The following is a 49,019-nucleotide window of genomic DNA, read 5'->3' as shown; positions in this document are numbered from 1 at the left end:
AGCCGGCGAGCGCGCGTCTGACGCGTCGGGCGCGGCGCGCATCAGTCCCCGATGGGCGCGCCTGGCGGCATTTCCAGGGACGGATCCGGCGTGAACTTCGCCGGGTCCTTGTCGAATTCGGTGATTTCTTCGAGGGCAAAGTAAAACGCAGCCTTCTGCCGCGGTCCGGCCTCGCCCAGGTGGGCGTTTATCCAGACGTAAAGGTCGTGCGCCTCGAGCATCGCTTCGCCGCGCACGGATTCCGACGCCCTGCTGCTGACGGCCAGCCCCAGCAGGTGTTTGAGGACGAGGTTGTCCACCACGATTTGCAGTTCGCCGGCGTAGCCGGGCGCCAGCGGCGCTTTCCAGGTGCCGTTGAGGATCGTGTCCAGCATGGGCATTAGTCCGGGTTGGCGTTCGTCCCGCGCGTGGTATTCGATCAGCCGTGCTGCCCGGGCCTCGTCAAAAAGATAGGAAAGGGTATTGTCGGCGTCCGATTCCGCGGCGCCCAGGGGATCGAAGGTCGGGCCGGTATGTCCGCCAAAGGTTTCGATGGAAGACGGATAGCCCGATGGCCGGGGAGGGATGCTCTTTATCAGTTTTTCCGGCAGAGCCAGCTGGGCCGGACTAATCGTACCCATCAGCGCGGACAGCGCCTTCCACTGGTCTTCGGGGGTCACCATCTCGGTGGGGACCTGGCCGTCGTCCTTGACGGCATGGGTAAAATAAAGACCGCCGATATACTTGGAAACCGCCTCTACCTGGTAACGGTGCAGGAGATAGATTGGCACCAGTACTTCCTCCAGGGTGGCCATGGGCGCGCCCTGGGGAATCGCCTTCTCCGAGAAACGGTCGAGGAGCATGCGTCTCGCCTTCATCAGCTTGTCGAGCTGGGCGATGGGGTCGGGGCCGTCGTCCCATTGGTTCGAGAGTGGATGCGCGCCGCCGCCCACGTCGGGAATATAGCGGAAGCCTTCTTTTAACGTTTCGCGCATGATCTTGTCCAGGGACGCTTGTTCATCCGCGCCGGGCGCGAATTCCGAATACCCCCACGTGATCGCCCGTTTGTCCCAGGAGCCGATGCCCGTGGCGTATACGTCCGACAGGTCGATCGAGCCGTCCGTTTTGACCGTGAAACGCGGGAAGGGATAGTCCATGACCGACGCCCTGTCCTTGATGCTGGCGGCGAAGTTGTGGGTCAGCCCCAATGTATGGCCGATTTCGTGGGCGGACAGTTGGCGAATGCGCGCGAGCGCCATGCGTTGCATCTCACCCGACACCGGTTTGCCGTTTTCGTAGGGTTGCAGCAACCCCTCGGCTATCAGGAAGTCTTCCCGGTGCCGGTCGGAGCCCAGCGTCACGACGCCCTTGATGATCTCGCCGGTACGGGGGTCGATGTAAGAAGCGCCGTAGGAAAACGCCCGCGCGGGATAACCTGAACGGTCGACCCAGTTGACCATATTGTACCGGATGTCCATGGGGTCGGCGCCTTCGGGCAACACCTTTACCTGGAAGGCGTTTTTAAAGCCGGCCGCTTCAAAGGCCTGGTTCCACCAGGAACCGCCTTCGACCAGCGCTTGCCGGATCAGTGGCGGCGCACCCGGGTCGATGTAGTAGACGATCGGCTCCACGGGTTCGCTGACGGCCGCCTTAGGATCTTTTTTTTGCAGGCGGTGACGCTCGATAAAACGCTTGGTCAACGGTTCGCTCATGGCCGCGGAAAAGTCCTGGTATTCGAAATCGAAGAACCCGGAACGGGGATCGAAGGCGCGCGCGTGAAAATTGCTGTCCGGCAATTGTACAAAGGATTGGTGGAGGCGCACGGTGACCGCGCCGGGGTCGGGCGCGACGCCGCCCCTCCTGCCGCCTTCCCCGTTCCCGGTGAAGGTGACCCAGGCTTCGAATTCGGTATTCTTGGGGAAGTCCCTTGTGTTGTCGATGTTGATAGCGGAGCGCGTTTCGTCCAGGCGGTAGCCGCCGCCCGCGCGATTGTCACCGCCCCTTGCCGACGCGGCGCTGCCCGGGTTGCCCCGGCCGCTGCCGATCCGGCCGCCGATGTCCAGGGCGTCGCGGACTAGGAATGGCGTAAGGTCGATGAGCACCTTGTCGCCCTCCACCGCGGCCGGGCTGAAGCCCCACAACACGGACTGGGCAAAGGCGTCCGTCGCCGCCTTTTGCTCGTCGGCGCTGCCGCTGCCCCTATAGGCGTAGTAGTTGGGTTGTAGCAGGAGTATCTTCGCGCCCGCCTTTATAAATTTCGCGACCACGGCCGACGCTTGTCCCCGTTCGGGTCCGCCGTTCCCGATGCCTTCCGGCATCGAGCGGAAATACAGGAATTCCTCGTTGAAGCGGTCGAGCTGCAGGTAGACCTTCCCGGTTTTGTCGTCGTAATAGAAGGTGTAAAAACCTTCGAACTTTTTCAGGTTTTGGGTGATGGCGCCGAGTGTCGCGGCGGGGTGGGCCTCGCGGTTCTGGGCGCTGGCTATGGTAGTGCTCAGCACCGCCAGCAGGAATAGTTTTCTCATACGTATCCTGAATTAAAGCAAAATCGCGCGATTTGCCGCACCGTTTATCCAAAACCGCGCTTTAACACGACCCTAACGCTTGGGGCTTAAACGCCGGATTCCGCGCCGGGTCTTATATACAGTTCACTACTTAAAACAAATGTTATGAAAACGAAAATTACCCTTATGACCGCCATCGCCACTGTCCTTTTAGCCAGTGCCGCATTTTCCGCCAAGGCCCAGTTCGTACACGTCCGGGTTGGCCTCCCGGTTCCGCGGGTAATTATTCCGGCTCCCCGCGTGTTCATCCCGGCTCCCCGGGTCATCGTCCCCGCCCCGCCGGTCTGTGTAGCCCCCGCGCCGGTCTATGTGGCCCCCGCCCCCATCGTCGCCGTCGGTTACGGTCACCCCTACTATCGCGAACGGTATGCCGCTCCCGTCGTCATACATCGCGATCGCAACTATCGCAGGTGGTAAAATCAAATAACATAAAGCAGGCAAACGTGTAGAGTGAATAGGCCCCGGAGAGATCCGGGGCTTTGTGCGTTTATAAATTTACCTGGTAGGCGGTGCTTCTTCCACCCGCGTCGCCCAACAGGGAAAAAACGCCCTTCGCAAGAAGGTCTTGCATGTCCCGCGTAGCAGTGGCTTTTGACGTTTTGGTAAGCGATACGTATTTGCGCGCGTTCATGCCCCCCTGAAAGCCTTTGGGCCCTTCTTCGAGCATGCGGTGAACAACTGTCGACTGTCGTTCGTTGAGTTCCCCCTTAAAGCGGTCGAATAGTTTTGTTTTTTTCAACGTGAAAACGATTTGCTGCTCGGATTCCGTTTGGGCTTGCAGAACCGTTTTTACGAAGTAATTTATCCAGGCGGTGACCTCGTTGGATAAAGAAGCGTGTTCCAGCGCCAGGTAATAGGCGTTCTTATCGCTTTCGATGGCTTTTGACAAGCTCAATAAGACCGGCTGACCTAGTCCTTGGGACAAGGCGATCTCCGCGAGCGCGCGGCCTATGCGTCCGTTGCCGTCCTCGAAGGGATGTATGGATTCAAAATACAGGTGGGCGATGGCCGCCCTGACGGGTGATCTTTTGATTTCGTTTTTGCCGCCGGGTGCGGTTTCATTGTACCAGGCGATAAATCTTTCCATTTCTCGCGGAACGCGATGGGAGGGAGGGGCTTCGTAGTGCACCCGCCGCCGGTCGACGGCGCCGGAGACGATCTGCATCGGGTCTTCATGGGTCCTCCAGGCGCCGACGGTAATATCGTCGCGGCCCTGGAGCAACATGTGGTGCCAGGCATAAAGTTTTTCCGTGGTGAGCGTCTCCTTGAACGCCCTTCGGACATCGGTCATCAACTCGCTGACGCCAGCGGCTCTTTTATCGCCTACGGGCTCGGCTTTTTTATTTAAGCCGAGGTTGTTACGGATGGAAGATCGGACATCTTTCCGGTTTAGATATTCGCCCTCGATTTCGGAGGTCTTTATGGCCTCGGCGACCAGGGTATCGATTATGGCTTCCAGGCGGGCGTCTTCCGGCAGGGTTTGAAGGATACCGGATGCCCGGCCCGTTTTCTGGGCAAAAAGGAGCAGGTCGTCTTCGACATCGTCAAGGCGATAGGTGAAATGGGGCCAGTCCTTTTGTTGCCAGTTATAGGTCATGAGCCGAATAATTGGACTAATCGGCTCAAAAATAGGTAAAAAATGAGCCGATTAGGCGATTTATTCGGCTCATGGGCAAAAAAATAGGCCCCGGAGGTCTTCCGGGGCCACAAAATGTGTAGGCGGCGGGCCGCTATAAAAGAAGCGACGACGTCGCGATTAATAACGGTAGTAATCCGGCTTGTACGGCCCAACCTTGGGAATCCCGAGGTACTCGCTCTGCACGGTGGTGAGCTCGTCGAGCTCGACGCCGATCTTGGCCAGGTGGAGACGGGCGACCTTTTCGTCCAGGTGTTTGGGGAGGACGTAGACCTTGTTCTCATACTTCCCGTGGTTGTTCCAGAGCTCAAGCTGGGCGAGGGTCTGGTTCGTAAAGGAGTTGCTCATCACGAAGGAGGGGTGGCCGGTGGCGCAGCCGAGGTTGACGAGACGGCCTTCGGCCAGCAGGATAATGTCCTTGCCGTCGATGGTGTATTTGTCGACCTGGGGTTTGATCTCGACTTTGGTCGAGCCATAATTCTTGTTCAGCCAGGCGACGTCGATTTCGATGTCGAAGTGGCCGATGTTACAAACGATGGCCTTGTCCTTCATCGCGCGGAAATCCTTTTCGGTGATGATGTCGCGGCAACCGGTGGTGGTAACGATGATGTCGGCTTCCTTGACGGCGTTGGACATCTTCTTGACTTCGTAACCTTCCATGGCGGCCTGGAGGGCGCAGATGGGGTCGATTTCGGTGACGATGACACGGGCGCCGGCGCCGGCGAGCGATTCGGCGGAGCCTTTACCTACGTCCCCGAAACCGGCGACGACGGCGACCTTACCGGCGATCATGACGTCGGTGGCGCGGCGGATGGCGTCGACGCAGCTTTCGCGGCAGCCGTATTTGTTGTCGAACTTGGACTTGGTGACCGAGTCGTTGATGTTGATGGCGGGCATCGGGAGGGTACCCTTTTGCATGCGCTCATAGAGACGGTGTACGCCGGTGGTGGTTTCTTCACTCAGACCGCGGATGTTCTGGATCAGCTCCGGATAGACGTCGAACACCATGTTGGTGAGGTCGCCGCCGTCGTCGAGGATCATGTTCAGCGGCTTGTCGGTGGAACCGAAGAACAGCGTCTGTTCGATACACCAGTTGAATTCTTCTTCGGTCAGGCCCTTCCACGCAAAAACGGGGACGCCGGCGGCGGCGATGGCGGCTGCGGCGTGGTCCTGGGTGGAGAAGATATTGCAGGAGCTCCACCGTACTTCGGCGCCGAGGGCTACCAGGGTTTCGATGAGGACGGCGGTCTGGATGGTCATGTGGAGACAACCGGCGATCCGGGCGCCCTTCAGTGGTTTGGTGCTTCCATATTCGGCGCGCAGGGACATAAGACCGGGCATTTCGGCCTCGGCGAGCTCGATTTCTTTCCGGCCCCAGGCGGCGAGACCCATGTCTTTTACCTTGTAAGGCAGACTCAGGTCGATTGTAGCTTTTGTGTACGTGGTGGACATCTGAATTGTTTTATTACACGCAAAACTAAGTTTATAGAATAAAATAATGGCGACGTCTGGGAATTTTGGGAAAAAATAAGGTTTGAAGCGTATTTTGCAGTACAAACATCATAATTATGACGGAAAACCCGGGAGCCGCAGGCCAAAACGCTATGGCGCTCGACGCCAAGGACCTCCTGATCCTCCGGTTGCTTCAGCAGAACGCCCGGATGACCGTCCGGGAGATCGCGGCCCAGGTGCACCTGAGCACGACGCCGGTACACGAGCGGATCAAGCGGATGGAGGAAACGGGGGTGATCCGGCAATACGTGACGCTCGTCGACCATGCCAAGGTCAGGAAGGGATTGATGGTGATCTGCTACGTGTCGCTGAAACAGCACAACAAACAATCCGGCGCGGCCTTTATCCAGGCGATCACCGGGATGGAGGAGGTGGTCGAGTGCTACAATATCTCGGGGGAGTTCGACTTCATGCTCAAGGTCGCGGTCGAGAATATGGACGCGTATTATCAGTTCCACGTGCACAAGCTCAGTGAGATCGAGGATATCGGCCACCTGCAGAGCGTGTTTGTGATGGGCGTAATCAAACAAACGCACCAGCTGGTGTACTGAACGGAACGCGCGGTTAGTTGCCTTCGACCGGCAAATCCAGCTGCATCAGATAATCCCGCATGAAGTACCCCGCGCCGATCTCGACATCGATTTCGCGGAGTACGCGGAATCCCATGCGTTCGTAAAAATGTTTGGCTTTGTTGTCGCGCTTCACCTGCAGGAGGATGGCGTGGGCTTCCAGCGCGCTCGATAGCTCTATGACCCTCTCGAGGAGCGCTCGGCCCCAGCCGCGACCCTGTCCGGAGGGGAGGACATACAGCTTGTGGAGCTTGACGGTGCCGGGCGGATCGATCTCGCCGAAGTCGGCGAAACCCTGGGGGGCGCCGTCCTCTTCGAGGATCAGGAACCGGTGGCCTTCGCGCATTTGGGTGTCGAGCGCTTCGGGGCTATAAAAGAGATCGAGCATGTACGACAGCTGGTCGGGGCTGAGCAGGTCGCCATAGGTGGCTGGCCAGATGTCCTGCGCCAGTTGGCGGATAAGGCGGATGTCTTCGATGATGGCGTCGCGAATAGTGGTCATGGTCAGTTTGCCGCCGCGTGGGGTGCGGGCTGCTCAAAGGTATGTAAAATATGCGTGGCCGTTTGGATCTTGGCTTGCACGGTCTGCAACGCCTCTTCGAGCGCGGCCCTCATTTTGGAGGGGTCGTCCGATATAAAGGCGTCTTCGCGGGCCAGCACGAACTGGCGGATGGATTCCTGGAAGTCTTCGTTGGATGTAATGGCCATGTCGAGGATCCTGTTGCGTTCGGACACCGTTTTCTGCAGGACGAACATGAGGTATTCGACCTGTTGAAAGAGAACGCCGAGCTCGTCGTTGGTGTGTTTGGGCATCGGCTGGAGCTGCCAGGAAGCGATGTATGCGTGGATCGCCTTATTACCGGTCTGGATCGGTCGCATCATCCGGTTCAGGACCAGGAGGGTGACGCCGGCGGCGGCAAGGGTCAGCACCAGGATGCCAAACAGGATGCGTAAGGTGGATGGGATTCCGGGCACGGAATACAGGTAAACCAACATGCCGATCAGCGGGACATGGATACCGACAAACGCACACGCGAGCACTTTGAACGCAAACCGGTTGTTGGCCTTGTCGGCGGGGGGAGCTTTCAATTCCATAGCAGAGAAATTATTGTAAATTAACCCTATGAAGTTCGTAATATCCGCGGTTTTCTTCGTTTTAGCTCAATATAGCCATTTTCTTTTCGCACAGGATATATTCGGGGGCAACCCGGCTTCGACCCGTTGGCGCCAGTACAATACGGACACGGCCAGGGTCATTTATCCGGCCGGCATGGACAGCCAGGCCCTTCGCGCCGCCCAGATTGTACACTATCTGAATCGTTCGACGGGGCATTCCATCGGACCCCGCCTGAGAAAAATCGACATCGTGTTTCAGAAGGATGTTACGTATGAAAACGGGTTCGTGGCCCTGGGGCCGTTCCGTAGTGAATTCTATCTTAGCCCGCCCCAGGACGTGTTCAGCCTGGGAAGTCTTCCGCCTTACGAGAACCTGGCCATTCATGAATACCGTCACGTCCAGCAATATACCAATTTCGACCGGGGATTTTCAAAGGTTCTGTCTTATATTCTTGGCCAGCAAGGTCAGGATTTGGGGAATGCGCTCACGGTACCCAACTGGTTTTTTGAAGGTGACGCGGTTTTCCAGGAAACGCTGGTGAGCCGGGAGGGTAGGGGGCGGCTGCCGTCCTTTATGGATGACTTCACGGCGCTCTGGTCCCAGGGACGCCGGTATAGCTGGGAGGAGTGGCGCAACGGGTCTTACCGGGACCTCGTGCCCGACTGGTACCCCCTGGGATTCATGCTGGTTTCTTACGGTCGCGCGACCTTCGGCGAGGACGTCTGGAAAAACATCGCGGGGGACGCCGCCGCGGCCAGGGGCGGTTTTTATCCCTTTCAAAAAGCGGTCAGACGCTATACGGGCGAGTCCTTTGCGACCTTCCGCGACAAGGCGATGGAGACGTATAAAGAACGCCTGCTACAAGCGGACACCGTCGTCAGGGGACGGCTGCTCACCCCGTTGCCAAAGCACAATGTGGTGACCTACCAGCAATCTTTTCCGTTGGAAAACGGCGGTTTTATCGTCGCCAGAAGCAGCTATGCGCGGGTCCCTGCGTTTTATATATACAACGATAAGGGATGGCATAGAATAAGGACATGGGATGTCGCCCAGGACCCTTATTATTCGTACCGTAATGGAAAGATCGTATATGCGGCTTACCAGGCCGACCTGCGGTGGGGGCTCAGGGAATTCAACGACCTGCGCATCCTCGACCTGCGCACCGGCGTGCAACACACGCTGACGCGCGGAACGAAATATTTTTCGCCCGACATCAGCCCGGATGGCGGTAAAGTCGTGGCGGTGGACGTACCGGCCGACAAAACGGCGACCCTGCGCGTATTGAACGCGTCGGACGGGAGGGTGCTCGATACGCTGCCCAACCCCGAGGGCTATTTCTATGTGATGCCGCGCTGGTTCCCCGACGGACGGCGTCTTGTCGCGGGCGTCCGTGACAGGGCGGGGCGGATGTCGCTCATGGTGGCGGATATGGAGACGCACGCGCGGAAGACCGTGCTGCCGTTTTCCTTTCACGTACTGGCATACCCTTTTGTATCGGGCGATACCATTTTTTTTTCTGCCCGGCAAGGGTCCGGCGAACAGTTGATGGCCTACGCGGCGGAAACGTTGTACCGGCTAACGGAGGGGGCCAGGGCCTATTATATGCCCGCGGTACGAAACGGACAAATCACCTGGACGACGCCCACCGCCGATGGCATGGCGCTCTATACGGCGCCGGTAGCAAGCTTTGCCTGGACGTCCGAGAGCGGAGATGATTTTGCAAAAGATGCGACAACGCCGGTGCTGGCGGACGGCTTTACGCGTGACGGTGCGCTGGACGCGCTCACACGCCTGGATACGACGGCGGGATACGCTTCCAGCGTCTACCACAAAGCCTCGCACCTGTTCAACTTTCACAGCTTCCGCCCCTATTACAGCAACCCCGACTGGTCGTTTACGGTCTACGGCCAGAATATCCTGAACACCTTCCAATCGCAGGTGTCGTATGACTATAACCAAAACGAAGCCAGCAGCAACATCAGCGCCGGCGCCACCTATGGCGGCTGGTATCCCTGGATCAGCGGCTCGGTGGGGTATACGGCGCATCGCACGGGTGTGACGCGCAACGGCGTTATCGTACACTGGGATGAGACCCAGGCGGCCCTTGGGACGAGCGTGCCCTTTGACCTGTCGCACGGGCGGCTTTACCAATCGCTGACGCCCTCCGTCTCGTTCCATATCGACCAGTTGTCGGTCCCGTCGGACGCGCGCAAATATTTTGGGAGCACCCACGTGGATTTCCTCCAATACGGGCTCACCTGGTCATCGCAGGTGCAACAGGCGACGCAGCAGATATTCCCGCATTGGGCCCACGTTGTCAGCGCCACCTACCAGCGGACGACCCTGGACGACCCCCGCGCCTGGCAGTTGCTGCTGGCCGGTTCGGTATACCTGCCGGGTTTTGCGGCCAGCCATAGCCTGGTGCTGAACGGCGCCTATCAGCGGAGGGATACGCTGGGGAACTATACCTACACCAACGACTTCCCGATCTCCCGGGGGTATCCCGGGATCAATTTCCCGGAGATGTACAAATGGGGAGTGAACTATCATTTTCCCATCGCCTATCCCGACGCGGGCTTTGGCGGGATCGTCTACCTGTTGCGGCTCAGGGCCAACGCGCTCTACGACCAGACGTACCTGAACGGGCTCGTGCCCAACAGCCAGTATCACCTGCGCACCGCGGGCGTGGAGGTATACTTCGATACGCAGTGGTGGAACCAGCTGCCGGTAAGCATCGGCATCGGGTACTACCGGTTGTTGGATAACGGCCTCGTCGGTGTGGGACCGAACCAGTTCCAGTTGCTGCTGCCGATCCTCTTTTGAACCCTCTATTGGATAGTCAGCTCGAGGTTCGGCGCCAGCATCTTCGCGCCCTTGGCGTCCTTGACGACGACGCCATCCACGGTAAAAGCTTCGCCGGGTTGGAGCTCGAAGGAAATGATCCTGCTCCACGTCGAGTCGACGAGGTTGGTGTTGAAATAATCCCGGGTAAACAGCTGGCTGTTGCGCACGATGTTCCCGGAGGAATCCTGGAAGGCGCTGTTTTGGCGGTAGCTGAAGCGGAAGCGCGTGATGGTATACTCCGTTCCTTTGTCGTCGGTGACCTTGAGGGGTGTCAGCAAGACGGCCCTTGCAGTGGTGGTGTCGAGGGCGCCCGCGCCATGACCGTTCCAGGTCGTGTGCAGGTGGATGGGCGCCGGCCGTGTCGCGGCCAGGAGGAGGAGGGGTATCAGGTACAAGAGTCGCTTCATAGAAAGGGCCTCTATTCCAGGGCTTGTAGGTTTTCTTCGAGTGTTTTGATCTTAGCCAGGGCGTCCGCCTGCTTCTTCCGCTCCAGCTCGACGACATCGGGCCGGGCGTTGGAAACGAAGAAACGGTTGCCGAGCTTTTTTTCTACCGAATCCAGGAAGCGGCGCTGGTAGTCCAGGTCCTTTTGCAGCTGCTCGCGTTGCAGACCGGTGTCCAGCGTATGCGGGGCCTTCAGGGAGAAGACGGTTGTGCCGACGACTACCGATACGGCCCCTGCTTCGGGTTCGATATTGAGATAAACGTATTCACTCCCCGTTTGTTTTTGCAGGAGGGGTAAAATTTCGTCGAGATGCGCCGACCCCTGTACCCACAACCGGATGAGGTCCTTGGGTTTTACCTGTTGCTTGTTGCGCGCGTCGCGGATCGCCGATATGGCATTCTTGAGGAAGGCGCCCTGTCCCAGGATGGCCGGGTCGGTACTTTGGACCGGCGCCCATTGCAGGATACACAGGTCGTCTCCCTCCCCGCGGGGGTGCAGGAGGTGGTATATCTCTTCGGTCAGGAAGGGCATGAAGGGGTGCAGCAATTCCATCAACCGCTCAAAGAAATGGACCGTCGTCTGGTAGACGGAGCTGGAGATCGGCTGCTCATAACCGGGCTTGACCCATTCCAGGTACCAGCTGCAGAAATCATCCCAAATCAGGGAATACAGCGTCTTCAGGGCTTCGCTCAGCCGGAAATCGGCAAACTGCGATTCTAGCTCCGAGCGGACCTCGCGGAGCCGCTGGTCAAACCAACGGACGGCAAAGGGTTCCTCGGCGGAGGACCCGGTTTGACGCGCCTCCCAGCCCTTGACGAGCTTGAGGGCGTTCCAGATCTTGTTGTTGAAGAACCGGCCCTGTTCGAGTGATGCTTCGTCGAACAACAGGTCATTCCCCGCGGGGGCGGCGATCATGATTCCGAAACGGACGGAGTCCGCGCCATAACGATCGATGAGGTCCAGCAGGTCGGGCGAGTTGCCCAGGCTTTTGCTCATCTTGCGGCCCTGTTTGTCCCGGACCATGCCCGTGAAGTAAACGTCGTTGAAGGGCTTTTGGTGTTCGTATTCCATCCCCGCCATGATCATGCGCGCCACCCAGAAGAAGATGATGTCCTGGCCGGTGACGAGCACGGAAGTGGGGTAGTAGTATTTTATGTCGGCGTTTCCGGGCTGGGTAATGCCGTTGAACACCTCGATGGGCCAGAGCCAGCTGGAGAACCAGGTGTCCAGGACGTCGGGGTCCTGGCGGAGCCCGGTGACCGGCAGGCCCAGCCTGGCGGCGGCTTCTTCCGCGGTGGCGGCCACTGCGAACGTGCCGTCGGGTGCATAGAATGCCGGGATCTGCTGACCCCACCACAACTGGCGGCTGATACACCAGTCCTTGACGTTCTCGAGCCAGTACCGGTAGGTTGCGAGGAACCGGTCTCCGGGGTGTATTTTGATGTCTCCTGAGTCGACGGCAGTCAGCGCCGGCCCCGCGAGCTCCTGCATCTTCAGGAACCACTGCGTCGAAATCCGCGGCTCGACGACGGTGTCGGGGTTGCGTTGGCTGTAGCCCAGGCGGGTGGCGTAGGTTTCTTCACCAACCAGCAGGCCCTGTTTGCGCAGCTCCTCCACGACCATCTTGCGCGCCTTGAAACGGTCCACACCGACGGCGAAACCGGCGGCGGCGCTAAGGGTGCCGTCGTCGTTAAGGGTGTCCACGATGGGCAGGTTGTGCTTCAACCCCAGGTTATAGTCGTTGATATCGTGGGCGGGGGTCACCTTGAGCGCACCCGTTCCAAAGGCCGGGTCTACGTATTCGTCGAAGATGATGGGCACGGACCGGTTGACCAGCGGCACCGAGGCCGTGAAACCTTTCAGGTGCGCATAGCGTTCATCCGAAGGGTTGACACAGATGGCCGTATCCCCCATGATGGTTTCGGGCCGCTGTGTGGCGATGGTAATGTATTCTCCGGTGGCGGCTCCTGCGGGATCGTATAATGGATACCGTACGTGGTACAGCGTCCCCTGGAGCTCTTTATACTCCACTTCTTCATCGCTCAGCGCGGTTTTGGCCTTGGGGTCCCAGTTGATCATGCGGGCGCCCCGGTATATGAGGCCTTTATCGTACAGGTCGATAAAAACCTTGATGACGGCCTTGTAGTAATGGTCGTCCATCGTAAAGGTCACCCTGTCCCAGTCGACGGAACAGCCCAATTTACGTATCTGGCTATAGATGATGCCGCCATATTTATCCTTCCACTCGAAGGCGTAATTCAGGAACTCCTCCCGCGTGAGCGAAGCCTTGTCGATGCCCTGTTCCTTAAGCATGTTCACCACCCGCGCCTCCGTGGCGATGGACGCGTGGTCGCTGCCGGGGACCCAGCAGGCGTTGTACCCATTCATGCGGGCCTTGCGGACCAGGATGTCCTGGACGGTTTCGTTCAGCGTATGGCCCATGTGGAGCACCCCGGTTACGTTCGGCGGGGGAATGACGACCGTAAAGGCCGGCCGGCCGTCCGGCTGGCTGATGAAATACTTTTTGTCGATCCAGTGCTGGTACCACTTGTCTTCAACCTGAGATGGGGTATAATTCTTGCTTAATTCCATGGGACTGCAAAAATACTGTATTTTTCCCCTCAAATCACCCTGAAATGCACCCTAAAAGGCTACTGAAATTGTTCCTGGTACTTACCCTGTTGATCGGCGGCGCGGCCAGCGCGCAACACAAATCCGGCATCCCCCTTTCCCAGCGTATCCTCGAACAGATCAGCCAGAACGACTCGACCTTACAGGTGTCGGCGGCATCCGACACCGTCGTGCCTTACCTGATCAACAAACGCGAAAGACTGTCGGAACAGATCGGCAAGATCGGCCGGTTCTACCGGCATGGATTGGATACGCAGGATATTTCCGCGGGGCTGCCCCGGATCGAACGGGGTCTGGGGATCGTCAAGCAGTTCGTGACCGACCGCGACCGGCGGATGAACATCCGTAGCCTCAACAACACCCTGGTGCTGGTGGAGGAATCGGTTGAGACCTTGAAGGGATGGCAGCAGACCCTGCAGGATTATTCCTCGGAGATGAGCGACATCACCGAGTCGGTCCAGCGGATCGTCTACGACTCGACGGTCCGTACCCTACCATCGGATACGGCTTTGTATCGTCTGGCGGTTCTCGAGCTCAGGGACATCGACGCCAAATACCGTTCCGTGGATACGCTCGAGCGGGGCGGACTGATCCGGCTCGGGTTGCTCCAAAGCCGGGTGGAAGCCGCCTATCTCTCGGGCACCAACCTGGTCGACGAGATCAACTACCGCATGAAGCGCGTCAAGCGCCAGCTGTGGGACCAGGAGGAGGCCACCCTGTGGCAGGCGCGCCGTTCCCAATATGCCGGTAACCTCTGGCAGGACATAACCGAGTCGCTTACCCGCGGAATGCGCGTGGTCAGCATCTATATGGCGAGCACCTGGGACACCCGCAGCGTTACCCTGGTGGCGCTCGTGCTCCTCACCGTCTGGTGCTGGATCAACCTCCGGCGTATCCGCAAACGCCCCGACCCGCAGCAATCGCTTGCCCCGGTGCACTTCCTGACGAATAACGTATTTATCGGCTGTCTGGTGCTGGTGGTGACCTTTGGCGCCTTCCTGGAAAGCAACATACCGATGTCCTATCTCCACCTGACGGGGTTGATACACGTCTTTTGTATCAGCTGGCTGCTGTATCCCTACCTGACCCGGGACGGCCGGCAGATGGGTCTTTGGATGCTGATCCTATGGCTGGGGTATTCCCTCGACGACTCCCTGGGAGAAACGACCTATGGGGAACGCTGGTTGCTCCTGGCCGGGGCGGTCGCGACCATCCTGCTTTGCCTGAGGTTGCTGGCGCGGCGCCGTGAGCTGGTGAAGGGGATTGGTTTTCCCAACGTGCTCCGGCCGCTGGTATCGCTCATGTTGCTCATGGCGGTGCTCTCGCTCTATTTCGACATCACGGGGCGCATCACCCTCTCCAAGCTGATGGGGCTGACGGGCACGCACAGCTTCGTCTATGCGATCACGTTGTGGGTTGCCTCGACCGTGGTCCTTGAAATGGTCTACCTCCAGTCGGAGGCATCCAAGGATACCCGTTTCTCGGCCTTCCTCAACTTCGCCGAGCTCCAGCAGCGCTTCCAGTATTTCCTCCGGTTGTTGTCGGGGTTGTTCTGGTTCAGCATACTGTTCCGCAACCTGAGCGTGTTCGAGCCGGTCTACAATTTCGCCACGGTGCTCATCACCAAGGAACGGACGCTCGGCAGCATCACGTTCTCGTTCGGGAGCGTATTCGTCTTCCTGTTGATCATCTGGGTGTCCAGCATCCTCGCGCAGTTCATCACTTTCCTGTTCGGACAGAACCCCGACGCGCCCAGCAGGGGCGGCCGCCGGCGCAACATCGGCGCGATCGCACTGATGGCCCGGCTGGGCATCCTGACCATCGGTTTCCTGATCGCGGTGGGCGCGGCGGGCATCCCCCTGGAAAAGATATCCTTTATCATCGGCGCCCTGGGTGTCGGTATCGGGTTCGGGATGCAGACCATCGTCAATAACCTGGTGTCGGGGATCATCCTGACCTTCGAGCGCCCGATCCAGGTCGGTGACCAGATCGACGTGGCGGGGAAATCCGGGGTCGTCAAGGAGATAGGCATCCGCGCCAGTAAAATATCCAACTTCGAGGGGGCCGACATCATCATCCCGAACGGGGACCTGCTCAGCCAGACCCTGACCAACTGGACCCTGCACAACCGTAACCGGCGCACGGCCATGACCATACGCACGGACCGGGAGGCGGACCTGAACAAGGTCACCGACCTGATCCGGAGGGTACTGTCCTTGCATAAGGACATCATGACCAACCCCGGCCCCTCCGTCCAGATCACGAATTTCGGCGGGAACTGGGTGGAGTACCAGATCCAGTTCTGGGTCGAGGACCTCGGGAACGCCGGGGGGCTGACGCATTCGCTGATCACCGAGCTCAATGAGGCCTTCGACCGCGCGGGAGTGAACCTGGCCAACCCGGGACAGGATATCTACATCCGGAGCACACCCGGGGAAAGTCAAAGCACACCTGCGGGAAGTCAAAGCACCCCTGGGGAAAACAAAAGCCCGGCCGGGGAAGCCAAATTGTGATACCTTTGTGCAGCAATATGCTCTACGCGGTCGTAGATATCGAAACCACCGGTAGCCATGCCAGCGAGCATGGCATAACCGAAATCGGCATCGTCGTCACCGACGGCCGTCAGGTGGTCGAGGTCTACGAAACATTGGTGAACCCCGAGCAGCCCATCCCCCCTTTTATACAGGTACTCACCGGGATCAACAACGAGATGGTGGCCGTGGCGCCCCGTTTCGAGGAAGTCGCCCCCCGCGTCTTCGAGCTGTTGCAGGACAAGGTTTTCGTGGCGCACAACGTCAACTTCGACTACTCCTTTGTACAGCATCACCTCCGGCACGCGGGCTACGGGCTCAACACCCGGAAGCTTTGTACAGTCCGGCTGTCCCGGAAGGTATTCCCGGGTCTGGCGGGGTATAGCCTGGGCAAGCTCACGCGGCAGCTGGGGGTCTCCATGGAGCGTCACCACCGGGCGGGAGCGGACGCCAAGGCCACGGCCGAGGTGCTCCACCGTATACTTGGCGAGGACCGGGACGGACACGTGGACTCGATGCTCAAGAGCAAGTACCACCAGCAGCAGCTGCCCCCGAACCTGTCCGAGGCCCTTGTCCAGAACCTGCCCACCAGCCCGGGCGTCTATTATTTCCACGACATTCACGGAAAGGTGGTCTACGTCGGCAAGGCCAACAACCTCAAAAAGCGCGTGCTGGGCCACTTCACCGGGAACGACGCGGGTATGAAGCGCCAGTCTTTCCTCAACCACATACACGAGGTGACCTACCAGGTCTGCGGGTCCGAGCTGATGGCCTTTATCCTGGAGCACTCCGAAATACGCCGCCTCTGGCCGTTGTTCAACTACGCCCACAAACACCCTGTCGAGGCCTTCAGCTTGTATGTTTTCGAAGACGTCAAGGGGTATTTGCGGCTGGCCATCGAGGGCAAAAAAAAACACCTCGAGCCCGTCTATACCTTCAACCTGCTCGTCGAGGGGCAGAATATGCTGCGCAAGCTGATCCAGCAGTTCGACCTGTGCCCGAAGATGTGCTTTATGGACCGGACGCAGGGCGCTTCCCTCCCTGAAGAACGGGGCGAGACCATGGTCGCTTATAACCAACGTGTCATGGAAGCCGTGGCCTTTCTCCGTAAAAACCTCCCCACCTTTGCGATCGTGGAACGGTCCGAGGCTTCCCCCGACGCAGCCTGTATCCTTATGGAAAGCGGGCGGTTTTATGGGATGGGATACCTGCCCCAGGGTACGCCCGTGCCGCAGGTGGAGGAGTTGAAAAATATGCTGACGCCGTACCCCGATCACGATTATATCCGGGGGTTGATATATAGGTATATACAACGTTGGCCCGGGAAAAAAGTGGAATTGACCGTCGCGTAATTTTTTTTCTTTCAGGGGCGATTTTTACTTTCGCGGCATGTTACAGTTTGCCAAAGACGTAGCCGCCCGGCTGCAACTTCGCGTACCACAGGTAGAAGCTACGCTTACGCTTTTCGAGGAAGGCGCTACCATACCTTTTATCGCCCGTTACCGGAAGGACAGGACCGGCGCGCTGGATGAAGTCCAGATCCAGCAGGTCCAGGACACGGCCAAGTTCCTCCAGGAGTTTTCGGAGCGCAAGGCGTTTATCGAAAAGACCATCACCGAACAGGGCAAAATGACCGACGCCGTCCAGGGTAAGCTCGACGGCAGCGCTACCCTGGCGGAGCTCGAGGATATATACCTCCCCTACAAGCCCAAACGCAAGACGCGCGCCCAGACCGCCCGGGAAAACGGCCTGGAGCCCCTGGCCCTGCAGCTGCTGGAGCAAAAGCATATGGATGTGGACGGGACCGCGGCCGGGTTTATCAACGAGAAGGTAGCCTCCGCGGAGGACGCCCTCCAAGGCGCCCGTGACATCATCGCCGAGCAGATCAACGAAGACGCGGTGGTGCGCGGGAAAATGCGTAAGCTGTTCGAGCAGAAGGCGACGCTGCAGAGCAAGGTCGTGCCCGAAAAAGAACAGGAGGCGATCAAATACAAGGACTATTTCGACTATTCCGAGCCCGTCTCGACGGTGCCCAGCCACCGCATCCTGGCGGTGCTGCGGGGTTTCCTGGAAGGTTTTCTCCGAGTGGCCATAGGGCCTGAAGAGGAAGCCGCGCTCGTGCAGATAGAAGAACAATATGTAAAGGGTTCGGGGCCCGCTTCGGAACAGGTCCGCAAAGCGGTGAAGGAATCCTACCGGCGCCTGTTGCAACCCAGCCTCGAAACCGAGCTGCGCACGCTGCTCAAAACCAAGGGAGACGAGGACGCCATCGCGGTGTTCGCGGAGAACCTGCGCCAGCTCTTGCTGGGCTCCCCGTTGGGGAGTAAAAGGATACTGGCCATCGACCCCGGCTACCGTACCGGCTGTAAGGTGGTTTGCCTGGACGAAAAGGGCGACCTCCTGGAGAACGACCTGATCTTTGTACACGAGCCGAACCGCGCGGCGGCCTCCGAGGCCAAGGTCCGGCAGCTGGTCAACCGGCACCAGATCGAAGCCTTCGCCATCGGCGACGGCACCGCCGGCCGGGAAACCGAACACTTTATCAAACGAATGGAGCTCGGTCTGCCCGTCTTCCTGGTGAACGAAGACGGCGCCTCGGTCTATAGCGCTTCCGAAACCGCCCGCCAGGAGTTCCCGGAACAGGACGTCACCGTCCGGGGCGCTGTGAGCATCGGCCGCCGGTTGATGGACCCCCTGGCGGAGCTGGTCAAGATAGACCCGAAGAGTATCGGTGTCGGCCAATACCAGCACGACGTCAACCAGGCGCGTCTGAAAGAACGCCTCGACCAGACCGTCGTGTCCTGTGTAAACCAGGTGGGCGTGAACCTGAACACCGCGTCCAAGCACCTGCTCAGCTACGTGAGCGGTATCGGCCCATCCCTGGCAGATGGCATCGTTCGCTATCGAAGTGAGGTGGGTAAGTTCGGCACACGTAAGGAATTACTGAAGGTACCCCGTCTGGGTGAAAAGGCTTTTGAGCAATGTGCTGGTTTTTTGCGCGTGGCCGAAAGCGAGCACCCCCTGGACAAAAGTGCCGTCCACCCGGAGGCCTACGGGCTCGTAGAGCAGATGGCGTCCGACCTGGGGACGAATGTGGCGTCGCTCGTGGGGAATGAATCCCTGATCGGCAAGATACCGGTGAAGAATTATGTGTCCACGTCTTTTGGGGAACACACGGTCCGTGATATCCTCGGGGAGCTCAAAAAGCCGGGTCGCGACCCGCGGAGCGAGGCCACGCAGTTCGAGTTCGCCTCGATCTACTCCATCGAGGAGGTGCAACCGGGTATGATCCTGCCGGGGATCGTCACGAACCTTACGCGGTTTGGCGCCTTTGTGGACATCGGCGTGAAGCAGGACGGGCTGGTGCACGTCTCCGAGGTCTCGCATAAGTATGTGGAGGATCCCTCGTCGGTGCTGAAGCTGAATCAGCAGGTCCAGGTAAAGGTGCTCGAGGTCGATACCGTGCGGAAGCGGATTTCGCTGTCCATCAAGCAGGCGGACCCGGAGGGGGCCGCCGCAGCGAAAAAGGAGCGCCGCGGGGGCGATCACCGTACTCCCCGTCCCGAAAAACACAGTCATCGGGGGCCCGAACAGGGCGCCAGGAAGCCCGAAGCCCCCAGGAAGCACGAAGCCCCCAAGAAGCCCGAGACCTCCATGGAGGACGCGCTGGCGCAGCTCAAAAAGAAATTCGGAAAGTAGGTGGCGGCCCCGCCGTGCGCGGGAGCCCCTATAGCAGCTCGCCCAACTGGCGTACAAACCCGGCGCGGGGAATCATCCTCGCCCCAAGGCTTTCCAGGTACGCCGTATACACCTGGCAATCGACCAGCGAAACGCCCTCGGCTTCGAGACGCGCAACGTAGGAGATAAACGCGTATTTGGACGCGTTGCTGACCCGGCTGAACATGCTTTCCCCAAAAAATACGCGGCCCAGACGGATGCCATACAACCCGCCGGCGAGGACGCCGTCCTGCCAGGCTTCGGCGCTGTGGGCATAACCCTGGTGATGGAGACGGGTAAAAGCCCTTTCGACCTCGTCGGTGATCCAGGTGCCGTCCTGACCGGGCCGGGCTGTCTCTTTACAGCCGCGGATGACGGCGGGGAAGTCCCGGTCGACGGTAAAGGTGAAAGCCCCGCGTTTGAGGAGCACCTTCATGCTTTTGGAGACCTTCAATTCCGACGGATAGAGGACGAAGCGCGGGTCGGGACACCACCAGAGCGGGGTATTGCCTTCGTACCAGGGGAAGATGCCCTTGCGGTAGGCGGTCAGCAGGCGCTCGGTGGACAAATCCCCGCCCAGGGCCAGCAGCCCGTCGGGCTCCGCCTGTTCGACGGGTGGGAAGGAAAGCGTATGATCGAGCGCGAACAACATCAATGGGGGACGGACGCTTCGATGGTGGCGCCTATGCCCCGGTCGGTGATGGCCGTACACATGGGCTCGAGGTCTTCGTAAGAGCCGTTCTTAACGGCGTATTTGCCTTGGTAATGGATCAGCATGGCGCATTGTTCCGCCTGCTCCTGGCTGTGTCCGCAGACTTCGATGAGGGTTTCTATCACCCATTCGAAGGTATTCACCTCGTCGTTCCAGACGATGAGGCTCCAGGGGTGCTCTTCCATAACGTCCGTGTCTCTCTCTTCCAATTCCCAGGGGCGGCTTGCGGGCATAACTGTACTTCTTGCTGCAAATTTACAACAATCCCCTCGTAGTTGATGCGGCCAATTGGCTTAAATTACGGCGTATGACGAACCTGAGCCTGTTGGATATTAGCCTGAAGTTACCGTTGAAGGACCCCGTGCCCATCTTTTCCCTCGTATTGTTTATCGTCCTGCTGGCGCCGATCGTCCTGAGGAAGTTCCGTATCCCCAGCATCATCGGTTTGATCCTGGCGGGCGTAGCCATCGGGGACCATGGGTTCGACCTGATCGAGAAGGGCTCGATCGACCTGTTCGGCCGGGCGGGTTTGCTCTACATCATGTTCCTGGCCGGGTTGGAGCTGGACATGAACGAATTCAGGGAAAACCGGAACCGAAGCGCCTTGTTCGGTATACTGACGTTCTGTATACCTTTCGGACTGGGGCTGCTGGTTTGCCACTACATACTGCACTTCAATTTTGTCGGCAGCCTGCTGGTTTCCAGCATGTTTTCCACGCATACGCTGGTGGCCTATCCGATCGCCAGCCGGTTGGGCATCACCAAGAACGAAGCGGTGACCATCACGGTGGGGGGCACCATCATCACCGATTCGGCGGTGCTGCTGATCCTGGCGGTCATTACCGGTTATGGCAAGGGGCAGCTCGGACAAGGCTTCTGGATACAGCTCGGGGTATCGATCGCCATCTTCACGGCCGTCGTGCTGTGGGGGTTCCCCTGGCTCGGCCGCTGGTTTTTCAAAAAGATAAAGGACGACAAGGTCACGCACTTCATCTTCGTCTTTGCCATGGTCTTCCTGGCGGCGTTCCTCGCGGAAATGGCGGGGGTCGACGCCATCATCGGGGCCTTCCTGGCGGGTCTGGCGCTCAACCGGCTGATCCCTACGACATCGCCCTTGATGAACCGGATCGAATTCGTTGGCAACGCGATCTTTATCCCCTTCTTCCTGATCAGCGTGGGAATGCTGGTGGACCTGCACATCCTGCTGAAGGGCCCGACCGCGCTGATGATCGCGGGGATACTCACGGCCGTGGCCCTGTGCGGGAAGTGGATCGCGGCCTGGCTGACCCAACACTTTTTCCGGTACACCGCCACCCAGCGGAACGTCATCTTCGGGCTTAGCGGCGCGCACGCCGCCGCCACCATAGCGGTGATCCTGATCGGGTATAATATGAAGATCGTCGATGAGAACGTCCTCAACGGAACGGTCATCCTGATCCTGATCACGTGCATGGTCGCTTCCTTCGTGGAATCCAACGCCGGCACGCGCCTGGCGGTCGCGGAGGCGGAGGCCAAGCCCGACCTGAGCACCGGTCCCGAGAAAATCCTGCTTCCCGTGCTGTCCCCGGCCAGGGCGGAGGAGCTCCTGGACTTCGCGGTGATGATCAAGGAAAACAGCCTGGACACACCCATCGTTTCGCTGGTTGTCGTAAAGGACGACGATGAAGCCCGGGAAAAGATCATCCTCTCCAATCGCGTCCAGGAAGAAACAGTCGCCCGGGCGTCGGCCACCGAAAACGAGGTCCAGACGATTACCCGTATCGACCTGAACGTCGTGGACGGCATCGCGCGCACCGTAAAGGAGCTGGGCATCACGGACGTAGTGCTGGATTGGGAAGAAAAGGCTTCGACGACGGAACGGCTCTTTGGAACGCTCTTCGGGACGACCCAGGAGAACATCCTGAGCAGCGTCCGGGAAACGATCTATTCCTGTCTTTTCCACGCCCCCCTCAACACCACCGGTAAAGTGTACGTGCTGGCAGGACGGAACGCGGAATACGAGGTGGGCTTTTCGCACTGGATGCACAAGGTGCTACGGCTGTGTAAGGAAACGGGCGCGCGCCTGGTGCTGTGCTGCCCCAAGCGGACGTACCTGGCCTGCGAGGCGTTCATCGAGGGCGCCCAGGTCGCGCTGGACTACGACCAGATGCTGGTGGAGGACCCGGATGACCTGGTGCATACCCTGGAGGGGCGGGTCTCGGGGATCGATCTGCTGGTGCTGATCAGCGCCCGCAAAGGCACGCTGTCTTTTCAACACTATATGGAAAATGCCCCTGCACGTTTGCAGCGGCACTTTCCAGCCTCCAACATCATCCTCATCTATCCCGAACAGAACGAGGCCGAGGCCTTCGAGCCGGGGATACGCTCGGAAGACCTGACGCTGACGCCTATCCAGGATCAGATCGAGAACTTCAACCGGTTGGGGCGGATGGTAAAGCGTTTTTTCAAAGGGAAACGCTAGTTCTCGTCCTTCAGATTGACGACGAGGACATTTTCATCGATGCCGAATTTTTCTTTGGCTACCACGGCGTCGTAGGCGCCTTCGCTCTTAACCTGGAACTTGGTATAGCGCTTATTGAGCTCTTCCCCCGTCATAGGTGTTTTGCCATTGACAAAGACCGTTTTGACCGTGCCGTCCACCGAGGCAAAACCGCCATGCTCGCTGATGACATAGGACTTGCCGTCGATGACGTAAAATATGTGGGGAGAGGAATCGAATGCCTGCCGGATCTTGGTCATTTCCTTTTGCCCGGCTACTTCCGAGTTGAAGGCGAGACGCATGGCGTCGGGGTCTTTCTGGAGCAAGGCCGGCTCGTTGTCGACCACCTGGTCCGTTACAAAGCTATGGGTCTCGGGTCCCTCGGCCGCCATGCCGAAATCCGTCAGTACGCCCTTCGTGGCCGGTGCGCCGGTGGAGTCCAGGCGTATGGTGCTCTGTATCGTTTGATCCCGGAATCCCGTTTTTTTGGCAATGGCGTTGATCAACAGGAAATCCTTTACCTGGCCCAGCGGGATGTCGATCCGGAAGTACCCGTTCTGATCGGTGGTAGCGGAGCCGCCCGAGGTCTTTTCCGTGATTAAAACGCCTGCGATGGGTTGCAGGTTCCCGGCATCCATCGCAAAGCCGTGGAAGTGATAGAGACCGTCTCCCGCGGGTGTGGGCCGGTGCCGGCTGGCCGCCACGAGCAGGACCACCAACAACGGGAGCGCAAACAGGAAACGCATCGCCTGGACCTTGCCAGAACGTGGTTTGTTCATCATGAGTATACGATTTTTTAGGGGTGAAAAATTCAAGGGATTGCTGATCGACGGCACACCCTGGCCGGATACGCTCAGGAGCAGGTATTGATACTCTTTCCGGTCCGCCCCGCGGTCGAGGACGCCCTGGTCGGCGAGAAATTCCAGGTTCTGGCGCATCGACTGGTTCAGCAACCAGACGAAGGGGTTCCACCACTGAAAAACGAGCAGCAGTTGCGCCAGCAGGATATCCAGCGTATGCGCTTGCCGGATGTGGATTTCCTCGTGTTCGATGACCCGCTGGAGGTCGGGGGAGTCCTGCGTCTGGGGACTGATAAAGATGTTTGGTCCAAAGGAAAACGGCGCCAATGGGTAGGGCAGCCGGAAAAGGCGAATGCGTCCATCACGGCCAGCCAGGGAAGCTTCGTCCCATAGCCGGAGGAGGGAAAAAATTTGTACCAGCAGGCGTATCGATAGGACCACCATGCCCGCAAGGAGCACATAGCTGATCCAATCGATCGGCTCCGTCGCCGCGGGCAGCTCGCCTGATGGAAGTATCGGGGCAGCGTGTCGGGTTTCCACGCCCAACCGGGTGATCGTCGCCGAGAGACGCTCCACCCGCTTCGGCCAAAGACCCCCTGTGTTGAGGAACGGGAGCGCCAGCGCCAGCAGCGTATAGCCCAGCATATAAAACCGGTTCGCCCGGTAGAACGTGAGGCGTTCCAGGAAGACCCGGTAGAACAGGTACATCAGCGCCAGCGCGATACCCGCTTGCAGGCTGTAGGTGACTAGGGTCATGAGTGTCCTTTTTCGATGAGGTGGATGATCTCTTTTAGCTCGGCCGGACTGAGCTTCTTTTTCTGGACAAAGAAGTTGACCATTTCCTTGTACGAGTTGGCGAAATAGTCCTTGACAAAACCCGTCATGAAGCGGTTCTTGTAGTCCTCTTCGCTGAGGGTGGGTTTGTAGAAGTACACCTTGCCCAGGAGACGGGCGCTCAGGAATTGTTTTTTCTCCAGGTTTTTGACCGTGGACGCCAGGGTCGTGTAGGGGGGCAGCGGCGGATCCATGTGTTCCAGGAATGTCTTGATCGTGCCCTCGCCGGTTTTCCAGATCGCTTTCATGGCCTCCTCTTCCTGAGGCGACAATTTTTCCATATCTACGAAGTTTTCGTAAATCTACGACTATTTCGTAATTAACAAAATTTATTTATCTGTATTTTTAAGCGCCTTAACCACAAAAGCTTTGAACATGAAACACGTACTCCTAATGATGCTCGGCCTCACCGTGGCCATGGGCGTCTATGCCCAACGTTTTAGCAACGGCGTCGGCATCGCTTACTTCAACACCGCCGCCACCGGCATCCAATCCACCAATAGCTTTGGCCTGACCTATTCCCCCAAGATCAACGTCACGGAGAACGACCATTTTTCGCTTTCCGTCGGTCTGCCCATCAGCGTGGGGATGTCCGTGAGCACGGGCGGTTCTGACAACGGCGTGAACGGCACCGATATCAACAGCCTCAGCCTGATGGCCGACGTGCCCCTGTTGGTCAATCTTAATTTCGGTGCGGGCTCGTCCCGGGACTGCGAGGACCGGATCGGGTTCTTTGTTGGCGCCGGTGTCGGTTATCATCACACCGAGGGCGTCGAAGAAGACACGGACCAATACGGGGATCAATACGACAACAACTACACGTTGAATGTAGTAGGGCCGGCCGCGGATGCGGGTGTCCGTTTTGGCGTGGGCCAGAAGGGCCATAACATCGAATTGCGCGGGTCTTTCCTGAAGGGGCTCGACGCCAGCAAGGCGAATATCTTCGGCGTCGGCGCGTTGTTCAATTTTTAGTGCCAGCGGCGTAGCGGTTTCGCCGGGATTCCATGGCCTGGGCCTACTCCCACTTGAATGCCTTGACCGACCACGCGCCGATCACCACCGTCCAGAGCACGAGCGCACCCAGCTGGAGCGGTAGCTGCCAGAGGTGTACGCCCTCGAAGGCGATCTTGCGCAGTCCGTCCACGAAAAAGGTGAGGGGCAGGATGTTGCAAAAACCCTGGAGCCAGTGCGGATAGCTTTCGATGGGGAAAAAGAGCCCGCACAGCAGGATTTGCGGCAGCGTCACGGTGTTGGCCACGGGTGAGATGGAGCTTTCGTTGTGGAGCGTACCGCTGATGATAAAACCGATGCCCATAAAGATGCCCAGGCCGAAGAGCGAAAAGACGAGCATTTCCAGGAATGTTTCCAGGCCGTTGACCAGCGTGAAATGGAAGGCGAAGTACCCCAGGGATACCATCAGGATAAACCCGATGAGGTGAAAAAAAAGCCGGCTCAGCATCTCGCCCGCGATGATCGTCCTCCGGCGCACGGGAGTGGCGCGTATGCGTTTCAACACCAAGCCCTGGCGCAGGTTGAAGAGCAGGAAGGATGAGCCGAACACCCCTGCCATCAACAGCGAAAAACCCAGCTGACCGGGCAGGATGAAGTCGATCTGACGGTAGGCCTTGCCCGGGACTTCCTGTATGCTCAGCGTCGCCACGCTGGGGCTCTTCGGGTACATCTTTTCGTCGATGTTCCGGATCGCCTCGTGGAGCAATATCTTCAGGTAGGAAAGGTTGGCCGATGAAGCGCCCGTGGCTTCCAGCCGGATCGTATAGTGCGGCAGGAACGATAGCCCCGCGTCGTATTTGATGTGCAGCACCGCCGTGATCCGCCCCTTTTGGAGCGCGTCGTTTTGCTCCTGGACATCCATCCCCTTTTTCAGCTGGATCGAGGGTATGGCCATGATGGCCTTATATACGATCCCGCTGGTGTCGCTGTCGCCCGCCAGCGCCAGCTTGATCACCGGCGACTGGTCGACCATCGAGCCGAAGACGACGATAAAGATGACCGGGAACAGGATCGAGAACACCACGGAAGTAGGGCTGCGCAAGGTCGCCAGCAGGCTGTATTTCGCAAGCGTCAAGGCGGGGGGAGTAGTCATCGGCGATGATAAATGTAAGGCAATCCTTTGAGTTGATATATAGCTTATAGTATCTCAAAATATCGAGTTTTTCGATTATAAACTAAAAAATGATATTAAATTTTCGGTTTTAACCGAAGAAATCGTATATTCGTCCATGATACAGCGGGTATTACAGCCTGTTCTTAAAAAAAGAATGGGTATGGGAAAAGTGATCTTGTTGTTGGGTCCCCGACAGGTGGGAAAGACAACGCTTGTGAAACAGCTTCCGGAATCTACGACCGGGAAAACGCTGTGGTTGAACGGAGACGAGTCAGATGTGCGTCAAATGTTAAGTGATACCACGTCTACCCGATTAAAAACGTTGATCGGAGATCACCGGCTGGTTGTTGTCGATGAAGCGCAACGGATCCCAGATGTAGGGCTAACGCTAAAATTAATGGTGGACAACATTCCGGGAATTCAAATAATAGCCACCGGTTCGTCGGCTTTGGAATTGACCGGAAAGATCAATGAACCCCTGACGGGCAGGAAATTCGAATATCACCTGCACCCGATAAGCTTTCAGGAAATGGTGGCGCACACCAGTTTGCTGGAGGAAAAACGATTGCTGGAACATCGACTGATCTATGGGTACTATCCTCAAATCGTAACGGAGCCAGGCAATGAACGAGCACTTCTCCAATTGCTCACCGATAGCTATCTGTATAGAGACCTTTTTGCACTTGAACAAATAAAAAAGCCGTTGCTACTTGAAAAGTTGTTGCAGGCCCTCGCCCTGCAAATTGGAAGCGAGGTTAATTTTCATGAACTCGGTCAACTGGTCGGCGCCGATAAAGAAACGGTCGAGCGTTACATAGACTTGCTGGAAAAAGCATTTGTAATATTCAGGCTATCGTCGCTAAGCCGTAACCTGAGGAATGAAATCAAAAAAGGGAAGAAAATCTATTTCTGGGATAACGGTGTCCGGAATGCTATCATCAAGAACTTTAACCTGCCGACGCTTAGGCAAGATGTGGGCGGCCTGTGGGAGAACTTCCTGATGAGTGAGCGCCAGAAATTGATGCAATACCAGGAGCAGTACATAAACACCTATTTTTGGCGGACACACGCCCAACAGGAAATAGATTACATAGAGGAGCAAGGCGGGATAATGCGGGCATGGGAATTCAAATGGAACGCCAAGGCAAAAAACCGCATCCCAAGAACATTTCTGGATGCCTACCCGGGAACTCAAACCGGTACTATTACACCTGCCAATGTAGAGGACTGGTTGCTTCCATGATGGGAGTTACCCGCAATCCCCGTCCGGGCCGCAGACCGCGCCATCGGCGAAACTTTGCAGGGGCGGGTGCTGCCCGGCCCACTCGGTGTAGGCCTGGTTCAGCGCCCCGCTAAAGACCTCGGCGGGTTGCGCGCCGGAGACGGCGTATTTGCGGTCGAGCACGAAGAAGGGGACGCCGCGCGCGCCAATCTGTCCGGCTTCGGCCAGGTCCGCGCGAACGTCGGCGGCGTAGGCGTCGCTATCGAGGGCGGCGCGGACTTCGCCGGCGTCCAGGCCGATTTCGGTCCCGAGCTGGACGAGGGTCGGTTTGTCGGAGATGTCGCGGCCTTCGGTGAAGTAGGCTTTGAAGAGCGCTTCCTCGGCGGCGTCGCCAAGACCGTGGGCGGCGGCCAGGTGGGAAAAACGGTGGGCGTCGAAGGATGGCGCGACGACCGCCTTGTCGAAGTCGTAGTGGAGACCCGCGTCGGCCGCCATTTTGGTGACGCGGTCGTTCATGGCGCGGGCCTGGTCGAGGCTGATGCCCTTATGTTCGGCCAGGTACTCGTTGATGTTCTGACCCGTATTCTTTTGAAGATAAGGGTTCAGCTGGAAGCTCTTCCAGGTAACGGTTATATCCTCTTTGTGGGGGAAGGCGCGCAGGGCTTCCTCAAAATGCCGTTTGCCGATATAACAGAACGGACACATGACATCGGACCAGATCTCGACTTTCATGCCCGCAAAATTACGACTTTTGCGGGCATGGACTATTTCAAGGCGCTGCAGGCGCTACTGGCAAAGGAGCGACAGGAGGATAAGGACGCCTATATGGGCCTGATGCGGTCGTCGTCGGTCGTGGACCGCCGCGCCGCGGGGCTGGCCTGGTATCCCGTAGCGATCCGGGGCTCCGAGCCGGGTAGGGGAGACTACCTGATCCTCGAGGTCGAGCGCACCACCCACCGCGATATGCCCCACCAGCTCCGGTTCGGGGCGTCGGCCTTGTTTTTTTCCAACCATGACCCGGAACGGGATCACGTGGAGGGCGTGATTTCCTACCAGGGAGGGGACCGGCTGAAGATCACCCTCAAGGAGGAAGAGCTTCCGGACTGGGCGCAGGATGGCAAGCTGGGGATCGACCTTTTGTTCGACGACAATAGCTATGAAGAAATGCTGCAGGCGCTCAAGCGCGCGGACGCCGGGAGCGAGCGGCGTCTGGTACGCGTGCTCACCGGTGAGGAACAACCGAAGTTCGACGGTGCGGGGACGACGGTCGCCGACGGTGCCCTGAATGTGTCGCAGCGTACGGCCGTTCAACGCATCCTCGGCGCGCAGGACCTCGCGATCGTACACGGTCCGCCGGGCACCGGCAAAACCACCACGCTGGTGCAGGCCATCAAGGCCCTGATCGCGCGCGACGGGGAAAAGGTGCTGGTGACGGCGCCCAGCAACACGGCGGTGGACCTGCTCAGCGAGCGCTTGTCGGAGGAAGGCGTGAATGTGTTGCGCGTGGGCAACCCCGCGCGGGTGTCGGAGCGGTTGAGCGCCCTTACGCTGGACGCAAAGATGGCGGCCCATCCTTCCGTAAAGGAAATCCGCCAGCTGCGGCGGCGGGCGGTGGAGTTCCGGGACATGGCGCACAAATACAAGCGCCAGTTCGGAAAAGCGGAGCGGGAGCAACGCCGGGCGTTGTTCGAGGAGGCGCGCAAGATCATGAAGGACGTCGAAAATGTAGAACGCTATATCCTCGAGGACCTGTTGTCGAAGGCGCAGGTCGTCGCCGCCACGCTCGTGGGCGCCGCGCACTATACGATCCGGGACGTTAAGTTCGGTACGGCGGTGATCGACGAAGCGGGACAGGCCCTGGAGCCGGCGTGCTGGATCCCGGCGCTGAGGGCGGACCGGCTGGTCCTGGCGGGCGATCACCTGCAGCTTCCGCCGGTGATCAAATCGGAGGAAGCCGCGCGTGGCGGGCTTGAAAAAACGCTGCTTGAGAAATGTGTGGCCCTGCATCCTGAAGCAGTGACGTTGCTCGAGGAACAGTACCGGATGCACGAGCTGATCATGGGCTATCCCTCCAAAGTGTTTTATGAACAACGCCTGAGGGCGCACCCGTTGGTGGCTGGCCGGCTACTCCCCGGGCAGTCGCCGCTCGCGTTTATCGACACCGCCGGTTGCGGGTTCGAGGAGCGACAGGAGGGTAATGCCCTCGGCAACCCCGAAGAGGCCGGGTTCGTGGTAAAACACCTGGCGCGTCTGGTCTCCGAGTTGCCGTCGGACGTCCACCCCTCCATCGGCGTTATATCCCCCTACCGGCTACAGGTCCAGTTATTACGGGAGCAGGTCGAGCACACGCCTACCCTGGCGGGGGAGTCGATCACCGTCAACACGATCGATGGCTTTCAGGGTCAGGAACGCGACGTGATCTATATCAGCATGACCCGCAGCAACCCCGACAGCCGGATCGGCTTCCTGTCCGAAATCCGGAGGATGAACGTCGCGATGACGCGCGCGCGGATGCGTCTCGTCGTCATCGGCGACAGCGCGACGCTATCGCAGTCGCCGTTTTACGCGGAGTTTATAGAATACGCGCAAACACAGGGGGAGTATCGTAGCGCGTGGGAGTACATGGAATAGGCCGGGGCCCAGGGCGGGCGGCTGGCCGGGGCCCCGCGTCAGCCATTCACGAGCCCTGCATAGTACGCGCAGACCTTGCGCATCAGGCACTCCTCGCACTTTGGCTTTGGCCGGCAAATCTCGCGGCCCAGGAACGACATGGCCATGCCCGCATCCCATTCACTGCGCGGAAGCTTCTCCATGATTTCCTGTTCTATCTTTTTGGGGTCTTCGGACGTGGCAATCCCCAGCCTCGGCGCCACGCGGACGACGTGGATGTCGACGATCACCCCCTCTGCGGGTTTGCCGGATTCGCGGAGGATGACGTTCGCCGATTTACGGCCGACGCCGGGAAGCCTGGTGAGCCCGTCGAGCGTGTCGGGGATGTTTTTGTCGGTCTTAACGGCGTCGGCTATTCCGAGCAGCCAGTTGATCTTGTTGGCGAAATTGCGCACCCGGACGTAGGGTCTGAGCTGGTCGGGCTTGGCCTTGGCCAGCGCGGTTATATCGGGGAACGCCTTGAAGAGCTCGGGGGCAAGGTTGTTGACGTTGGCGTCCCTGTCCTGGGCGGCAAGGACGACCATGACGAGCAATTGATAACGGTTCTTGTAGTCGAGGGGGAAGGGTTGGCCAGCGTACTTTTTCAGCAGCGGCTTGATGGCCTTTGGCCAGTCGACCTTCGGGGCGGCTTTGGTGGGCATAGACGGGCGCTTTTGGAACTTTAAAGCTACGTCCGATTTAACAAAAGATAAGGTTTATGCGTATTTAATTTGGGGCATGAAATTACCCTGCCTGCTCCTGCTCACCATCAGCATCACCACCGCCTACGCCCAGGAAGAACGCGTGCCCGTCTCTGGGAAGGTAGTCTCCTCCGACGGCGGCCAACCCATCACTTACGCTAGCGTTCGACTTATGGAGCGGGGGACCGGGACCGTTACTAACGACAGCGGTTCTTTTTTCCTGTGGGCGCCCAGGGGCAGGGACACGGTCGTGATCTCCCACCTGGGCTACAAGACGAGGTGGATAGCGCAAAGCGACGTGAAAGGCATGGTCGTTCTGGAGAAAGAGCCGGTGGAGATGCGGGAGGTCGTGGTGGGCGATCCACTGGAGATCATCCTCAAGGCGGTGGACCGGATACCGGAGAACTACCTGACCATACCGTATGTGACAAAGGGTTTTTACCGGACCACGGCTAAGAAAGAAAAGCAATATGGATTTTTGTCTGAATCCTTATTTGATATCTACAATTACGCCTTTGCCGACCAGCACGCGCCGGATTTCCGGTTGGTGAAGCACCGCGAATTCAAGGATACGGCGGCGATGGAAAACATCACCATCGGCAGCCGCCCGGAAGGGATCGAACACGACGACATCGTCCGGAACTTAAAGGATGGGGATATGAAGGTATTCACCGGTGAAGGACCGAAATATTATGATTATACGTTGGACGGTATCGTGGACGTCGGTGGAAGGCGGGCCTACCAGGTATCCTTCGACCAGAAAGACGGCTTGAAGGAAAGCCGGTTGAAAGGGAGTGTTTTCATCGACGTGAAAAGTTATGCTTTCCTCTATTTCGACTTCGGCAAAAGCCCAAAGGGGTTGCAGTATGACGAGTTTCCGGAAAGTGCGGCCAAGCGGACGCTGCTGAAGTTGCTCGGGATAACCCTGAAACGGACGCTGGACCATCGCACGATAGCCTACCGTCCTATCGGAAAGAAGTGGGTGTTGTCCGACGTAACACAAGACCTTCATTGGTATTACAAAACATCGAAAAACGGTCCGATCGTCAATCTCTATCCCGCCGCCCACTATGTCGTAACCGACGTCGATACCACGCCGCGACCGTTTGCCGCCGGAGAGATCATGCGCAGGACGGAGCTCATCGAAGACGAGGCGACCGATGAGGACAGCCTTTTCTGGAAAGACTACACGATCATCCTGCCGGACTTCCCGGAACAACCGGTGATCCGCCATATCAAAGCCTCGAATGCAGTGCGGCAGGTCCGCGTGGGTTTGGAGGCGCGGTTGCGGAAAATGCCAAGGAACACCGCCGAGAGGATCGATACCATCCTCTCTGTCTATCATGCGCATGGGTTGTTCAACGGCACCGCCCTGGTCAGCTGGAAGGGGAGTATCCTGGTCGACAAAGGGTATGGCTACGCCAACCGCGAGCGACACCGGTCGGCCGATGGGGGAACGGGTTACCGGATCGGTTCGACCAGCAAGACTTTTACCTCGGTCATCATCAACCAGCTGGTGGCGGAGGGCAAACTCAGATTGGATACCCCTATCCGCGCGTACCTGCCGGATTATGTCAATGGCGGCTTGACGATCGATCAATTGCTGACGCATAAGTCAGGGGTACACAACCTTACGGAGAGCGACGACTTTATGACATCGAACTTCGCCGGCTCCCTGTCGCTGAAAGAAGTGGTCAAAAAATATTGCAGCGATACGCTCGATTTCCCGGCTGGAACGCAGTTCAGTTACAGCAATTCCGGGTTTGTCCTGCTGGCCCTGATCGCGCAGGAGGTGACAGGCAAGCCGTTCGATCAGCTGTTGCAGGAACGCATTTTCGGGCCGTTAAAAATGGACCATTCCTATGTCGGTATGCGGCAGACCGACGGCGAAGCGACGGGTTATCTCGACGGCAGGCCCGAAGCCAGGTACGATGCCCGCAACCTCATGGGCGCCGGCGGGATCGTGAGCACCGCGGACGACCTGTTCAAATACAGCGAGGGACTCCGCACCCTGCTGCCGCCCGACCGGTTTCAGGACATGCTCAAACCGCGCGCGACATGGGATGAATACAAGGCCTACTATGACTATGGCTGGATGACGGACCGGGAAATGTTCGGCGTATCCGGGAATAAAAACATCGTGACCTACCACCCGGGTACGGATGCGGGCTTTTTTACGATGTTCGCCCGGCAGGACGACCGTGACGCGACCATCATATTGCTGAACAATACCGGCGATTTTCCACGCTTCGAGATGACCGATCTTATCTTGAACGAGCTCAACCGCTAGGGCTTGCGCGGGCAGCGCGGTTGCCGTATCTTAAGGATATGAAACCGCTCGCCCTCTTCACCCTCCTGGCGATCTCCGCCCAGGCGCAGACGCGCATACACCTGGTACTGGTGACCAACCGTCCGGTCGAAACGGTGGAGGCGTATGACGGCGACCAGACGGAACACCTGGAGGCGAGGTACCAGGATTCGGTACTGTTTTCTTTTCATACAAAAGAGCCGACCTTTTATAGGATCGGGTACAGGGAGGCGGACAAGAACCGGAACGATGTGCTGTGGCTCGACCCGGGGGACGATACCGTCATGGCGCACCTGCAGGGCGACGAGCTGGTCATCGACACGGTGATGGGGTCGCCGCTGTATTACGCGGCTAAACATTTTGAAAGAGACCTGACGCGTACGGACAGCGCCGGGCGGAACGCTTTTCTCCTACAGGCATTCGAAGACAATATCGATAACCTGTATTCTTCGATCATCGGGCGGGTCTATATACAGCGTAACCACAACGACCGGGCGGCGCTCGTACGGCTCAAAGCGCTCGTGGACCGGCAGGGCCAGCGCCTGCAATGGTCGCTTTGGTACCGGATGATGACAGACCAGCTGAACGCGGACCTGACGATTTCGCGTATCCGGGTGGCGGATTTTTCCGTGCTCGACCGTCATGGCAGGGAGGCCGGCATCCAATTGGCCGGTGCGGATACGTACGTCCTGGATTTCTGGTTCCTGGCCTGTCCGCCCTGCGTCCAGGACCACCACCGGATCAAAGCCATGGAGGAGCAGCTCAGGGAACACCGGGTCAGCCTGATCGGCGTCTCCATAGATCAGCGCGACCAGTGTAAGACCTGGAACGCGTATTTGACCGAGAACGGTTATGGCTGGCCCAATTACATGGACGCCCGCCGGAATCTGTCAGGGTTCCTGGCGCTACACGAGTACCCTACCTACGTCGTACTGGATGGACAGGGGAATGTCAAGGGTACCTACAACGACTTCGGGGACGTGCTCAAGGGCATAGGCCTGCCCCAATGACGCGCCCCAACGCGTGCCCGTGTTTTGTCGTTATACCAGTAAATGCCTGCCTTGACTCCCCAACGACTGCTGCTGGCGCCGGTGTTTTGCCTGGCGTCCTGCCTCCCCATCAACCGGTACGTCTACCGGGCAAATCCCATCAACCTTCCCGGCCAGCTGGAAAAGGGCGAAAGCCGGGTCACGGTCGCTGCCGGCGGCAATGCCGCCATCGGCCCTCCGGACGGTCTGGGCGGCGTGGACGTCCAGGCAGCCTATGCCGTGAGCGACCGCATGACGCTGCTCGGCGGGTTCTCCAACCGTTCTGGCAATCAAACCGGGCGGAATGACTATCCGCCCCTGTTTTCACCGCAAACCAGGGATACCAATGACGAAAGTTACCTGCACTACCGCAACGATACCTGGGAGCTCGGCCTGGCATATAACTTCCATTTCCGGAGGCGCGTCGGACTTTCGCTGGCCGCGGGCGGGGGCGGTGGTTCTTACCGCATCGACGACCACGGCGCGCTCCACGATACGCTGTACAACGCCTATCTGCATACGCGGCTTTTACAGTGGTTCATACAACCGGCAATGGTATTCAAGGCCAAAAAGGTCATCGAGCTCGGCGTGGGGGTGCGTCTATCGTCGAGCTCGTATTCCCGGCTCAGCACCAGTTATCCGGACGACCGGCAGCACGCCTTCGACGTGAATGGGCTGCAGGGGAACACCCTGTTTATGATCCAGCCGTTCTGGTGGATGACCCTCCGTCCGCACCTGCCCTGGCTACAGATACACATGCAGATGAGTATTAACGCGGGCGGACCCAATACGAGCCCCGGACCGGGTGACAACTACAGTTATTATTGGCTGAACGGGGGCGTTGGCGTAACTGTCGATCCCATCCGCCTTTTTACGAAATTATGACCTAAATTAGCGTCGGAACAGTCCAATAAACAACGAGACGCTTGTGAGGGTATATAAAAACATATTATTAATAATATTATGCTTTCATGTACTGAATATCAATGCACAGGGTTTGTTGTTTGCCTCTGAAGACAGTTTGTTGACACAGCGTACCTCCCTGCGTCCGTTTCCCGCCGAGGTTCCGGTATTCCGGGACCATTTTTCCATCGCATTCGATTTGTCTTTGTGGGACAAGGCCAATCTCGGTTATGTCTTTGACGTCCTGGACAAGGACAATTCCTATAGCCTGAGCTACATCTATGACCTCGGCCGGGGCTACCTGAACCTCAACATCGACAGCAAGAGCAACAAAATCAGGATCCCGCTCGAGACAGCCCTGCTCAAAAAAAAAAATTGGATAAAAATCCGCGCGGACTTCGACCTGAAGGGTGACGCGGTGACCGTCACCGTGGACAGCACCGCCTACCACGCCGATAAAATGGGTTTCCGGGAGGAAATGCCCGCCAACCTCGTTTTTGGGAAAAACCCCCGCTATACCGAGGTACCCAATATGGCCATCAAGGACCTGTATGTGGGGAACGAGGGCCAACACTTTTTCTTTCCCCTCGATGAATGGAGCGGGAACAGCGTCCACGAAGCCGGTGGGTCAGTAATCGGCTCGGTGGAGAACCCGGTCTGGCTGATCAACGAGTCTTTTTTTTGGAAACCGGTGTATGCGGAGTCCTTCCCGGCGGTAGCGGGGCTGAACTTCGACCCGCTGCGCCAGGACGTATTTATATTTACCGGGGACTCGTTGATCACTTACAACCCAGACCTGCGCAGGGTATCCGCAATGACCTATGCCAATAAGCTGCCCGTAAAAATGGTCCTCGGCAAGAGCATCTTCAACGCGCGGGAGAACAAGCTGTATCTCTACGAGCTGTTTGACGAGCCCCGCGGCGCGCCCAGCGTGGCCTCATTGGATATGGACTCCGGCAGCCTGAAGTGGACCCCGATCGGGAAAACGGTCCTGCCCGGGCAGCTCCACCACCACAATATTTTTTACGACGACTCGCAGCACCGGTTCTACCTGTTCGGGGGTTACGGGCTCTACAGCTACCACAATGCCTTCCTTTCCTATAACGACAGTACCGATACCTGGGATAAGGTGGCGTTTACGGGGGACACGATATGCCCGCGTTTTTTTTCCGCCACGGGGCCTTCGGATAAGCCCGGCGAGATATTGTTGTTTGGCGGCTATGGGAACGAGTCGGGCAGCCAGGTCGTCGGAGGGAAGCAGTACTATGACTTGTATCGGATCAATCTAAACGACCACAGCATCAAAAGGTGCTGGAGCACCACACCCCCGGACAAGAGCGTCTTCGTTCCGGCTAATAACCTGGTACTGTCGCCGGACAAAAGATTTTTCTACGCCCTTTGTTATCCCCACGAGGTCGCCAAGACCGAACTGAAGCTATATAAGTTTTCGATCGCCGACGGCTCCTACGAGGTAGTGAGCGCCCCGGTACCGGTCACGTCTATGCGCATCGAAAGCGACATCAACCTGTTCTACAGCGAACGCACGGAGGAATTCTTTTGCGCGATCCAGGAGTTCGCGGACAGGCAGCGGTCGATGGTCAGGTTGTATACGCTGGCTGCCCCCCCGGTACCCGTCGCGGTGTACCTCCGGTCGCTCCAGCCGGCGACCAGACCGTCGCTACGGTGGATGTGGTGGCTAATCCTGGCGCCTTTGGCCGTCGGATCGTGGTGGCTGTTCAGACCCCGGGTACGAAAGCCGGCCATCGCGCCACCCGAAACCGCGCCGCCCGCGCCGGCGGTGATCCAGCAGAACGCCATCTACCTCCTGGGCGAGTTCGCCGCCTTTGACAGGGAAGGCCGGGACATCACCCACCTGTTCAGCCCGAAGATCAAGCAGCTCTTTGTGTTGATCCTCCTCAACAGCCTGGACGGCAAGGGGATAGTGTCCAAGAAGGTGTCCGCCAAGCTCTGGCCAGACAAGGACGTGGCCAAATCCAAGAACATCAAGGGCGTTACCTTCAACCACTTGCGGAACATCATCAGCGACATCGATGGGGTCGAGCTCGTTTTTCAAAACGACACCTATTCTTTTACCCTTGGCGAGGCCTTTATCTGCGATTTCTGCGTCCTCACCGAGGCGATCCGCCACCGGCCGGAAAGCCTGACGGGGTATTTGCACCTGCTGACCCGGGGGCCCCTGCTGCCGGATATGCCCGAGCCCATCCTCGATCACCACAAAACGGCCTTCGAAGAGCAATTGATCGATCTTTTGCTGCCGGCCATGGTCCATTTGTACGACACCCGGGAGCTGAAGACGGCCCTGGAGGTAGCCAAGCTGGTCCTGACCCTGGACGCCTTTAACGAGGAGGCCCTCAAATACCAGCTTCGGATATACCGCCGGCTGAAGGGTATCGAATACTCCCGTAAGGCATACGACCAATTCACCCAGGACTATGAGCGGTCGCTCGGGGTGGCTTACCACGTCAGTTTTGACAAGATCCTACAGTGATCACTGGCTCCAGGCGGCCGGTTAACCAATTAAATCGGCTATTAACCCGGTTTTTAACCCATTTTTTAAGGGGTGGCGGTATATCATTGGTCTGACCTAAACCAAAATCGTAAACTAATTCTTTATGAAGAAATTTTTAGCAGGCCACGCTCGGTGGCTTGCCACGATTCTTGCCTGTGTACTGCTCTTTTCCACACCCGCCCTTGCCCAAAACAGTTCCCGCACGGGGACCGTCGTGGACGAAAAAGGAGCGCCTCTCCCCGGGGTCTCCATCCTGGTCAAGGGAACCAAAACCGGGACGACGACCGACGCCACAGGCCATTTTACCATCCAGGCGCCCAATAGCGCCATCCTGATCTTCAGTTATATCCAATACGCCACCAAAGAAGTGGCGGTAGGTAACCAGAAGACCATCGACGTCAACCTGGCGCCGACCGCCGCAAACGTCAACGAGGTGGTGGTCGTCGGGTACGGGACACAAAAAAAGGTCTCCATGACCGGGGCGGTATCCTCGGTCAATGCCCAGGAGATCGTGACCACCAAAAATGAAAACGTGGAGAACATGCTCACGGGTAAGGTGCCCGGGTTGCAGATCGTGCAGAACACGGCCGAGCCCGGCGACTTCGCCAACAACATCAACATCCGCGGCATGGGTAATCCCCTGATTGTCATCGACGGGGTGGAACAACCCGACTTCCCGATCACGCAGAACAGCGGGGACAACAACGTGGGTTCGAGCAACATCTTTACCCGGCTCGATCCGAACGACATCGAAAGCGTCTCCGTGCTCAAGGACGCGAGCGCTTCAGTCTACGGGGTCAAGGCGGCCAACGGGGTCATCCTGATCACGACCAAACGCGGTCATTCCGGCCAGCTTTCGCTCAGCTACAGCGGCACCTACGGCTGGCAGGTACCCTCCGGGCTTCCGAAGCCCGTCGACGCCGTCCAGTATATGGAGCTGGTCAACGAGCAGGCCCTGCATACGCCCAATGGGGGTATCCCGGTCTATACGGACGCGCAGATCAAGCAATACCAGGACGGCACGCTCAAAAGCACGGACTGGTATGACGCCGTCTTCAAAAAGTCCGCCGCGCAGCAGCAGCACAACCTGACAGCCACGGGCGGGAACGAGATCGCCTCCTACCTCCTCAGCGCCGGTTATACCGACCAGGACGGGTTCCTTCAAAGCAACGCATTGAACTACAAACGGTACAACGTCCGCGCAAATGTCACCAGCAAGATCGGGAAGCGCTTTACCGTGAACCTGAACCTCAGCGGTATCATGGACACGAAGAATGCGCCCTCCGAATCCTTTTGGTGGATCACCCGCGAGACCTGGCGGGAGCTACCCACGCAAACGATCTATGCCAACAACAACCCCGCTTACCTGAACAACGGGATCGTGGACGGGGGGAACCCGGTGGCATTCATGGACCCCAACATCGTGGGGTATAGCACGCTGAACAACAAATGGTTTTCCGGCTCGATCAGCGTGGACTACAAGTTCCCGTTCATCGATGGGCTGACTGCCAGGGCGTTCTTTAGCTATAATTACCAGCTCCAGGATAACAAGCTTTTCCAGAAATCCTTTAACCTGTATACATACAACGCCGCGAACCAGACGTACAACGCTACGTTGAACAACTCCCCGAGCTATGTGCAGCGTCAATTCTACGAATATCCGCAGAATACCGACCAGCTATCGCTGAACTACCAGCACACCTTCGCCGACGCGCACAACGTGGGCGCCATGGTGCTCCTGGAAGGCAACGCGCAAAGCGCCGACAATTTCGCCGCTTACCGCCAGCTGGCCATCCCCGTCGACCAGATCATCGCGGGGAACAGCGCGAACCAGAACGCCACGCAGGACGGCGGCAATACGGCGCTGTACAGCTACGCCACCAATTCGGTGGTCGGACGCGTTACCTACGACTTCAAGACCCGGTATCTGGCTGAATTCAGCTTCCGGACGGACGAATCCTCGAAGTTCGCCCCGGGCCAGAAGTATGGTTTCTTCCCCGCCGGTCAGCTGGGCTACCGGATTTCCGATGAGCCCTTCTTCAAGAATGTCCATGCCCTGAATTTTATCGACAACCTGAAGCTGCGCGGGACATACGGAGTGCTCGGGGACGATGGCTCCCTGTACTTCCAGTTCCTCAACGGGTACACCTACCCGGCGAGCGGCAGCAACAACCAGCTGCCGGGCGGCGCGGTGTTTGGGGGTTCCTACATCAATTCGGTCCAAAGCACCGGTATCCCGAATCCCAAGGTCTCCTGGATGACGTCGCATACGCTCGACGTGGGGTTGGACCTGGATGCCTGGAACGGGTTGCTGGGCTTTAGCGGGGACTTTTTCATCCGGAACCGGTCGGGCATCCTGGCCGCTTCAACGCTGACGGTGCCCGAAGTCCTCGGCGCTTCCCTGCCCGAAGAAAACCTGAACGGGGATCGCACCAGCGGGATCGACTTCGAGATCGACCACCGGAACCACATCGGCAAATTCAACTATAATGTAAAGGCGACCTTCTCCTACGCCCGTACCCGGAACACCGTTGTAGCCGAGTCGCCCCAAGGCAACTCCTACCTCGACTGGCTGTACCAGTCGGCGAACCGCAACCAGGGCATCCAATGGGGCTATGGCGCCGCCGGACAATACCAGAACTATCAGCAGATCATCAATAGCCCGGTTTATGTCGGCCGCGGCACGACCGTCGGCGATTATATCTACCAGGACTGGAACGGAGACGGGCAGATCGATGGAAACGACATTCACCCGATCGCCTATGGGGGCACTCCGAACGGAGGCCCCGGTACGCAACCCCTGATCACGTATGGGGTCAATATCGGCGGGTCTTACCAGGGTTTTGACGCGAACCTGCTTTTCCAGGGCTCCGCGATCTATAGCGTCTCGTACATCGAGCAGCTCAACATACCGCTCTGGGGCGGGGGCAGCGCGCTGACGTACTTTACGAACAACTACCACCCGGTCAACCCGACGGCCGATCCGTATAACCCGAACACGCAATGGGCTTCCGGTTCGTATGCGTATACCGGGACCACCGCCATGACCAATTCCTCGTTCAACTTCCAGAACGCGTCCTACCTCCGGTTAAAGGCCGCGGAGCTTGGGTATTCGCTTTCACCCCAATTGCTGCGCAAAACAGGGATCAAAGGCATCCGGTTCTATGTCACCGGGTACAATCTGTTTACCATCACCAAGGTCAAGTACCTGGACCCCGAGCACCCCTCGGGCACCTACGGGTACCTCTACCCGCTTGACAAACTCTACAGCTTTGGTTTGAACCTGAAATTTTAATCATCAACGATCATGAAAAAATTCATCATAGCTTTTTGTGCGCTGGCGTTCTTTGCGGCTTGCCGTAAACTGGACATCCCACCGCAAAACATCATCCAGGACCAGGACATCTTCGGTTCCTCCGCCGGTATACAGGCCTATATGGCGCGGCTGTACAGCGAGCTGCCGATCGAGGACTTCCGGTACTCTCCGGCCCGGGGGCTCAATTTCTTCTGGATCATCAGCCCCACACCCGCCACGACGGGGGAGGCCATCAGCCGGGACCAGACCAGCTCGATGCAGGAAAACTTCGGCGGTTGGAGCTGGGACATCTGGGGCGGCAGCTATACCGTTATCCGGGACTGCGATTACTTTATCCAGACCCTGCCGACCTATGCCAGCACCTTTTCGCAGGCCCAGGTCAGCCAGTGGCTGGGGGAGGCGTACTTCGTGCGCGGTATGACGTACTTCGGGCTGGTCAAGCGCTTCGGCGGCGTACCCATCGTCAATAAGGTGCTCAACTATGTACCCGGGGAAAGCGCGGACAGCCTGGAAATCCCCCGCTCCTCCGAGGAGGCCTGCTGGAACCAGGTGGACTCGGACTTCACCTATGCGATGACCAACCTGCCCGCTGTCAACGGCGATTATGCGGACGGCAGCCGGGCCAACAAATACGTGGCTGCCGCTTTTGAATCCCGGGCGATGCTTTACGCCGGGTCTGCCGCGGAATACAACACCATCACGCTTTTCGACAACAACCACAACCAGCTCTGCGGGATGCCGTCCAACCTCGCCGCGGGGTATTTCCAAAAGGCCTATAGCGCGGCGCAGTCGCTCGACGGCGTCTACAGCCTGTACCTGACGGCCTGGTCCGCCACCGACCCGAACGCGCAGTACCAGAACTTCGTGAACCTGTTCTCGGACGCTTCCAGCAAGGAAAGCATCTTCGTCCGCGAATACCAATACCCGAATTCCGTCCATGGGTACGACGCCTACAACGTACCCCGCCAGCTGATCGGCCCCAACGGCTATTCGGCCGAGGTCAACCCGACCCTGGACTTCGTGGAAATGTTCGACGGGATACCCGAGAACGCGGACGGGACGATCCAGAACCTGGACGCCACCGGGCACTATAAGCTATTCGATAATACGATGGACCTTTTCGCGACCGCGGAACCGCGGTTGCGCGCCACCGTTATACTGCCGGGGGACGCCTTCAAGGGGCAGAACATCGAGATCCGCCGCGCCATCTATACCGGTTCCTCCGCCGGGGGTATCAGCCCGCTGCTGCCGGCCGGTTCCCGCGCGCAATACCCGACGTCGCAGCTGGTCGTTTCCTCCACCGCCGCCCAGACGCCTTACACGCTGCCCGACGGTACGCTCATGAACCCCGCGGGGCTGAGCGGTATCTTCACCGGCGACCAGACCTGCGCCATCTCGGGTTTCTCGGTCCGCAAATGGCTCAACCCGAACCTCCCCACCGCCCAGGTGCTCGAAAACAACGAGACCCAGACCTGGATCGAAATGCGTTACGCCGAAGTACTCCTCAACCGGGCGGAAGCGGCGATGGAGCTGGCCAACCTCGGCGCCGGCGGAAGCCTCGCCGACGCCATGGCCGACGTCAACCAGATCCGTTCCCGTGCCGGGGCCGTACCCTGGACCGTCGCGGGGCCTTCGCCCATCGATACCATCCGTAAAGAGCGGCGCAAGGAGCTGGCGTTCGAGAACAAGACGTACTGGGACCTGAAGCGCTGGCGCATCTTTGCGCAGGAGCAAAACGGCCGCGAATACCGCATACTGATGCCGTTCTATTCTTCCACCGCGGGGAAATATTTCTTCGACGCCCGGACCGACGAACGGAACGACGTCTATACGTACGACCCGCGCTGGTATTATGAGCAGCTGCCCGGCGGGGCCATTTCCAAGAGCACTAACGTGATTCAGAATCCAGGATACTAGCGCGCCGCTGGTGTGCGTCACTAAATTTTAATTATCATGAAAAAAATATTTTTTGCAGCCTTCGCTCTTTTTGCGTTCGCCTGCAACAAGATCGATAACTACCCGGCCCCGTCGGACACTATCACCGGCAAGACCCTCGACGAGGTCACCGGCGAGACCGTACAAACCGAGATCGGCGGGGGCGGTACCCGCGTAGAATTGCTGGAGACCAGCTACAGCGCCAACCCGGTGCCCATTTATTTCCAGTCGATGCAGGACGGGTCCTTTAACAACACCAAGGTCTTTGGCGCCACATATAACGTACAGGTGCAAGGTCCCTTCGTACCTTTGATACAGATGGACAACAGCGGGAACGTGATCTCCGACTCCAGCCAGAACATCGTGCTCAAGGGCACGGCCGACCTGACCTTCAAGGTCCAGCCGTACCTGCGTGTACAGATCGTGGGCCAGCCGGTGATCAACCCGGACACCACCGTGACCGTGCAGGTGACCGTTACGCGGGGCACCAACAACCCGGGCTACCAGCAGGATGTTACGGACATCAACCTGTACGTCAGCAACACCCAGTACGACGGGAACAACAACTACGATCCCCGCTATTCCGCCCGGAGCTCCTATTCGGGTTCCACGGGGACCGCGTTGCTGGGGCAGACGCTGACGCTCACCACCGTGGGCGGCGCGCTTCCGGCCCAGGATGTTTACTTCCGCGTGGGAGCGCGGATCAACGCGGGGTTGAACGAGTACAACTACAGCGTTCCGGTTTCGATTACATACCCTTAACATGAAGAGATATATCGCTTTTTGCAGTTGGTTTCTGGTTTCAGTGTACGGGATGGCGCAGACGGCGCCATCCCATTCTCCGGGCGCCGCGGGCGGCACGGCCGCTTCGCGCGCGTCGGGTGCTTCGGCCGCGTCGGACGCCGCGGGCGCGCCCCGCGAGAAGACGGCGTTTCAGACGAGCCACGCCTGGATCCCCGAGATCGATGTCCGTTCCGACGTGGCTATCGTATACGGCGTAAATGAGCGCGGCCAGGAGACCTTCGAGGACCGCGTCAAATCCTGGCGGGACCGCGGCTACACGACGGCCTTTATGACGGGCATCGCGTGGGGCCAGTACTTCGACTATTTCCTCGGCAAATGGGATGGCCAGAACCACCTCGGGATCGGGCAGGTCACCGCGCAGGGCGACACCATCTGGCACGGGCACAATATGCCCTACGTCGTGCCGGTCCAGTCATTTATCGACTTCATGAAGACGGCGGTCGTCAAACGCGTGATCGACGCGGGCATCACGCTGATCTTTTTGGAGGAGCCCGAGTTCTGGGCCAGGGCCGGTTATAGCCAGCCCTTCAAAGACGAATGGCAGAAGTATTATGGATTTCCCTGGCGGCCCCAGGACGCTTCCGCGGAAAACACTTATTTGTCCAGCAAATTGAAGTATCACCTGTATTACAATGCCATCGAGCAGGTGTCCAGCTACGCCAAGTCGTACGGCCGCAGCAAGGGGCTTGACATCAAGGTCTATATCGCCACCCATTCGCTCGTCAACTATTCCTCCTGGAAGATCGTCAGCCCGGAGGCAAGTCTCGCCTCCCTGCCCAGTATCGACGGCTACATCGCCCAGGTGTGGACCGGTACGTCGCGCGAGCCGACGTACTTCGACGGCGCTCGGAAGGAGCGGGTTTTCGAGAACGCCTATCTCGAATATGGCTCGATGAAGTCGATGACCGCGCCCACCGGCCGCAAGGTATTCTTCCTCACCGATCCCATCGAGGACCGGGCGGTCGACTGGGCGGACTATAAAAAGAATTACCAGGCTACGTATACCGCCGAAATCATGTACCCGGGTTTTGCCGACTACGAGGTGATGCCCTGGCCGGAGCGGATATATACGCACAAGTACAAGCTCACCCACGGCGACTCCGCCGTACTGATCCCGAAGTACTATTCGACGCAGATACAGGTTATGATCAACGTGCTCAACGAGATGCCGAAATCGTCGAACGTGTTGAACGGCTCGCATGGTATAAGCGTGCTGATGGGCAACTCGCTGATGTTCCAGCGGTTCCCGGATCATAACGGTTACGAGGACCCGCAGTTCTCCAATTTCTACGGCCAGACGCTGCCGTTCGTCAAGCGCGGGGTCCCGGTGGAGACGGTGCATATGGAGAATCTGAAGTATCCCGCCACGCTGGCGTCCACCAAGGTGCTGATCATGAGCTACTCGAACATGAAGCCAATGTCGCCTGAGGTGCACCGTTACCTGGCGGCCTGGGTACGTTCCGGAGGCATCCTCGTTTATGTCGGGCGGGATGAAGACCCTTACCAGTCGGTGATGGAGTGGTGGAATACGTCCGGTCTTTCTTTTACCGCCCCCTCTCAACATCTCTTTAAGCTGCTCGGCGTGCCGGGCGCCGCGGGTCGTTACACCGTCGGACGCGGCACGGTGTATATCGTCCGGCAGGACCCCAAGGAATTCGTGCTCCAGCCATCCGGCGATACCGCCTTCGTGTCGCTGATCCGCAGGGCGTATCCGGGGAAGCTCGAGCTCAAGAATAATTTTTACCTGGAGCGGGGCCCCTATGACATCGTATCGGTCCTCGACGAGAACCCCGACGCTGCGCCCTATACGGTACAAGGACCGGTCATCGACCTGTTTGATCCTACGCTGCCGGTGTTGGCTTCGAAAACCGTGAATCCGGGGGAGCAATCATTGCTGTATGACGTTCGCCGGGCGGCTCCGCGTTCGCCAAAGGTGCTGGCGTCGGCGTCTCGGATATATTCGCCGTTGGTTGTAGGACGGTCTTTCGCTTTTGTAGCGAAGAGCCCGGTGAACACGGTCAATGCGGTACGCGTCTGGTTGCCGTCCGAGCCCTCGCACGTGTCGGCCGCCTCTTCCGCCGGCGCCGCGGTCCCGGTGCGGTCATCGTGGGATGCGTCGTCGCATACGGAGCTCCTTGGATTTGATAATAGCCCGGATGGGATAAAAGTTACATTAACGTGGTAAGATTCCTCACGCCTTGCCTGCTGCTGGTCGCCGCCCGCGTCCTGGCGCAGACGCCCGCCCCGCAGGTCCTTGTGTCGACGCCCGCCGCGTCGATGACGCCCGTGGACTACGTCAACCCGCTCATGGGCACCGATTCGAAACCCGAGCTGTCCAACGGTAATACCTATCCCGCCGTAGCCGTGCCCTGGGGCATGAACTTCTGGACGCCCCAGACCGGTAAAATGGGGAGCGGCTGGCAATACACCTACGCGGCGGACAAGATCGTGGGCTTTAAACAAACCCACCAGCCGTCACCCTGGATGAACGACTACGGCCAATTCAGCATCATGCCCGTCACCGGTCGCCTGCAGGTGACGGAGGAACAACGGGCCAGCTGGTTTTCGCACAAGGCGGAGGTTTCCGAGCCATACTACTACAGCGTCTACCTGGCCGACCATGACGTGACCACCGAGATCACGCCCACCGAAAGAAGCGCGCAGTTCCGGTTCACCTTTCCGCAATCCGACAGCTCCTCCATCGTCATCGATGCCTTCAACAAGGGATCGTATGTAAAGGTCCTGCCCGCCGAACACAAGATCATCGGGTATTCGACGCGTTTTGCGCGGGGGCCGTTGCCGGATTTCAGGAATTACTTTGTCATTTATGTGGACAAGGACTTCGCTTTTTCGCGGGTGTTTTCCGACGGGGCGTTGTCCGCGGGCACCGAGCTTTCGGCGGACCACGCGCTGGCGGTGATCGGGTTTTCGACCCGGCGCGGCGAACAGGTGCGCTTGCGCGTGGCGTCGTCGTTTATCAGTTACGAGCAGGCGGAATTGAACCTGCGTCGTGAGCAGGGCGACATGTCGTTCGACACCCTTTGCGCCCGTGCCCGCACTATTTGGAACAGCACACTCAGCCGCGTGTCCGTCTCCGGCGGCACAGTCGACCAGACGCGCACGTTCTATTCCTGCCTCTACCGGATGCTGTTCTTCCCGAACAAGCTCTACGAGATCGACGCCACCGGTCATCCCATCCACTGGAGCCCCTATAACGGCAGGACGATGCCGGGCTATATGTTTGCCGGCACCGGTTTCTGGGATACCTTCCGCGCGTTGTACCCTTTCCTGAACCTGGTTTATCCGTCCGTCGTCCGCGAGATGCAGGAAGGACTGATCAACGACTATAAGGAAGGCGGCTGGCTCCCCGAATGGTCCAGCCCCGGCTATTCGGATGTCATGATCGGCAACAACTCCGCGTCCGTCGTCGCCGAAGCCTATCTAAAAGGGCTGCGCGGCTACGACATCGAAACCCTTTACCAGGCGCTCGTCCACGACGCCTCCGCCGAAGGCCCCCGCGCCGCCGGGCGCGTCGGGGTCAACTATTACGATAGCCTCGGTTACGTCCCTTACGACGCCCACATCAACGAGAACGCGGCGCGGACCCTCGAGTATGCTTACGACGACTTCGCTATATGGTCGCTGGGCAAAGCGCTGGGTAAGCCGGCGTCCCAGATCGATGTGTATCGTCGACGGGCTCTCAACTACCGCAACGTATATGACGCGTCCACGCGGTTGATGCGCGGCCGGAATTTGGACGGCACCTTCGAAAGCCCCTTCAACCCCTTCAAATGGGGCGACGCCTTTACCGAAGGCAACAGCTGGCACTATACCTGGGGTGTGTTTCACGACATCCAGGGCCTGATCGGCCTGGTTGGCGGTAACCGCGCCTTCGTCGCCAAGCTGGATTCGGTGTTTACGCTGCCCCCGGTTTTCGACGACAGTTACTACGGTACCGTCATCCACGAGATCCGGGAAATGCAGATCGCGAATATGGGCCAGTACGCCCATGGCAACCAGCCCATCCAGCACATGATCTATCTCTACGACTACGCCGCCGCGCCCTGGAAGGCCCAATACTGGGCCCGCGAAACCATGAACCGGATGTACCGCGCCACCCCCGACGGCTACTGCGGCGACGAAGACAACGGCCAGACCTCCGCCTGGTACGTCTTCTCCGCCCTCGGTTTCTACCCCGTCACCCCCGCCAGCGATCAATATGCGCTCGGCGCGCCGCTCTTCCCCTCCGCGACGCTCCACCTCGAAAACGGGCACACCGTCGTGATCCGCGCGTCCGACGCCTCGCGTCGCTACGTCTCGCGTCTGACGTTGAACGGGGCGGTGTACGACCGGAACTATATTACCCATTCGGGGTTGCTCAGGGGGGCGGTGCTGGATTTCACGATGTCTGCCGTTCCAAATACTGCGCGGGGCATTGCGCCGGCGGATAGGCCATTTTCAATGTCGCTCGGCCGCTAGGCTTACCTATTTTTAGTCGACAATTTGAGTCCCGGGCCCTTACGGTCCGGGATTTTTCTATATGCTACTATATGTTTCTAAATGGCTATAAACCAACAATTTATTTGGATTTCTCATTCACCGTGTTGTATCTTTGAACAACACAAATTTTACGGTATGGCGAAGTCATTTTATGATTCCGATTATAAAATTGAAATCGGTGAAAAGAGGGTGGAGCAGTATACTTCATCTTATCAAATGAGAGACGGACAGATACCCAAATTGGTTATCATTTATTCCTGCCTCGGTATTTATTTCCTTCCGATTCTTCGGGACCTTTTCAATGACCGTTTCGGCCTTTTCAGCATTATGACGGTCCTATTTTGGGGTTGTTTGTGAATCTCTTGTATATACGCCCTCCGGCTGTTTTATCCAAGGGAGATTAGGGATTTGAAACCCGGTGACGAATATTATCTGCAAATGCTCGAAGAGATGGAGAAGAATAGGATCAATGCATCAATGGCTCCATGGGAAGTGCAGAAAGAGAAGATGGAGATTGACGAGATAGTCAAGGGCAAGTATTTAAAAGAACTCGAACTTGCGCAGGAGGTTTGTTTGTTAGATATCGAGCGCAAGAAGTATCTATATCAAAAGGCGTTATTGTGGGCTA

General features: G+C 58.3%; 34 protein-coding genes. 20 read left to right on the top strand and 14 right to left on the bottom strand.

What is annotated here, in order from left to right:
- Nucleotides 1-41: 41 nt before the first annotated feature.
- On the bottom strand, nt 42-2,504 hold the full coding sequence (locus tag VL547_RS08970) for a zinc-dependent metalloprotease (RefSeq protein WP_325577320.1): 2,463 nt from the start codon (nt 2,502-2,504) through the stop codon (nt 42-44).
- 144 nt (nt 2,505-2,648) lie between these two features.
- On the opposite strand from VL547_RS08970, the gene VL547_RS08965 reads away from it, so the two are divergent.
- A complete protein-coding gene (locus VL547_RS08965; protein WP_325577319.1) occupies nt 2,649-2,960 on the top strand; it encodes a hypothetical protein in 312 nt (103 codons plus the stop codon).
- Nucleotides 2,961-3,030: 70 nt separating this feature from the next.
- Here VL547_RS08965 and VL547_RS08960 read toward each other — a convergent pair whose 3' ends face one another.
- Together VL547_RS08960 and ahcY are read right to left on the bottom strand one after the other, a co-directional pair.
- Nucleotides 3,031-4,140, bottom strand: a complete 1,110-nt coding sequence (locus VL547_RS08960; protein WP_325577318.1) for a Fic family protein — start codon at nt 4,138-4,140, stop codon at nt 3,031-3,033.
- 159 nt (nt 4,141-4,299) lie between these two features.
- Nucleotides 4,300-5,631 carry an adenosylhomocysteinase gene (ahcY, locus tag VL547_RS08955; RefSeq protein WP_325577317.1) on the bottom strand — a complete coding sequence of 444 codons (1,332 nt, stop codon included), beginning with the start codon at nt 5,629-5,631 and terminating at the stop codon, nt 4,300-4,302.
- 116 nt (nt 5,632-5,747) lie between these two features.
- Between ahcY and VL547_RS08950 the strand changes: the two genes are divergently transcribed.
- Nucleotides 5,748-6,242 (top strand): Lrp/AsnC family transcriptional regulator, encoded by a 495-nt coding sequence (locus VL547_RS08950; protein ID WP_325577316.1) that lies wholly within the window; start codon nt 5,748-5,750, stop codon nt 6,240-6,242.
- 13 nt (nt 6,243-6,255) lie between these two features.
- Here the strand turns inward: VL547_RS08950 and VL547_RS08945 are convergent, their stop codons facing one another.
- Together VL547_RS08945 and VL547_RS08940 are read right to left on the bottom strand one after the other, a co-directional pair.
- Nucleotides 6,256-6,762 carry a GNAT family N-acetyltransferase gene (locus tag VL547_RS08945; RefSeq protein WP_325577315.1) on the bottom strand — a complete coding sequence of 169 codons (507 nt, stop codon included), beginning with the start codon at nt 6,760-6,762 and terminating at the stop codon, nt 6,256-6,258.
- A 2-nt stretch (nt 6,763-6,764) separates the two neighbouring features.
- Complete coding sequence (locus VL547_RS08940; protein ID WP_325577314.1) at nt 6,765-7,355, bottom strand: hypothetical protein; 591 nt, start codon at nt 7,353-7,355, stop codon at nt 6,765-6,767.
- Between the two features lie 28 nt (nt 7,356-7,383).
- On the opposite strand from VL547_RS08940, the gene VL547_RS08935 reads away from it, so the two are divergent.
- Nucleotides 7,384-10,200 (top strand): hypothetical protein, encoded by a 2,817-nt coding sequence (locus tag VL547_RS08935; protein WP_325577313.1) that lies wholly within the window; start codon nt 7,384-7,386, stop codon nt 10,198-10,200.
- Between the two features lie 5 nt (nt 10,201-10,205).
- On the opposite strand, the gene VL547_RS08930 is transcribed toward VL547_RS08935, so the two are convergent.
- Nucleotides 10,206-10,628, bottom strand: a complete 423-nt coding sequence (locus VL547_RS08930) for a hypothetical protein (RefSeq protein WP_325577312.1) — start codon at nt 10,626-10,628, stop codon at nt 10,206-10,208.
- Between the two features lie 11 nt (nt 10,629-10,639).
- A complete protein-coding gene (locus tag VL547_RS08925) occupies nt 10,640-13,258 on the bottom strand; it encodes a valine--tRNA ligase (protein WP_325577311.1) in 2,619 nt (872 codons plus the stop codon).
- Between the two features lie 44 nt (nt 13,259-13,302).
- Here VL547_RS08925 and VL547_RS08920 point away from each other — a divergent pair, with 44 nt between their 5' ends.
- From VL547_RS08920 to VL547_RS08910, 3 genes are read left to right on the top strand one after another with little or no spacing between them, the layout of a single operon-like run.
- A complete protein-coding gene (locus VL547_RS08920) occupies nt 13,303-15,810 on the top strand; it encodes a mechanosensitive ion channel family protein (protein ID WP_325577310.1) in 2,508 nt (835 codons plus the stop codon).
- Between the two features lie 17 nt (nt 15,811-15,827).
- Entirely contained in the window at nt 15,828-17,180 is a 1,353-nt protein-coding gene (locus VL547_RS08915; RefSeq protein WP_325577309.1) for an exonuclease domain-containing protein, read from the top strand.
- Between the two features lie 37 nt (nt 17,181-17,217).
- Nucleotides 17,218-19,527, top strand: coding sequence for a Tex family protein (locus tag VL547_RS08910; protein ID WP_325577308.1), 2,310 nt, complete (start codon nt 17,218-17,220; stop codon nt 19,525-19,527).
- A gap of 28 nt (nt 19,528-19,555) precedes the next feature.
- Here the strand turns inward: VL547_RS08910 and aat are convergent, their stop codons facing one another.
- Both aat and VL547_RS08900 read right to left on the bottom strand, forming a co-directional pair.
- Nucleotides 19,556-20,197: a leucyl/phenylalanyl-tRNA--protein transferase gene (gene aat, locus VL547_RS08905; RefSeq protein ID WP_325577307.1), complete on the bottom strand. Its 642-nt coding sequence runs from the start codon at nt 20,195-20,197 to the stop codon at nt 19,556-19,558.
- The gene (locus VL547_RS08900; RefSeq protein ID WP_325577306.1) at nt 20,197-20,490 is read right to left on the bottom strand and encodes an ATP-dependent Clp protease adaptor ClpS; all 294 of its coding nucleotides are present in this window, start codon (nt 20,488-20,490) and stop codon (nt 20,197-20,199) included. Before VL547_RS08900 ends, aat begins: the two co-directional genes overlap by 1 nt.
- Before the next feature lie 74 nt (nt 20,491-20,564).
- Between VL547_RS08900 and VL547_RS08895 the strand changes: the two genes are divergently transcribed.
- Complete coding sequence (locus VL547_RS08895; RefSeq protein WP_325577305.1) at nt 20,565-22,718, top strand: cation:proton antiporter; 2,154 nt, start codon at nt 20,565-20,567, stop codon at nt 22,716-22,718.
- Here VL547_RS08895 and VL547_RS08890 read toward each other — a convergent pair.
- Both VL547_RS08890 and VL547_RS08885 read right to left on the bottom strand, forming a co-directional pair.
- Nucleotides 22,715-24,292: a M56 family metallopeptidase gene (locus VL547_RS08890; RefSeq protein ID WP_325577304.1), complete on the bottom strand. Its 1,578-nt coding sequence runs from the start codon at nt 24,290-24,292 to the stop codon at nt 22,715-22,717. The two genes, VL547_RS08895 and VL547_RS08890, sit on opposite strands and share 4 nt — an antisense overlap.
- A complete protein-coding gene (locus VL547_RS08885) occupies nt 24,289-24,651 on the bottom strand; it encodes a BlaI/MecI/CopY family transcriptional regulator (protein WP_325577303.1) in 363 nt (120 codons plus the stop codon). The genes VL547_RS08890 and VL547_RS08885 overlap by 4 nt, the downstream gene beginning before the upstream one ends.
- 94 nt (nt 24,652-24,745) lie before the next feature.
- On the opposite strand from VL547_RS08885, the gene VL547_RS08880 reads away from it, so the two are divergent.
- Complete coding sequence (locus VL547_RS08880) at nt 24,746-25,342, top strand: hypothetical protein (protein ID WP_325577302.1); 597 nt, start codon at nt 24,746-24,748, stop codon at nt 25,340-25,342.
- Nucleotides 25,343-25,385: 43 nt separating this feature from the next.
- Here the strand turns inward: VL547_RS08880 and VL547_RS08875 are convergent, their stop codons facing one another.
- Nucleotides 25,386-26,474, bottom strand: a complete 1,089-nt coding sequence (locus VL547_RS08875) for an ABC transporter permease (protein WP_325577301.1) — start codon at nt 26,472-26,474, stop codon at nt 25,386-25,388.
- 181 nt (nt 26,475-26,655) lie between these two features.
- On the opposite strand from VL547_RS08875, the gene VL547_RS08870 reads away from it, so the two are divergent.
- The gene (locus tag VL547_RS08870; protein WP_325577300.1) at nt 26,656-27,738 is read left to right on the top strand and encodes an ATP-binding protein; all 1,083 of its coding nucleotides are present in this window, start codon (nt 26,656-26,658) and stop codon (nt 27,736-27,738) included.
- A 6-nt stretch (nt 27,739-27,744) separates the two neighbouring features.
- Here VL547_RS08870 and VL547_RS08865 read toward each other — a convergent pair whose 3' ends face one another.
- A complete protein-coding gene (locus VL547_RS08865) occupies nt 27,745-28,449 on the bottom strand; it encodes a DsbA family oxidoreductase (RefSeq protein ID WP_325577299.1) in 705 nt (234 codons plus the stop codon).
- 27 nt (nt 28,450-28,476) lie between these two features.
- Here VL547_RS08865 and VL547_RS08860 point away from each other — a divergent pair, with 27 nt between their 5' ends.
- Nucleotides 28,477-30,348, top strand: a complete 1,872-nt coding sequence (locus VL547_RS08860) for an AAA domain-containing protein (protein WP_325577298.1) — start codon at nt 28,477-28,479, stop codon at nt 30,346-30,348.
- A gap of 38 nt (nt 30,349-30,386) precedes the next feature.
- On the opposite strand, the gene VL547_RS08855 is transcribed toward VL547_RS08860, so the two are convergent.
- A complete protein-coding gene (locus VL547_RS08855; RefSeq protein ID WP_325577297.1) occupies nt 30,387-31,028 on the bottom strand; it encodes an endonuclease III in 642 nt (213 codons plus the stop codon).
- Nucleotides 31,029-31,104: 76 nt separating this feature from the next.
- Here VL547_RS08855 and VL547_RS08850 point away from each other — a divergent pair, with 76 nt between their 5' ends.
- The 10 genes from VL547_RS08850 to VL547_RS08805 all read left to right on the top strand — a co-directional run.
- A complete protein-coding gene (locus VL547_RS08850; RefSeq protein WP_325577296.1) occupies nt 31,105-33,357 on the top strand; it encodes a serine hydrolase in 2,253 nt (750 codons plus the stop codon).
- A 38-nt stretch (nt 33,358-33,395) separates the two neighbouring features.
- Nucleotides 33,396-34,385: a TlpA disulfide reductase family protein gene (locus tag VL547_RS08845; RefSeq protein WP_325577295.1), complete on the top strand. Its 990-nt coding sequence runs from the start codon at nt 33,396-33,398 to the stop codon at nt 34,383-34,385.
- 51 nt (nt 34,386-34,436) lie between these two features.
- Nucleotides 34,437-35,288: a hypothetical protein gene (locus VL547_RS08840; RefSeq protein ID WP_325577294.1), complete on the top strand. Its 852-nt coding sequence runs from the start codon at nt 34,437-34,439 to the stop codon at nt 35,286-35,288.
- 139 nt (nt 35,289-35,427) lie between these two features.
- A complete protein-coding gene (locus VL547_RS08835; RefSeq protein ID WP_325577293.1) occupies nt 35,428-37,815 on the top strand; it encodes a hypothetical protein in 2,388 nt (795 codons plus the stop codon).
- A gap of 124 nt (nt 37,816-37,939) precedes the next feature.
- Nucleotides 37,940-41,131: a TonB-dependent receptor gene (locus tag VL547_RS08830; protein ID WP_325577292.1), complete on the top strand. Its 3,192-nt coding sequence runs from the start codon at nt 37,940-37,942 to the stop codon at nt 41,129-41,131.
- A gap of 12 nt (nt 41,132-41,143) precedes the next feature.
- Entirely contained in the window at nt 41,144-43,069 is a 1,926-nt protein-coding gene (locus tag VL547_RS08825; RefSeq protein ID WP_325577291.1) for a RagB/SusD family nutrient uptake outer membrane protein, read from the top strand.
- A gap of 36 nt (nt 43,070-43,105) precedes the next feature.
- On the top strand, nt 43,106-43,849 hold the full coding sequence (locus VL547_RS08820; protein WP_325577290.1) for a DUF3823 domain-containing protein: 744 nt from the start codon (nt 43,106-43,108) through the stop codon (nt 43,847-43,849).
- Nucleotide 43,850: 1 nt separating this feature from the next.
- On the top strand, nt 43,851-46,076 hold the full coding sequence (locus tag VL547_RS08815) for a hypothetical protein (protein ID WP_325577289.1): 2,226 nt from the start codon (nt 43,851-43,853) through the stop codon (nt 46,074-46,076).
- Entirely contained in the window at nt 46,070-48,370 is a 2,301-nt protein-coding gene (locus VL547_RS08810) for a GH92 family glycosyl hydrolase (RefSeq protein ID WP_325577288.1), read from the top strand. The genes VL547_RS08815 and VL547_RS08810 overlap by 7 nt, the downstream gene beginning before the upstream one ends.
- Before the next feature lie 459 nt (nt 48,371-48,829).
- On the top strand, nt 48,830-49,019 hold a 190-nt coding region (locus VL547_RS08805; protein WP_325577287.1), incomplete at its 3' end, for a hypothetical protein.

The sequence above is a fragment of the Dinghuibacter sp. genome (assembly GCF_035492835.1).
Lineage (GTDB): Bacteria > Bacteroidota > Bacteroidia > Chitinophagales > Chitinophagaceae > Dinghuibacter.
This window is presented reverse-complemented; position numbering and strand designations above follow the sequence as displayed.

Excerpts from the sequence above, each read along its gene's own strand:
- VL547_RS08820 (WP_325577290.1), top strand. The coding sequence starts at position 43,106 with ATGAAAAAAATATTTTTTGCAGCCTTCGCTCTTTTTGCGTTCGCCTGC.
- VL547_RS08880 (WP_325577302.1), top strand. The coding sequence starts at position 24,746 with ATGAAACACGTACTCCTAATGATGCTCGGCCTCACCGTGGCCATGGGC.
- VL547_RS08890 (WP_325577304.1), bottom strand. The coding sequence starts at position 24,292 with ATGACCCTAGTCACCTACAGCCTGCAAGCGGGTATCGCGCTGGCGCTG.
- aat (WP_325577307.1), bottom strand. The coding sequence starts at position 20,197 with ATGTTGTTCGCGCTCGATCATACGCTTTCCTTCCCACCCGTCGAACAG.
- VL547_RS08860 (WP_325577298.1), top strand. The coding sequence starts at position 28,477 with ATGGACTATTTCAAGGCGCTGCAGGCGCTACTGGCAAAGGAGCGACAG.
- VL547_RS08910 (WP_325577308.1), top strand. The coding sequence starts at position 17,218 with ATGTTACAGTTTGCCAAAGACGTAGCCGCCCGGCTGCAACTTCGCGTA.
- VL547_RS08915 (WP_325577309.1), top strand. The coding sequence starts at position 15,828 with ATGCTCTACGCGGTCGTAGATATCGAAACCACCGGTAGCCATGCCAGC.
- ahcY (WP_325577317.1), bottom strand. The coding sequence starts at position 5,631 with ATGTCCACCACGTACACAAAAGCTACAATCGACCTGAGTCTGCCTTAC.
- VL547_RS08855 (WP_325577297.1), bottom strand. The coding sequence starts at position 31,028 with ATGCCCACCAAAGCCGCCCCGAAGGTCGACTGGCCAAAGGCCATCAAG.
- VL547_RS08920 (WP_325577310.1), top strand. The coding sequence starts at position 13,303 with ATGCACCCTAAAAGGCTACTGAAATTGTTCCTGGTACTTACCCTGTTG.
- VL547_RS08850 (WP_325577296.1), top strand. The coding sequence starts at position 31,105 with ATGAAATTACCCTGCCTGCTCCTGCTCACCATCAGCATCACCACCGCC.
- VL547_RS08940 (WP_325577314.1), bottom strand. The coding sequence starts at position 7,355 with ATGGAATTGAAAGCTCCCCCCGCCGACAAGGCCAACAACCGGTTTGCG.
- VL547_RS08885 (WP_325577303.1), bottom strand. The coding sequence starts at position 24,651 with ATGGAAAAATTGTCGCCTCAGGAAGAGGAGGCCATGAAAGCGATCTGG.
- VL547_RS08900 (WP_325577306.1), bottom strand. The coding sequence starts at position 20,490 with ATGCCCGCAAGCCGCCCCTGGGAATTGGAAGAGAGAGACACGGACGTT.
- VL547_RS08945 (WP_325577315.1), bottom strand. The coding sequence starts at position 6,762 with ATGACCACTATTCGCGACGCCATCATCGAAGACATCCGCCTTATCCGC.
- VL547_RS08960 (WP_325577318.1), bottom strand. The coding sequence starts at position 4,140 with ATGACCTATAACTGGCAACAAAAGGACTGGCCCCATTTCACCTATCGC.
- VL547_RS08965 (WP_325577319.1), top strand. The coding sequence starts at position 2,649 with ATGAAAACGAAAATTACCCTTATGACCGCCATCGCCACTGTCCTTTTA.
- VL547_RS08825 (WP_325577291.1), top strand. The coding sequence starts at position 41,144 with ATGAAAAAATTCATCATAGCTTTTTGTGCGCTGGCGTTCTTTGCGGCT.
- VL547_RS08930 (WP_325577312.1), bottom strand. The coding sequence starts at position 10,628 with ATGAAGCGACTCTTGTACCTGATACCCCTCCTCCTCCTGGCCGCGACA.
- VL547_RS08845 (WP_325577295.1), top strand. The coding sequence starts at position 33,396 with ATGAAACCGCTCGCCCTCTTCACCCTCCTGGCGATCTCCGCCCAGGCG.
- VL547_RS08970 (WP_325577320.1), bottom strand. The coding sequence starts at position 2,504 with ATGAGAAAACTATTCCTGCTGGCGGTGCTGAGCACTACCATAGCCAGC.
- VL547_RS08815 (WP_325577289.1), top strand. The coding sequence starts at position 43,851 with ATGAAGAGATATATCGCTTTTTGCAGTTGGTTTCTGGTTTCAGTGTAC.
- VL547_RS08950 (WP_325577316.1), top strand. The coding sequence starts at position 5,748 with ATGACGGAAAACCCGGGAGCCGCAGGCCAAAACGCTATGGCGCTCGAC.
- VL547_RS08925 (WP_325577311.1), bottom strand. The coding sequence starts at position 13,258 with ATGGAATTAAGCAAGAATTATACCCCATCTCAGGTTGAAGACAAGTGG.
- VL547_RS08895 (WP_325577305.1), top strand. The coding sequence starts at position 20,565 with ATGACGAACCTGAGCCTGTTGGATATTAGCCTGAAGTTACCGTTGAAG.
- VL547_RS08830 (WP_325577292.1), top strand. The coding sequence starts at position 37,940 with ATGAAGAAATTTTTAGCAGGCCACGCTCGGTGGCTTGCCACGATTCTT.
- VL547_RS08870 (WP_325577300.1), top strand. The coding sequence starts at position 26,656 with ATGGGAAAAGTGATCTTGTTGTTGGGTCCCCGACAGGTGGGAAAGACA.
- VL547_RS08875 (WP_325577301.1), bottom strand. The coding sequence starts at position 26,474 with ATGACTACTCCCCCCGCCTTGACGCTTGCGAAATACAGCCTGCTGGCG.
- VL547_RS08935 (WP_325577313.1), top strand. The coding sequence starts at position 7,384 with ATGAAGTTCGTAATATCCGCGGTTTTCTTCGTTTTAGCTCAATATAGC.
- VL547_RS08865 (WP_325577299.1), bottom strand. The coding sequence starts at position 28,449 with ATGAAAGTCGAGATCTGGTCCGATGTCATGTGTCCGTTCTGTTATATC.